Genomic DNA, 57671 nt, shown 5'->3' with positions numbered 1-57671 from the left:
ATGATTATGTTTCCTGTTTATATTTAAATAAAGTCTTTTCACTAGCCGTATTTAAGTTATTCATCAGCTATCGTTGTTGATTTTGCAGCCCAATATTTCTTTGAGAATTGATTGAGGACGCTTTCACTGGCTTACACCAATGCTACAGCCAACATGCAGCGTTGGATCAAGCGCCAGCTTGACGATCAAATCAGACAGGCTGTTCAAGGACACGTCGTGTCCGCAGAATGGTTCTCCCTTCTGCGTGATCTGGTAGTCAACCTCCGGGGTCTGCGTAAACCAGCCAGGACGCAAAATCGTGTAGTCGATGTTTGAAGCTTCTATAACGGCGGCGGAATCACGGTATGGATCCAAAACGTTGCGGTACTTCTGACCCGGCACCTCACCATAGATGCCCATTGAACTGATGAAGATCAAGCGTTTCAGGTCAACTTCTCTCATTGATTTCACAATGTTACGGGCCTGCCCGGCCATATCGCCAGCCAGGCTGGCGAATACCACGTCCTGATCCCTCATCGCATCAGTCAGGACCATGTGGTCGAGGACATCTCCCTCAATAATCATTGCCCGCTTTGGAGCAGGATTTTTCAACCGGCTCGCACGGCGCAGGTACAAGGTCAGATCCACATCTGTAGTTTCAAGAAAGGACGCAGTCGCGTGACGAGCGACCTGACCGTTTGCACCGAGAATAAGAACGCGCGTCATATCAGCCTCCTATCTGTCAGCAATCGAAGTGAGGCCTTCTGATAGCGGGGCGCCTTTAACTTCAATGGCTGCGAATGCCTCATCGATTTGTCGCAAGTCTTCGGGTGTAAGGTCCAGGTCGGATGCGGGCAGATTGTCGTCGAGATGCGCAAGTTTCGTCGCTCCGGGAATTGGTACTATCCACGGCTTTTGAGCAAGCAGCCAGGCAAGAGCGATCTGTGCAGGCGACGCCCCCTTGCTTGCAGCCATAGTCCTGAGAAAATCAACCACGGCAAAATTTGCTTTCAGTGCCTCTGGTGTGAAGCGCGGAAAACCAGCACGTAAATCCGTAGTATCGTCGAATTTTGTATCAGGAGTGATCTGTCCGGTCAGGAAACCCTGGCCAAGTGGCCCCCAGGAGACGAAGCCGATACCGAGTTCTTCGCAAAGCGTTAACAGTTCAATTTCGGGTTCGCGCATCCAAAGTGAGTAGTGGTTCTGAACTGCCGCAACGGTATGGATCGCGTGCGCACGGCGCACAGTCTTGGGGCTTGCTTCAGAAAGACCAAAATGCTTGACCTTGCCCTCGGCTATCAGTTGCTTGACAGTTCCAGCTACATCCTCAATTGGCACTGCCGGATCGACGCGATGCTGGTACAACAGGTCAATATGGTCGGTACGCAGTCGCTTCAGGGATGCTTCAACGACATCCCGAATATGTTCTGGCCGACTATCGAGACCAACCATTGCGCCATTCTCATCCAGCTTGAATCCGAACTTGGTTGCTATGACGATCTGATCGCGAAATGGTTCGATTGCTTCACCGACCAGGAGTTCATTGGTAAATGGGCCATATCCTTCGGCCGTGTCAAAAAAACTGACACCGCGTTCAAAGGCGCCACGAATCATGGCAATACCTTCAGCCTTATCAGAAGCGGGGCCAAGGCCAAAGCTCAACCCCATACATCCAAGGCCGAGTTCAGAAACGGTAAGACCATCGCGGCCCAGTTGACGTGTTTTCATGATGTTGATCCTGTCTTGTGTTGAATCCATCTAGCTTAGGCTAGTTGACATTCAATGACTAGACTGCTAAAACGACATTCAATCATTAGGAGATCTAATTAATGGCAGTTTTCGATGACCTGGCGGCCTTTGCGGCTGTAGTACGGGCAAGGAGTTTTACACGTGCAGCCGCTCAGATCGGCGTTACACAGTCCGCTCTCAGCCAAACAGTGCGATCGCTCGAACACAGGCTTGATCTAAAGCTGCTCAACCGCACGACGCGAAGCCTTGCACCTACGGAAGCAGGCGAGCAGTTGTTCCGAACTGTCGAACCACGGCTGGCCGAGATCGAAGCCGAACTGGCAGTACTTGGCAATATGCGCGGCAGGCCTGTTGGTACTGTCAGGATCACAGCGACCGAACACGCGGTACGGTCCATCGTTTGGCCGCGACTTTTGCCATGGATGCCAAACTATCCAGAAATCAAGATTGAAATCAGTAGCGACAACCGGTTTGTTGATATCGTGGCAGAGCGCTTTGACATAGGGATCCGCCTCGGTGGCGACGTTGCCAAGAACATGATCGCATTGCGGATTGCACCGGACATGCGCATGGTAGTTGTGGGAAGCCCTGCTTATTTCGAAAGTAATCCTCCGCCACAGACGCCGCAGGAGTTGAGCGAGCACAACTGTATCGGTTTACGTCTGCCGACATATGGTGGAATGCTGGCCTGGGAATTCAAGCACGGCGAGCGGGTTATAACTACCCATGTAGAAGGCCGCCTCGTTTTTAACCGTAGCGACCTGATGGCCGACGCCGCCGTTGCCGGGAATGGTCTGGCCTGGCTTCCGGACGACATGGCACGTGAGCATCTCGCCGCTGGCCGGCTCGTGACAACGCTTGATGACTGGGCAATCAGCTTTCCCGGCTATCACCTCTACTACGCAAGCCGTCGCTCTTCGTCGGCGCTCTCACTTGTTATCGATGCCTTAAGGCTTCCAAAGCCATACTGAGCTCATTTAAGGGAGTGGATATCAGGCAAATCGTGCAGTAAAACTTTGGGCATGATCAAATTTGAAGAGTAGGGGAGTAGTGGACGTTAGTTTCAAATGATTGCACCTTTTCTCAATCTGTAAATAAATTCAGTTTTGCAAATTAAGTTGGTAAAATACTAATTATTCTTATATCTCATCTAAATCAATCTAGATCTCATGATTACAAACATTACTCTTTTTCAAGGAATCACCTTAGCGATTGCATTGTTGGGCGCGATATTGGGTGTTATCAATACGTGGCAAACTCTCGACAAATCACGTGTTAAGTTATTGGTAATTCCAAAACATGCGACTCAAATCGGTGTCCCCGACTCAAAACTTACTTTTTGTGTAGAAGTAATAAATATGAGCGCCTTTGCAGTGACTGTGGATGAGGTAGGTGTTTTTTTCAAAGGTACAGAAATACGTGGCTGCATTCGTATGCCCATACTTATTGATGGTGGGACATGGCCAAGGCGACTTGAACCTAGATCAGCAGTAACACTGTACGGCCAAAAACCTGAGTCAACGTCTGGTAACCGTATCAAATGTGCGTATGCAATGACTTCATGTGGTCACACACAAACTGGTATAACTCCTGCGCTAAAACAGATTGCACGGAATGAGTTGTAACTTCTATGCCGCTTCGCGTCGGCGCGCAATAGAGGTAATAAAGCGCGCTCAAGTGACAACAAGTTGAAACTATTCAGCCAGCGTCGCAAAACACCAACCATAATGTTGTCCCAAGACGCCTCAACTTGGTGTCCGCGTTCTGTAACGGCCATTCGTTCGGCGAACTAATTCTGGTACATCTGTCCACCCTCGCAAGTCAGTAAAGACAAGGGCATTGCTCGCAACTGGCTCAGATTTACTTCGTATTTATATGAAGTAAATCTGGAACTTCCCATCGCTATGAACTAAAACTAGAACTATAATCTCGCAAGGAAACCACATGTACACACAGATCGAAAGAATGATGTTCGCTGAAGATGCTTCGGATGTGCTGGTTTTCCACGCGACGAATATTGCTAACGCAATCAAGCGCTGCGATAACGCTGTTTTCGAAAACCGTGACGCGAGTCTCAAAGCGGTTCTGAAGCTCTTGGGACAGTACGTGCAGCAAGAGCGTGCCGCTGACTCGGCGTCGAAACAACCAACAGCCGTGGCCGCGTAACGAACTGGAAAATTGCGTACTTACGTCGTGAGTACTGAACACAGCCTTGAGGAGGAACTTGTGAAACCATTAGCCATAGCGGTGGCTGCTGCCTGTACTATCTCACCAGAGTTGTCACGCGCCGACTGTCGAGATGTAATTGAACTATCTAAGGTCGCGAGTGAGGTGGTTCAGGGATCGGCTGAGCTTGAGACAACAGCACGCGCCTTCTGCAAAGAATATGCATCTGCCAAGGCCAATAACAAGTCAATGAACGTGGGGGGAAACTATGGACCACTCAGTGCATCTTTTGGCCAAAGTTCAGCTTCTGCCGAGCAGATAGCGAGCAAATATTGCGATGCGTCCGACTCAAGTAGAGCACGTACTGACGCATTTAGACAATATGTAGAATCAATCGCGCCGGGAGCTTTTTCAGCCTACGAACGATGCGTTTCCTTGGCGGGCTCTGGGGTAACCATTTCAGTAAGTAAAGCTGCCATCCTGCCACTCTATTTTGGAGCCAATGTATCATTCCAAAGCAACGAGAATCTAGCGGTCCAAATATTGGATTTTGCGGCTTCTCCAGATGTTACTTGCAAATGGAAGAACGGACAAGGGCCCGCGAGCACACAAACGAAATTGCAAGCGAATACCGCAGATGTACTGCAATGCACCCGTCAGTCCGACCAGAATAAGTCAGCAGTCCAGATTTTTCCTAAGAGCAAACCGAATTCTTCCCTGGATTTTGAATGGGACAAATACCAAAGAGGAGTGCCGGTTGACCTACTAGCTCAACTTAGCAAACAGACAGCGCTATCAACGGCGGCACTCAATCAAGCAACGCAAAGTCTCCAGGCATCAGTAGTTGGATTTGTATCAATGAAGTGCCCGGAAGGTTGGAAAGAATATGGACCAGCCTATGGACGTTTCTTGCGAGGCGTCGACCGAGTCAAGACGAATGACCCCGACGGTGAGCGTGCAGTGGGAAGTAAGCAAGATGACGAATTCATGTCTCACGACCACACGCGGCCGAAGGCTGTGTACGATGCAGGCGGGCCAATACCAGGTTCGGTTCAAGCCGGAACGTCTCTTGGTTACACCTACGACGGCTATAGGCCAGCGCCGAAGACAGGCTTAGCCGGAGGGAAGGAGACTAGGCCGAAGAATGTTGCAGTCCTATACTGCATAAAGACGTAACCTGGTTCAAGAGACGCCAGCAGCAGGTCGCGCGAAGGCGCGCAATCGCTTCCTTTTCGTCGCGTTCCTGACGACCGGCGCCAGGTTATCCGAACTAGCGGAAGGGAAAATGGGAGCGCTATACGCTGAGGAAGATGGCAGATGGTGGCTTAACGTGGTTGGAAAAGGCAACAAGCCGTGCCGGCTGCCGGTAGCCACCGAAATGCTCAACGCTTACGACAGCCTCCCGTTGATCCTCAACAGTCGCGGCAATAAATTGGCGGGCGTAACGGATGAAGCTGCAGCTTAGAGTGGGCCTAGGTTCCGAAGGGGGACTGACTCACTTTTAGTTCATTTCATCCGGCGAGGTCCAGATTTACTTCCACTAAGGACCACATTTAGTTTCGCCGGACGCCATTTCAGTAGTTTTCCACGGATTAACATCCAAAGATTATTTAACATAATATAAAGTTTTCGACACGTCAGAATGGCTAGAAGCTAAGACTGGCGCGGCTTCCGCTTTTTCCGCTGTCACAAATAAATTGACAGTCAGTGTCAAGAGGAGGGCGCTAGCCGTTGCTGCCATCCTCGTCATAAAAACTTCCCATATTGAATGCTGGCCAGCACGTTCGGCTTTATCCATGTCTGATGCCATGATGACCTTCAGAGGGTCAATGTTCAATTCAAGCGCAATTCTCACGCACTTTTCATTATCCATAGTACGGGCACCGCTCCGATATTGAGCAACTGCCGCTGCCGTTATCTCCAGCCATTCGGCTAATTCTTTGTCTCTTTTGAAGCCTTTTTGCTTCATCACTTCATCAAGATATTTTGACGTTCTCATGTTTTATTCCTTGACAAATTAACGCTACGTTAATAATCTTCACGAATCGTTAGTTAACGTGACGTGAACTTTTCGAGACTCTACCATGAAACAGCCAAATGACAAGTTTACCCGTGACGCATTTGACACACCTAAGCGTGGTCGTCCGTCCAAACCAGACGCAAAAACACCTGCTCAACGTGCAAAAGAGTATCGAGCACGTGTCAAGGCCCGCAAATTTGACTTTCTAGTAACTAATTAATTTCCGTGACGCGTCACGAAAAATCGGAGTAACGAAAAATGAAATTGACTGACCAAGACATCGCAGACCTTATCGACCGCTTGCAGACTGACCATGTGCAAGTGGGCAAAGAGTTCGTTGCACATGACGGTTATTCAGATCGCCTTGCGACTGAAATTTGCCTGATTGGTCAGGCTATTGAATGCCTCACTTCTCTGCGCGTTCAACGTGCATCAATTTCCGTTACTGAGTAACGAAAAACATGCCTACCCCTACACCCATTTTTGTGCCTTTCACAAATCAAGACCTGCTTGCACTGCAAGCGCTTCTGGCCTTGCGTGTTCACCAGCTCAAGGCTGACGGCACAGACGCGCATGAATTCCACCTTCAAAACCTCAAGCGCTTGCATGAGGTCATCAGTCAATCCATTGATTCCTTCTGAAAATAAAAAATGACTTTTTCCGGCACACCAGCAAATAACGAAGCTGCAGCAGAATCGGCGACCAGCCAGCGCTTGCGCGGCGGTCGCCGATTTGCGGCAGCTTCCCCCCGTGCGGTAATACGGGGGGAAAGTCCTACGCCAACGGGCGGGGCCATAGTCGACTGGCTGCGTTTCAGTTTTTTACCTGAAGGGGCTTTTTCTCACTCTGTCGAGTTACTCAATCGCTACTTTGCGCTGTGGTTTGATTTTCCTATCCACATTCAGACTGCAAAAATCGGCTTTCGTGGCTATCAGTCGTCCCTTGAAATCATGGCTTTCCTCAATGGCGAGAGTATTCGCCTGGGCCTTATCGCCATGGGTGGTGAACACGTCGGCGGCACTATGTTGGTGGACCTCTCCGGCACAGGCTGTGCTGTCGTCTCTGACTGGCAAGCCGTCTACGCCACCATGCAAGACCTGGACGCAAAGATCACCCGGTGTGACCTGGCTGTCGATTTTCTCGAAGGTGAATACACCATCGATCAGATAGACGACATGTACTTTGCAGGCGAATTTAACAGTGGCGGTCGCATCCCTAAGCGCCGTGCACTTGAATCAGGCGATATCAACTGTCCACAAGGGGGAGGGCGCACCGTGGAAATTGGTCGCCGTCAGAACGGGAAGATGGTACGTGCCTATGAAAAGGGGCGTCAATTGGGCAATCAAAACTCTAACTGGCTTCGTATCGAGGTCGAGTTACACAACCGTGATCGTGTCATCCCGCATGACATCGTGCTTAAAAAATCCGAGTACTTCAGCGGCTCACACAAAGCGCTGGCCAGCTTCATTGATGCGGCTGCGGCCAAGATCAAAACGCAGCAAGTACAGCATGAAACATCAGTCGAAATCATGACTGGCCATATGGTCACCAGCTACGGAAAACTGATTGATCAGTTGATGCTTAAGCATGACAACGATGCTGCCGCGATCATCTCGCAGATACGCGTTAAAGGCATTCCAAATAGGCTACAAAAAACAGCGCTGGCCACGCACGTGAACACGTCGCACGCTCCAGACGTATTTGAAAAAATGAGGCAATGAAATGGAAATTAAAGCACGCGTCACCATCCGTGGCGCAAAGATTTTTAAGGGCAACATCGATGGCAAAGACATGGACAGCGGCAAGATTTTTACCGATGTCGATCTCAAGGGCGAAACCTCATGGGGTGTCTGTACTCAGGAACTGAAATGCACTAATTCTGCAGTCGTTGACGGCATCAAACATATCCCGTTTCCATTCCTTGCTGAGATTGACATTCTCATGGAGTCAAATGGCAAGGTGTCCACGCAATTAGTGACAGGCATCAAGCCAATGCGCCAAGAAGCCGCACGCGAAAAAGCCGCTGCAAATGGCTAAGTGCGTGCAACTGGTGCCACAGGCTGACGGGTCTTACAAGCTCGTCCCTGACACACAACCAGATTTGCAGCAGTGCGAATACGTGCTGCAAACAGGGGCCGAGGCGGGTAATTCGCTCACCGCTTTAACTCCTGCTCAAGGGACAGAAATATCTATGTACGTCTGTGGATTATGGGCAGTCGCTTGGGGATTTAAACAAGTAGCGAAGGTTATTTCTGAAAGTACACATCATGAAACTGAATAAAAAAATCGCTCTCGGCGTTGCTGCTGGTGTTGCTGCTGTTTCCGGTGCTGCAAATGCAGCCATCGATACGACCGCTGTCACATCCGCATTGACAGAGGCAGGCTCTGCCGTTGCTGTCGTCGGTGCTGCTGTACTGGTGGTGATCGTCGGCACAAAAGTATTCAAGTGGGTTGCTCGCGCACTGTAATACTTGCCGTAAGTGCGGGGGCTTCGGCTCCCGCTTTTTTCGTTAACGGGACTGGATATGAAAAATGGGCTTAATAGTATTGATCGCTATTTGCGGTGCCTTCTGGCTTTTGTTTTCTTAATCGTAATTTCGAACACGTCAATGGCTTTGGGCAATGTTGGCGCACTTTGGGCTACGCCTTATGGAATTGTCTCTGACCCATATGGCGTTTGTTCAGGTTTTAGTACCGCTCAGCGCGTCTATTCAGTAAAAAATCTGGAAAATGACGCTAATGGCACAATTTATACAGGTATGTGTGGCTATGATCAGAAGGATCAGGCTTGGTACCCGGTTTGGCGTTTCACGAAGATGCCAGATGGATGTGTTGATGGTTATGATCCCTACGGAACCAATCAATGCAGAAAACAATGCTCACCTGGGCAACAGCATTTTCCTGAAAATTCGGATAACTGCGAAACACCCAAAACCTGCAACGCTGGAGAAGACTATATCGCAGTCTTGAATCAGTGCCGCTCTAAGGGACCATGCCCAACGGGATCAACGCGCAACGTTCAAACAGGGCAGTGTGAACAGGACCAAAAAGGGGATGGAAATACATCCTCAAGTAGCACACCTTCAGGCACGCCAAGCTCGGGCACTACGCCTAGTAGCGGCGGCACTAGTGAAGGGGGCGGGGGTACACACACTGGCGATGCAAGTACAGGCCAAACAGCAGGCAGTGGCACTGTGCCAGCTCAGCCAAGCAGTGGTGATACGTCTTCTAGCTCGCAAACTTCTGGCGCTACCACTGGCAGTAGTGGAAGTACCCCTTCTAGCGGAAATAATGGTGGTGGTAGTGCGAATACCAGCGGTAACACTGGTAACAATGGTGGAAATTCGTCAGGTGACACAGTGAGCGGTGCTACAAGTGGAAGCTCAAACAACGGTGGCGGCAACACTGGCAATAATGGGAACAACGGTAATAACGGAAACAATGGAAATAGTGGCAACAACGGCAACAACGGAAATAATGGTCAAACATCCGGCCAAACCACAAGCGGTGGCACTGCAAGCGGTGGAACAGGTGACGACAAGAAAGACGATTTTTGCACCAAGAATCCTACGCTCAACATCTGCAAAAACAGCACTGTATCCGGTAACTGTGCCGAAACAACTTGTGACGGTGACGCTATTACCTGTGCCATCCTCCAGAAACAACGACAGCAATATTGCGAAGACCACGACGAAAAAGACCCTAACTATCAATACGGTAAAAAGCTGCTCTCCGGCGATGACCCAATGCGAGACAAGCTACCGTCAGCTGATCGTGCCTCTGAGGTCGATGTATCCAAAGATGTAAGGGCTGACGGGTGGGGTGGTTCTGGTGAATGCTTCAGCGATAAGACCATTGATGTCATGGGTAAGTCCGTGACTATTCCTCTTTCCAAAGTCTGCGATTACTTGGTCATGCTCAGGTACGCAATTATGCTCATTGCTGGAATCGTCAGTTACAAGATGGTCTCCGGCACCATTTTAAGGGACCTTTGATATGCCATTTCTTATTGCGGCGCTATGGGGCGCATTCGCTTCTATTCTCGGTTCACTGGTCGGTCGCGTCTTGATCGCTCTGGGTATCTCTTACGTCACCTATAAGGGCGTAACGGTCGGGACAGACTCTATCGTCATGACTATGAAAAATGCCTATGGCGGCATGGGTGGCGAGATTGGTTCCTTTGTTCAATGGCTCTGGATAGACAAAGCATTGTCCATGATCGTATCGGCTTTTGCTGCTGCCATGGCGATCAAGTCAGGCTCTGGTGCCATCACTAAGATGGTGATTAAAAAGTGATTTGCGCTAATCGTTAAATGTAACGATTCAAGGAATGACATGCCTAGAGCCAAACAATATGAAAACGATGCTGAGCGAGTTAAGGCATTCCGTGAACGTAAAAACCTCAAAACACTATGCGTGCAAATACCAGCGGATTTGCATCAGCAGTTTGAGGAATTTTTAAAGTTCAAGAATGTGACCAAATCCCAGATTATCGAAAAACTCATTCGCTCCCAGCTACTAAGGAAACGTTGAAATGATTACGCTCATTACCGGCTTACCTGGCAACGGTAAGACACTCTACGCCCTGTCCTATGTCAAAGCCTGGGCAGAAAAAGACAATCGGCCAGTCTACTATTCCGGCGTCAATGATCTGGTATTACCGTGGCAAGAAATCGAACCTGAAAAATGGTTTGAATGCCCAAAGAATTCCATCATCGTTATTGACGAATGCCAACGCGTATTCAGACCAAGAACGATAGGCAAGGACGTGCCAGAACACGTTTCCAAGCTTGAAACGCACCGTCACCAAGGTGTCGATATCGTCCTTATTACACAGCATCCCTTGCTAGCCGATTCGGCCATACGCAGGCTCGTAGGCAAGCACATGCACGTGGTCCGGACCTTTGGAACTGAACGCGCCACCATTCACGAATGGGCCAGTGCGAAGGACAATTGTGACAAGCAGACAGGGCGCACAGACTCAATTAAGCACCAGTGGAAGTACGACAAAGAAGCGTACTCGTATTACAAAAGCGCTGAGACGCACACCGTAAAACGCAATATTCCCATGCGTGTTTACTTGCTGATTGCCTTACCGATTTTAATCATCGGTGCCTTTCTATACATGAAGAATTTCACCGACAAGCAAAAAGGTGCTGTGCAAGCTGAACAGATAGAAACCGGTAAGAAAACACAGGAGAGCAACTCACCTGCAGGCGTATCAACAGGCAAAGGAAGCAAAGTTTCCTATCGTGATGCGATGGAAGATGCCAAGCAATTCGCCTATGAAAACACGCCTCGCGTTGAAGGTCTGCCGCACACCTCGCCCAAATACGATGAAATCACCACGCCTACAGTTGCACCTGTTCCAGCTGGCTGTGTCACATCAAAAAGCCGTGGTTGTAGGTGCTACACGCAACAGGCTACGCCTATTGAAATGCCACAAGCCACCTGTGAGCAGATAGTAAAACATGGCTGGTTTGAAGATTTCGACGTGGCCGGAAAAAAGAAGCTTGACGACGACAAAGACAGGAATTTGCAAGTTGCCGATGCCCGTGTGGCTGGCCGTCTGCGTCCACCAGATTCTCTGGCCAATGAAGCACCAAGGCAGCGCGTTATCTCTTTCACTGACATCAAAGTACAAAGACAAGCAACAACAGCCGTTGATGCTGGCTCTCAAAAAATTGGAGGTTGAACCATGAACACAATGACGATATCGAACGAACGTAACTATCTGGCCATCGCACAAAATTACTTTGTGTCCGTGATCATGGCTTTCATGTGCTTGCACTTCTACACAGCATTGAGCAAGTTTCACACTGGCTATTATTCTGTAGGCTGGCAACCGCAGATAGACGGCTACAAATGGCCTTACACCATCACAACGCCGGGTCTGTTATGGGGTCTATACGGCTTCTATCTGGTCTATTCCGCATTTATTGCCTTCAGACTGAACGAACAGCACAGCAAGCCATTTAACGCGTTAATGGGCATTTTTAAGACCTTGTGCCGTTCCGGTGACATCAGCCATGCTGAAAAGCAGGAGGCTTTGCTCTATGCCGTGAAATTTTTCTTCGTGCCTTTCATCATCAATGCATTCCTTAGCCACGTCCGTGACGTGAACTATTTAACGGTGGATCTGTACAAGTGGTTTTACATGGACGAATACTACAAGGCCAAGTTTTTACCGGACCTCACACACTTCGCCCTGAAAATTGCACTGGCCTATGTCTACCTAATGGATGTACTACCGTTTCTGTTCGGCTACCTCACTGAGCGTGACGGCAGCGAAGTTAAGAGCGTTGATTACACGATGTCTGGCTGGTTCTTCTGCTTGATGTGCTATCCGCCATTTAACAGCGCATTCTCCAACTTCCTGCCCACGGTCGTTCCTGAGTATGTCCAGCCAATACCGGCAGCAGAGAGCTTGCACATGGTGTTAAACGGCATCGCCTTCCTTCTCCTGGTTGGCTATGCTTCTGCCTCCGTCTCGCTGGGCTTCAAAGCCAGCAATTTGACGAGTAGGGGAGTAGTAGACACTGGACTTTATGCTTATGTCAGACATCCGGCCTATGTCTGCAAAAATCTTGCATGGTGGATATTTGCGGGTGGTGCGGCCTATCAGAACGCCATCGCAGGCAAGCCGTATGTTTTCCAGCTTGTCGCGCTGGCTGTGTGGTCATGGGTTTATGCGCAACGTGCTATCACTGAGGAACGGCACCTATCAGCTACAGACCCACAATATTTGACATATATGCGCGATGTCCCGTATCGTTTCATTCCGCGTTTGATTTGATATGGCACACCTCACAAAAACAAATATTCACAAAATATAAAATACTTCAAATAGTATTTATCTATTTAAAATATATGGCATGATAATTGCCTAGACTTAAAAAACACATTTACAGAAAAGTCAAATAGATTTTAGCTATCGGTCTATTTTTTAGACTTTCCTTTAAATTGACTCACAGGCAATATATGCCTTATCGTTTCGTCTATTAAATGTTACGTGTAACGATTAATTAGATGACGCTCGAAGAATGTTTTACGCAATTCACAGGTGACGCTCGCAAAGCTTGCCTTGATTACGAGTTACAACGACTGGCTCCGGTTTCAGAGGTTAAGCCTCCTGTTAATCGGTTGCCAGTTATTGACTGGCAAACTTATCCGAAGATGTTTGTCCTGACTAATAAAAAATACTCAGACGATGACATCATTAGAGTCAAGTTGCCAGTGGAATGGATTGAAGTAAGTGTGCCTACGCCTGCTTTTGATTTTGGTCAGTTGCTGAAAGCGGCGCGGCCAGGGCATTCAAACCAAGTAGATTATTTTTTCCTGTCTAGTTATGTCATTTTTTCGGCTCTGATTGTGTCCTATGTTCTGTTGACTATCAGCAACCGAATCATATTCGGACGCACCTCTAGGCGTACAAGCGGCCACGCCAAGCGGGGCAAAATATCCGGCGATTTTGACACCACTAAAAAACCCTTGCGGCATCGGAGACGGAACCGTTGAAGCGGCAGCCCGCACGGTATCCGGATTTTTAGCGGGCAGGCCGTGCCGGCATTTTCCCAAACTTGACCAAACACAAGCGGCCACGACACTGCAAGACAAAGACCGTCAATGCCTTGTATCATTTGCAATTTACTTGCCCTTGATGCAACGACATGCAGTTAGAGCTTTTCCCGTTTGAATCCTTATCCGTCGCAGAAAAACAACGTGCTTTAGATGCGATCAGGTCACATTATTGGACCGTTAGAAACAGCCGCAAATGGCGCTACGGCGATGCACCAAGACGCAGGGCATACCGATTAATTCAGGCCGAAAAAAAACGCCTGCTTTTAGCAGGCGTTCCAAAAAGAGAAATATTAGATTATTTAGCTTGTTGCCGGTTGACCTGTAAAAAAGGTAATTCTTGCCATTATTGTCGCGGCCGTTTTTCTTAGTTTCATTGCCGCGGCTTGCAGAGCTAATTTTACATAATATAAATTATGCGAAAATATCGAACTTCAAATGTACCAAGAACATACTTAATTCGAGTCCTAAGTCATCTTAGAAACTAAATCACATACATGTTGGGAAGTAACTTAGATATTTCGCCGATCCTCATTCAAGTATCGGATAATAAAGGCAGCAACCTGACAAGAAACATTCAAAAGGAAGAAAATAGAGATGATAATTTTTTTAGGAATTGGGATACCTCTTATTTTTGTCTTTCTTCCAATCTGCAAGAATTTGGGGAAATTGGCAAAATTCGCGATTGTACTGGTCGGCATTCCGGTTACCGCCTTCGCAGTATCACTGCTGCAAGTAATGATCCAGTCGCCTGAACAACGGGCCGTATCTAATGCGGCGCTTGCCGCTGATAAAAAGGCACAAATTGAGATTGACTGCGGGGTCACGAAAGAGCAAACAGAGGCATGGTTTGCTACGCACAAAACTGGTTGGGCAGAGCATGTAGAGGCCGGATTGAAGTGTATCCACGATCACAAGTAATCGAAAGGTAAAATTATGGGCAGAAATTCAAATGATGACCGTAGTGATAGCATGAATCCAAATAATGATGCGTATCATGCGAGCGAAGCGAATCGCAATAATCAAATTGGCGCTTATGACGATGATGAAACTGGGCTTTCTGAAAGCGACGAGCAAAGACGTGCTCTACCCCTTGAAACACAAAACACTGCTAGCAATCGGGGGCTTGCTGGAATATGTGATGCGCTGCTTAGCATTTCCCAACAAAGGCGAAAAGAACAAACGGAAAAATAGTAAGCAGAATTCCGGTTGAGTCGGCAAAGTTTGAAAGAGAAACTGATCCTGTTTTCTTCAGCTGAATCTGTTTCGTACAATCCGGTATCCGCTACTCCCCTCCTAGCCAAATTTCTGAGCAGGGAATTTGAAATAACAGCTTGCAATTACTCTTGCCAAGTCAAAACCAGCTTGCTTACATCAAGCCCCTGTGCTGCCAGGCGAGCTATTAAGGCGTCGTACTTTGCATGATCAACTTTTTTTGTGCGTGACAATATCCAGAGGTACTCGCGAGTGCCTTCGCTGACGGCGGCCAGTTGGTAATTTTGGTCGAGGTCAATGACCCAATAATCGCCCCACACCATGGGAAGGAAGGACAAGATCGCTGGGGCGAAACGTACTTTCAGCTTGGGCGAACTGGAATTACCTACCTGACGGGCCACGCCGATAGCTTCTACCAAGTCTCCATTTTCAGCCCGACAGCGATTGATGACCTGCACTTTGCCATCAGGTATCGCAGAGTAGGTTGCCGTGGTAAAGCCGGTGCATCTCTTTTGGAAGCGATTGTTGAATTTCGCGATTTCGTACCAGGTTCCCATATAGCGAGGAACGTCCAGAGCAGTAATGGGAACAAGTGGCTTGATGCCCGTAGACTGGGGCATATCGCTGGCATTTGCGGTCACGCACAGTGCTAACAATAAAGCAGGGATGAATCTTATCTTCATTAGCGTGTCCAAATAGCTGAATGCCTCATTGTATACTTCAGCGACCGCAGGCGTCATACAAACGCATCCACACTGCTGCCCAAAACGGGATCGGCCTCTTTTTTTTTATGCTTGATCTTGATGTCGGCAGATGCGCCCTGCTCTTATATCGGTGTAAATTGCAAAAAACTTTATATAATCTGGCATCTTTGGCGCTTGCGTCAGCATCAAAGCTTGAACGTGTCAGTATTATGTATGGTGTTGCACGCAGTGTGCGATGGCGCTCTGTGTTATTAAAGCAAGGTGCTGATTTCCTTATTTCATGACTGAGTAACCAAATATAGTCACACTGCGTAGTAAGATTCAACGAATTAAACCAAAGTACAGATGAGATTATTTTCAAACATGAAACGCTACGCAGTGCTTAGCTTGGCAATGCTGTTAAGTGCTTGCTCGACCTTTCACCCCTGGCAAAATGAAATTGCCAAGCCTGTCTCAGGCACTTTAGCGCGGGAAAGCAAGCCGGCAAAACCCCAGTCTATTGTGGTGGCGGTCACCATGTCAGGCGGCGGTGCGCGTGCGGCGGCGTTTGGCCTTGGAGTGCTGCGTGAGTTGAAAGATACCAGATTCACCTGGGAAGGTGAATCGACGACGATACTCGACAAGCTTGGCATGATCAGCGGGGTATCTGGCGGCAGTATCCTGGCGACGTATTACGCAGCCTTTGGTGATGACACCTTCAACCGTTTTGAATCTGAATTTTTGCTGTCCAATTTTGAAGGTAGTTTGATACAAACCACGTTTTCACCGAAACAAATGTACCGGCTGCGATCACCCTGGTATGGCCGTAGCCAGGTCTTAAGCGAGCAACTGAACAGGCTTTATCGTGGTCTGACATTCGGTGACTTACAAAAAAACCCGCGTGCACCTGAACTGGTTGTTACGGCCACAGACCTGACTACTGGCGCACCGTTTGAATTCACGGCAGACCAATTCGCCCTGATCTGTTCTGATCTGGACAGTGTGCCTTTGTCTTTTGCAGCAGCGGCATCGTCGGCTGTGCCTATTGTTTTGACACCGTTAACGCTGCGTAATTACGCACAGGATTGCCCCAATCGTTCAGATGCTGCCAGAGTCAGCAAGGGCAATCTGGGTGAAGATAATTATCGGTCACGCATCATCAAGGCAACCGAAGACAGTTATAAAAATGCTGCCGAGCGCCCTTTCCTGCATCTGGTGGATGGTGGTCTGACGGATAATCTGGGTGTCAGGATGCTGTTGGACAGAGCAATCGCCGATGGGTCGGTGCAGGCCAATTTCCGCGATGCGCCGCCAGGTTCAATACGACGTGTGGTATTGATCTCGATTAATTCAGAACGGGATCTGGCAGAAAGAATCGATCAGAATGACAAGGTACCGACCACCGGACAAGTCGCAGATGCGCTCTTGTTTGGCGTAGGTTCACGTGATTCCCAGGTCACACTGGCGATGTTGAACGATGATGTCACGCGCTGGAACCGCGAAATCATCGAACATCGCGGCAAAAAAGACAGCCCTTTTGCCGCTGATGCAGAAATGCATGTCATCAGCGTCAGCCTGCGCGATATCAAAGATCGTCGCCAGCGTCGCACGCTGTTGCAGGTGCCAACTGCTTTTACCATCGCACCAGACTATGTGGAACAATTACAACTGGCAGGCCGTGAAGTATTACGCCAATCGTCGGAGTTTCAGCGCATGCTGGAAAGCCTCAAGAAAGTTTCACCACCACCGCCACAAGATTTAAAGCTGCAGTCTTTCAAACAGCAAATGGTGGAATAATGCGGGCCGCAATTGTCAACGCTGCTCAGTTGCTCAGCTTCTCAGTTGCATCGCTGCGCTTGTAAAGATTATCCTCATCCTCATCGCGTCACGACATTTTTCTGCTGAACCGCTGTTCGGTGACGCTGGTACCCCATTGCACGCCCTCTTCTTCATTGCTCAGTTGAAAACCGAAGGATTCATATAAATGGCGTGCCGCATCCAGCCCCTTGAATGTCCAGAGATAGGTTTCGCTAAAGCGCTGGTCGACGTATTTCATTGCTTGCGCCATGAGTTGACGGCCGATACCTGAACCACGCAAAGAATCATCGACGATAAACCATCGCAAATGCGCGATGCCTGTTTCGGGGTCGCCATCAATAGCAAGGGAGGCCAGTGTCCGTCCATTGTCTGCATACGTCCATAACGCCTTGCCATCTGCCGGCAGGTCGCCAGTAAAACTAGCCAGTTCTGTTGCTACCTTTTGTTCAAAGAATGCACCGAAATGCCAATGTGCTGAGTAAAAACGGGCATGCAAGCCAGCGATATCGCCAATGCAGCCAGGCTGGTAGCCCTCAAGGATGGGCATGTCCAGAGGATTTGTAGAATTTTCAGTATCGGTATCAGGCTGGTTATTTTGCGCAAGCGCATCGACATACAAGGCCAGAGCGCGCACCAGGGCCTGCTGGTCGGACGGCGTTATGTAACTCAGCGCGCTGGACACCTGCTTGCTTGCGTACAGGTCAATTTTTTTGCGGATTTTTTGACCGGCGCTCGTCAAATACAGATTTGTTGAACGGGCATCTTCGCTTGCAACTCTGCGTTCGAGCAACCCGGCAGTTTCCAGCTTGCCTACTTGCCGGCTGGTGTTCGATTTATCCAGCCGCAGGATGTTGCCCAGGGTCTTGGCATTCATACCCGGCCTCCCACCAATTTCAAGAATGGCATGCACAGCAGAAGGGGCAAGATCGCTATCGGCCAGTGTGGGCCGCATAAACCCGAGTTCACGCACGAGCTTCCGCGAAAATTCGCGCAGTTCCAGAATCGTGGTTTCCTGGGGGTGGGTTGAAGCATGGACAAGGTTCATAGGTGATCTCATATCTTTGCATTTTTATACATCAGCCACAAATTGGTTGCGATTTGCAATCAATTAACCATCAATATAGTTGCTAATCGCAACTAATGCAATCAGTCCAGGCAATGATTGAAAGATGCGTCGTCGATACACGACAGCTTATTAAAAATAAAACCATGGAAAACCAACGACGTTGTTTGAATAAAATTGGCTGAGTGGGTGGCTGGCTAGGAGGCGGCGACAAATCATGCATTTGTCAGCAAGAAAAATAGGACAGAAAATACGCCTGATGTTTCGTATAATCCTTGCTTCCCATCAAGACAACTTCGTCCTGACCACTTTCGGACTCTACATGCCTAGTCTCTCTTCCCTGCCCCGGCTTACTCCTGGTTCAATTGTTACCGTGACCTGTGTACTGGCACTTTTGCATTTTGGCCGTGAAGTATTGGAACCAGTCGCGCTGGCGTTGATCCTTAGCCTGATTATCGCGCCGCTTATCAATGGCATGCGGCGTATTGGAATGGGACGTTTGACGGCAACCTTTGGTGCGCTTCTTATCGCAGGCATAGGCGTAGCCGGTATAGGCACGATACTAACCTACCAGTTGGTGGCAGTAACGACGGAACTTCCACAGTACCGTTCTGCCATTCATTCCAAGCTTGAAGCAGTGCGGGAAATGACCGAAAAACCGTTTGCACGCCTGGAAGCCGAGCTCAAGGCGGTGGCACCAGCCAATCCTGCGCCCGCCCCCAAATCAAATGCAGAAAAAAAACTCGTTGCCGGACAAATACAGCCTGTACCTGTTGAAATACGCAAGCCACAGTTAACGACGACCGAGACGATCACACGCCTGGTTTCAATGATCTCTGGCCCGGTTGGCGAAACAGGTCTGGTGCTGGTGCTATTGGTGTTTATCCTGCTTGATCATGAATCGCTAAGAGATCGCCTGATCCGTCTCACCGGCAAAGGCGATGTCAGCAGAACCATCAAGGCGCTGGGCGATGCGACTGAGGGTGTGTCCCGCTTTTTCTTTTCACAATTTTTGGTAAATGCCGGTTTTGGCATCGTCGTCGGGCTGGTGCTGTGGGCTGCTGGTGTTCCTCACGCAGTTTTATTTGGCGCACTTAGTGGCGTATTGCGGTTTGTACCTTATCTGGGAGCGTTGGTTGCCGGTGGTGCGATCACTCTGTTCGTTGCAGCGATTGATCCTGGCTGGACGCTGGCGCTCTTATGTCTGGCAATGTTTGGTGCGATTGAATTGATCGCAGCAAACGTTATCGAACCCAAGGTATATGGTCATAGTTCCGGACTATCACCACTTGCGGTGATGGTGTCAGCGCTGTTCTGGAGCGCCATGTGGGGACCGGTTGGCCTTTTACTGTCGACTCCCCTCACTTTGTGCATGGTGGTTGCTGGCCGACATGTCAGCGCACTGGAACCAGTCACCATCCTGTTTGCCGATGCGCCAAATGTAGATGAAGCCCATCGCTTCTTTCATCGTGTCCTGGCGGCAGATGTGGATGCCATTGTGCGCGACGCAAAAACGTTTTTGCGCAAATTCAGTTTCGCCAAATACTGCGACCACATCCTGCTGCCTGGTCTCGCCCTGGGCGCAAATGATTTTGAAAACGGAAACATCGAGAAAGAACAACAGAACAACATACGTGCCACCATCGCCATCCTTGCAGAGACGGTGAGCCAGGTACTTGGCGGTACAATGAAGAAGCAAAAACAGCGCAAAGTATCCATGCTTGACGCCAATGTGGGCGCACATTTACGCCAGATGCGCCAGAAACGTCTGGGGCGCTGGCAGGGGCCGCTGGATGTCCCGCAGCGCTCTATCGTGTTATGCGCCGGCTTTGCCAGCGAACGTGATGATTTGCTCAGCGAACTCTTTGTCATGGCCCTGCGCGAGGTAGCAGTCGATGCCCGCAGCATCTCATTTGGGGATAACAGGGAAACACCCGGCGAAGACACTGCCAACCTGGTATCGACGATATTTATTACTTATCCGCTTGCCTCGATGATGGATAACTGGATACCTGTTGTGCAAGAATTACGCACCAATCTGCCGCATGCAATCATTGTCACAATCCGTCTGTTTTCTGAAGAAAACCAGGCCGACCAGTCAGTGATCAAAAAGCATGTTGATATGGTATTGCGTTCGTTTGAAGAAGGCCTGGCATTCGTCGCACCGAACCGGGCGAACAGATCTTAAGTCTGAATTGGGGCCGAATTGGGCTTGATTTGCGTCTGACAAGACAGACCAAAAACAGGCATCTACGCAATCACCCGTTACGTCAATACAAGAGCCCGACCGATCAAGAACGTGATAATTCACGTCTCGTCCATTGGCAAACGCTTAACTCGTTTCATAATATGAATTCCAGTTGACATTGGAAAGCGGGCACATGGCCTTTTTTTGCCGCGATTTCATTTAATTCGTCTTCGTTTGCCGCAACACAATCAGCCTGCCAGGCAGGTATCAGTGTCTTTTACTTTTCAGTGCAATTTGCAAAGGTTACGCCCATGAGTAGTCACGCCAAACTGGTCCACTCCTGTCATACACAATTGACGAGCCGTCGTTACCTGCCGCTTCTGGTGCTGGCAAGCACACTGATATCCGCATTCGCCTCGGCGCAAACGACAGTCAAAATAGACTTGAGCAAACCTGGCATCCCCGTCAGTTCCACCCTGTACGGTTTGATGACCGAAGAAATTAACTACTCTTATGATGGCGGGCTGTACGCAGAACTGGTGCGCAACCGTATTTTCAGGGATGACGAGAAAACAGCAGTACACTGGTCGCTGGTGCAGGATGTGGATGGCACAGCATCGATTGCGCTTGACACCGGCTATCCGGTTGCCGGAACTGCATTGACGACCAGCCTGCGGCTTGACGCAGCGCAGGCATCGACAGGCCACCGTGTCGGTGTCGCAAATGATGGGTATTGGGGCATCCCCATTAAACCAGATACCAGCTACCGTGCCAGCTTCTATGCCAGAACCGCAGGCGCAGGCGGGGTGCCGATCACGGTCAGCCTGGAAGGCAGTGATGGCAAGACCGTGTATGCACAGGCAATAGGTGGCAAGATCAATGGCGAATGGAAACAATATACTGTCACACTAAAAACCGGAACAGATATCAAACCGACTGCGGCCAGCCGGCTGGTGCTGTCGACGGAAAGCCCCGGCACAGTCTGGTTCAACCTCGTTTCGCTGTTCCCGCCTACGTACAAAGACCGGCCAAACGGCAATCGCATTGATCTGATGCAGAAACTGGTAGACATGAAGCCCGCCTTCCTGCGCTTCCCAGGCGGTAATTATCTGGAAGGTGATACGGTTGCCACCCGCTTCAAGTGGAAGGAAACACTGGGCCCGCTCAATCAGCGTCCGGGACATCCTGGCACCTGGAAATACCGTTCTTCTGATGGTATGGGACTGCTCGAATTTCTGGAGTGGACCGAAGACATGGGTGCTGAGCCAGTGCTGGCGGTGTTCGCTGGATATGCACTGAAAGGTGAAACCATTCCCGCTGGCCCGGCACTGCAACCCTTCGTTGATGAGGCGCTGGAAGAAATCGAATATGTCATGGGTGACGTTAACACCAGGTGGGGAGCGCAACGCGCCAGGGATGGCCATCCGGCACCGTTCAAATTGCGGTATGTCGAGATTGGCAATGAGGATGGATTCGACAAACAAAAAACCTACGATGGCCGCTATACCCAATTCCATGATGCGATCAAGGCCAGGTATCCGCAGTTGAAACTGATTTCGACTGTCAACGGCAAGGATGATCTTGGTCAGCGTCAGTTGTTGACCAGCCGTGTTCCAGACTTGATAGACGAACATTATTATTACGACCCGCTGGCAATGATGAATGACGCCAAGCGTTACGATACGTATAGCCGCAGCGGGCCAAAGATTTTTATCGGTGAATGGGCTGCACGCGAAGGGGCACCTACCACCAACCTGATTTCTGCACTGGCCGATGCCGCATGGATGACAGGCATGGAACGCAACGCCGATATCATTGAGATGTCCTGCTATGCACCTTTACTCGTCAACGTCAATCCGGGTGGCATGCAATGGCGTAGCAACCTTATTGGCTACGACGCGCAGACCAGCTACGGCTCACCGTCCTATCATGTGCAAAAAATGTTCCAGACCTATCTGGGCGAGGTCTCTTTGCCGCTGGTAGCGGAAAATATTCCGACTCAAACCTGGCAACCCAAGGCGAAAAAGGATCAGCCTGTACCAGCGGCCAGGCAAGTGCCAGGCTTGTTTTTTTCAGCGACTACGTCGGAACAGCGTGGCGAAATTTATCTGAAGGTCGTCAATGCTATCGGTACACCGCAAATGGTCAAGATAGACTTGGCGGGCCCAATCAGGGTGGCGCCGCAAGGAAAGGCAATAAGCCTGCGCTCGGATGCCCCGGGCGATACCAACACCATCGATGCGCCAAACAGGATAGTACCGGTAAGCAGTGCGGCACATGGTCTGGGCTCGCAATTCGACTACAGCTTCGCGCCTTATTCTGTGACCGTGCTGGTACTGTCACGGACCAGGTGATAGCTCAAGTCCAAAACGAAGAAATTACGGATGGCCCTATTCCATGAAAAAAATACTTAGTTGTTTCTGTATTGCTTTTGCCTGCATCAGCGTTAGCGTATCCAGCCACGCTGCCACTGCTAATACGGGAAACGCGGCAAACACGGCAAACACTCAGGTTCAATACCTGAGTGGCACCGATAAGGATCACCGGGTGGATTGGGAATTTTTCCTGGACGCTGGCCGCAACGGCGGTGCGTGGAAAACCATCCCGGTTCCGTCGAACTGGGAACTTGAAGGTTTCGGCACCTATCGTTATGGCCAGGACTGGGGCAAAGAAGCAGTGCCCGACAATGTCGGCAAATACCGCCATCAGTTTCAGGTACCGGCTGGCTGGAAAGGTCAGCAGATCGAAATTGTGTTTGGTGGTGCCATGACCGACACCGAAGTAAAGATCAACGGCCAGCTTGCCGGGCCTGTCCACCAGGGCGGGTTCTATGAATTTCGCTATGATATAACGCCGCTGCTCAAGGCCGGTGAAAACAATCTGCTGGAAGTGAGTGTCAAGCGGGTGTCTGACAATGCATCAGTCAATCGGGCTGAACGCAGTTCGGATTTCTGGTTGTTCAGCGGCATTTATCGCCCCGTATGGCTAGAAGCAAAGCCAGTCGCCAATATCGATCACGTCACGCTCGATGCGCGTCATACCGGCGAATTCGATGCCGAGGTGTACCTGAGCAAGCAAGTACCGGCGGGTACCAAAGTGCGGGCCCGGTTAAGTACGCTGGACGGCAAGCCGCTCGGCAAACCGGTTTTGGCCACCTTGGCCACGTTTGCCGGTGCGCAGCAACCGCTGCATCTGCATACGCATATCGACCATGTCATTCCATGGTCAGCTGAAAATCCTCAGCGCTACAAAGTCTTGTTTGAACTGATCAACGGTCAAAAAGTCACGCATCAGATCAGCAAGACGATAGGGTTTCGCACCATAGAACTGCGCAAACAGGATGGCGTGTACGTCAATGGCAATAAAATCCGGCTGAAAGGCTCAAACCGTCATTCATTCTGGCCCACTTCAGGCCGCACGACCAGCAAGGAGCTGAGTTACACCGATGCACGTCTGATGAAGGAAATGAACATGAACGCGGTGCGTATGTCGCACTATCCGCCCGATGAACATTTTCTCGACGTTGCCGACGAAATCGGCCTGTATGTCATCGACGAACTGACTGGTTGGCAAAAAGCCTACGACACAGAAGTTGCCGCGCCGCTGGTCAAAGAACTGGTCAGGCGAGATCAGCACCACCCATCCATCGTGTTTTGGGCAAACGGCAATGAAGGCGGCTTCCCGCGTGGAGTTGATTCACATTACGACCTGTATGACCTGCAAAAGCGTCCTGTCATCCATCCGTGGGAAAACTACGGTGGCATCGATACATCGCACTACCCCTATTACGACTGCTGCGCGACATCGCTGTTTCATGGACGTGATGTGTTCATGCCGACTGAATTCATGCACGGCTTGTACGATGGCGGTGCCGCCGCCGGTCTGAACGACTGGTGGAATGCAATGCTCGGCAATCCTTTAAGTGCTGGTGGTTTTATCTGGGCCTTCGCTGACGAAGGCATCGTCCGTACTGACAATAACGGCGAAGTCGACGTCTGGGGCAATCGCGCGCCAGATGGCATCGTCGGACCTTACCGTGAAAAAGAAGGCAGCTTCTTTGCGATCAGGCAGATCTGGTCACCGGTGTATCTGCCGCTGTCAGAAAAGGCGTATCTGCAACCCACTTTTGATGGTCGCATTCAGTTGGAAAATCGCTATGACTTCAATAACCTGAATAGCGTCAAGTTGACATGGAAACTGTTGAAATTCGAGACACTTGCATCCAACAAAAACGGCTATCAGGTCATCGCACAAGGCAAGGTCAGGTCGCCGGATGTGGGCCCAGGATTGCGTGGCAATACCCGTATCGACCTGCCGCAAAACTGGTCGCAACAGGATGCGCTGTACCTGACTGCTACCGATCGCAACGGCCACGAAATTTATACCTGGAGCTGGATGATCGCCAGCGCCAACGCAGTCGCCAGACAAACTGCCGACCAATGGCAGGCACAGCATCGTGCTACCGCTGCAGCCAGTGTTCAGGAACAGGCCGATGCATTCGAACTTAAAGCCGGCGATATCAGCGTCAGTATCGACAAGGTTACGGGCTATCTGCGCCAATTGCGCAGGGGTAGCACGGTGGTCCCGCTGACCAATGGCCCACGCCTGGTGACCGGCACTGCAACGCTGAAAGAAATTCGCGCCACCGAGCAAGGCGGCTATATATTGATCGATGCCAGCTACAGCGGCAATCTGCAGTCAGTGCAATGGCGTTTAAGCGCCACTGGCCGTCTGACCCTGTCGTACAAATACAGGATGGAAAGCCGTTCGCAAAGCGCCGATTATCTGGGTGTGAGCTTCGATTATCCTGAAGCACAGGTAAAGTCCATGCGCTGGCTGGGCAAAGGCCCTTACCGTGTCTGGAAAAACCGCACGCAAGGCGTCGAGTTCAACGTCTGGAAGAAAGACTACAACGACACGGTCTCGGGCCTCGGTTGGCAATATCCTGAATTCAAGGGTTATCACGACAAGGTCTACTGGGCCGAACTGGAAACAAAAAACCTCCCACTCGTTTTTATCAACCACAGTGACGATATCGCGTTGCGGATGTTTACGCCCAAAGAAGGGGTAATCGTACTTTTCGTGCAATTTGACACGGTTAGCTCAAAACCCTCGTGCTTATTGGCTTTCCAGCCTGTTGCTACCTGCCAATTAAGCATTTATCTGGTTAAAAAAACATCGCAGCATTAAAATCTTAGGTAAAATCCCATATCAATTTGATATGGGGCCGCACTATGTCTGGATTTCAGTACAGATTCTTAGGCGCAGAAAGCTTACCAAATAAGCTTTCTGATTTTGACCTTAATTATTACTTTCGTCTCTCCGACGATGATGTGGTTGCTTTGGCAGCCAAGTTTCGGACTGATCGTCGAAGTATTGCCGCCATACAAATGTTGTTCTTCCGGGTCACGGGCACCCCTCTCGATCGTTTTGCCACTATCCCTCGCAACCTTTTGCAATATGTTGGCGACAGACTTTCGGTAAATGTACCAACAATTGCTTCTTTAAAGACAATATACGGTCGACGCCAGACTCTGTATGAACATCAGCTTTGGGCCAAAGAGTACCTCGGCATCGTAGACGCTGACGCTGCAGCAAATGGCGAGCTAGACAGGTATTTGAGAGCGCAGGCAAACGAGGTTACTTCCATTGAAGATCTTCTTTCGCTATCACGTCGATGGCTATACGACCGAAAACTCCTTATTCCCCGCGAGAGAGCACTTCGTGATTTAGCACGCCAATGTAACGAAGCTACAGATCAAAACATTTACGCCACTATTCTTGAAGTCGTAACCCAGCGAGGTCTTGATAAATGCTATGCGGCGGTTTTCGAACTGGTCGCGGATGAAGGGTCCACAACAGTTCTGGAGTGGCTAAAGACAGCTCCGAAACGCCATAGTCCTTCAACGTTCTCTACAACACTCGATAAAATTAAATTTCTCAAGGATTTAGAAGTCGATCTTTGGAAATTCGACGATATTCCATTGGAAAAGCAACGAGGCTATGCACAACAAATGCAAGCCCGGAGACCTTCGAAATCAAAGGAGCTAAAAACAAGCGCTCTTGCCATTGAGTTGGTATTTTTTTTGAGAATTACGTTATTGGAATTGACTGACAGTGCGATCTATCAGTCGGGTAGAAGATACGCTGATCTCCTTCGTCGGGCTTATAGCAATACCCAAGCAAAACAGGCTCGCAATTCGGTCACTTATCGGGAGCGTTTAGTATCGATCAAAGCCGTATGTGATGATAAAGAACTTTCTGACAAAGAGTTTCGTGAAAAAATTTCCGAAATGATTAGTGATATTGGTGACAAACCCCCAAGCAGTCACGCAGCACATGTTCGCCAAACATTGATAGCCTCAGATGATAAGCGCATCCGTAACCTTCTTCATTCAATGGATGGTTTAAATCTGCAGGGGAACGCAAACGATACCAGCCTCGTCAATCTGGCGAAGTTGAGAGAGTTTTACGCTCGCAAGATCACCACTTTGCCTGATCAGGCGTTTCCCACAGATCGCAAATGGCAAGAGCTTGTTGACCATGAGGATCGCAATTTGGCTTTCAGGGCACTGGAAGCGTCAACTGCCATGGCCATAAGTAAAAGTTTGCGTCGTGGCACTGTATGGGTATCACATAGTCTCACCTATCGTGAGCGCGACCAAATGCTGATACCGCCAAAAGAGTGGGAGAACACCCGGCAAAGACATGTGAGCAATCTTGGGATGCCTGCTACCGCAGATGAGTTCCTGGAAAAGGTTCTCGGTAAAATTAGTGAGCGGTTGGTTGCACTAGCAGAAGCAAAAGAGGAAGGACAGATATCAATCGATGATGCCGGCACTATCCATGTCCCCAATCTTGAATCTGTCACGAATGATTTGCTTCCCAAGCGCACTCGGGACCTGCTATTTGATGAGATTGGCCAGGTTCAGTTTCCAGACCTGCTCCTTGAAGTGGATTCTTCCACCAATTTCAGTGAATGCCTGCTGGGTCGGAAGGCGAAAGACCGGCACGAATTAGTGGCAGTGTATGCGGCGCTCATTGCACACGGAACAGAAATTGATGCCAGAGGAGTCTCTGCAATGATTCCAAATTTGGAGCCAGGACATGTATCGTCGGCGATGCGCGCTTTAGAGTCCCATGGGCGTTTGCGGGACGCCAATGAGCGTGTTGTGCAATTCCAGATGAAACACGAGATTGCGGCGCTTTGGGGTGGCGGCAAAAAGGCATCCAGCGACATGATGAGTATTGATGTCTCAAAACACCTGCTGCAGGCCCGCCGGGAGCCCAGGCGTAAAACGCATGCTGTTGGGATTTATACCCACGTCCTTGATCAGTTCAGTGTTGTCTATGATCAGCCTATCGTACTGAATGAACGCCAGGCTGGCCCAGCAATTGCTGGCGCTGAATATTACAATTCATATGAGGATCGCGAACGACTCTCATTTTTAGCGGTTGATACCCATGGTTATACAAATCCCGGTATGGCCATTGCCAAAGGCCTGGGTTTCGATCTTTGTCCACAGTTACGCAATCTGTCAGAACGAAAACTCTACCTGCCGCGCAACTTCACAGTCCCTGACTCCCTCGACAAGATAGTCGTCAGGGAGATATCAATATCGGCTATCAGGCGCGGCTGGGACGAATATCTAAGAGTGCTTGCATCAATCCGCAGCGGCCGTGTAAGCGCAAATGTTGTCCTGCAACGGTTTGGCAGTGCGGCCCAGGGTGACGCCCTGTATAAAGCACTTGATCATCTTGGCCGTTTATTGAGAACACTGTTTCTTTGCGATTATTTTAGCAATCCAGATTTTCGACGGGAAATTCATACTGTACTGAATCGCGGAGAGTCTATTCACTTACTGCAACGAGCCATCTATTTTGGGAAAATGCCGGTTGACCGCGGCCGACGTGCCGACGAAATGATTGCCATCTCCGGCGCGCATACATTGCTTACAAATGTCGTGATCGCTTGGAATACACATCAGATGCAAAAAACAGTGAGCGTTTGGCGGAAATCCGGGCGCCCAATCGAAGATGCCTGGTTGGCACGCATGGGGCCCGGACATTTCTCAAACATCAATTTTAGAGGGACCTTTAGTTTCGGTGTGGACCATTATGCTGACATGTTATTGCAGCGTCCAGCCAAGGCCAGTTTGCGTGCTGGCTAAACGTGGAAAAAAACGTAACCGTGTCAAATTGCACGAAAAGGACTGGGGGTCAAAAAAACGCGAAAAAATAAGTTATTGATTTTATTGAGTTTATTTTTTCTAACCGTGTCAAATTGCACGAAAAGGACACCCCCCCTTAAAAGTGCTATATTTTCCAGTTACCACCGATTCAGCATTTCGTTGTCAAATTTTCTGGAGTTTTTCTCAATTTAAATGGGACAAAGGCGTCAATCTCGATTCCAGAACAATGAAATTCTTTTTGAATTTTAAATGCCTATTTGATATGTTTTTTCACGCGCATGGAAAGCAACGTACGTGATGTGGGTATCCTTTTCTAAAATTCTTTTTTAGCGGAATTTATTAAAATACATGGCCGGGTTTTACTTATAATTTTATTTTTGCAGAATTATTGGGATTCTGATTCTCGCTTTTACGCCTTATTGATCCCTGAATCAGTTGAGTTTTTTGTTGAGCCTATTTTCAAAATATTCGAGAGCAGTTTGTCTTTGTCCGAAATACTTCACAAAACAAGCGTGCTAGCGCGTCACTGCTACGTCATATAGATGATGCATGATGTATATGAGCGCTCCTCAAAGTAAGACCTTCTCAGCAGCCCAAGGGCTGCTTTTTTTATTTGAGCTGAAAAAAGTCCTTCTGCTTTCGCGCACCTGGGTGCTAATCGTTATTAATATAGTAGTTACACATCGTAATGAGGCCAGTGAGTTGTTTTGCATCTGCTCGTGCTGACAAAATATCCCGCACTTCTATGATTTGAGTCCGGCTAGGAATAATTTCTACCGGGCTACGGCACATCCAGTCTACTAATATCGAAGTAATTTTCTTGGTCGCAAGATTGGCTACTTCTCTGCGTGTGGGGACATAACTTTGGAACTGCTTGTTACTTTGCCTGTCCACCCATTTTTTTGCGGCGAGCAAATTCTCTTCCGGAATTCCGAAACGATCCTCATTACTGAGCATAGATATTGTTTACCAATAGGCTAAAGGGAAATTTAATTCTTTTGCAATAATAGTGCTTTTTAACAAATATCTCAATTTGATATCATCGTGCAATTAAAGCATGCCTTGCACAGGGAATGCGCTTCAAACTCTGATTATTCCAAAATGCTCTATGCGCACGTTTATCTTCTAAAATTCTGCTATCGTAGAATTTTAAAAAAAATTGCCCGGGTTTTACCTATAATTCTATTATTCCAGAATTATTGGAGGGTCTGATTAGTGCTTTTACACCTTATTGATCCTTGCGTCAGTTGAGTGTTTTGCTTATCTTCCATGTGATTCATGCTGATGCCGAAACTGAAGATGCTCTTCTCAATTCCGCTGGCAAAAAAGCGTCAATTTCTGCATCGCAAAAAGTCAATTCCTCTGAAATCTGAAGTGCTTTTTGAGCTGCTTCATAAGCTTTTCCATTTGTGCTAGGTGCTGCCGCATATATGGCATGAAGTTTGGTAAGTAATCGATCTCTTTCGGTCTGCAGTTTCTCGACAGGTTTTTCACCCATAGCCAGGTCCGTAATAAGCGAAAGGTACTGTTCGCGTATCAGCCATAAGTCACTGGCGGTACGACGGTGTTTTTGTCCCAAAGCTCCTAAATCCAGGCTTTTAGAATACGTATTGAGAGCAAGCAAAACGGTAGAGGCGCAGGCCCCTACGATGGCAACCACTGGACTCTTGTCAAAGATCGCGCCGATGAACCCGCCAGTCGTAACGGCAGATAAAATGATTTGGCCTGTCTTGAGAATGGCCAGGTGGTTTAACAAAATGTAGGCACATTTTTCGTGGGTCTTGTGGGAATATACCGTAAGCCCAAAGCATTCCCGCAATTGAGCTTCCAGTACACGTCGGGAATGGGGGGTATCTGAAGTATGACTATGATTTTCCACTATAGATTTCCCTATCCGTGATTAATACGGACATCAATCAAATCACGGGCCACGCAGACGTCATCCTTGACCGCATATGCTTCTACAAAATGGTCTCCATGGAAATCTGTCTCCTCTTTTCTCTGTTGCCGGCCATCATCCGAGACGATTTGGTCACGAATCATCCTACGGCGTTCCGCTTCTGCTCCCACATTACGCACTTTCCATAGCAGTGTGTACGGTGGAGGAACTGTACATGCCTCTACCTTGAACACCAGTTGCCGACCGGTGGGCAGCCATGGAAAAATTTCTGATAGCCTCCTCAATTTTCCTGCGAACGTTCCTTTTTCGCTCACCTCACTGTCAATCTCCAAATCGTATTGAACATCGACGGAATATTTATCTTCGATAAATTCTTCTGTTGTATAGCGAGACATGTCAAAGGCAGCGTTAATGCTTTTGGTCATATCACTCGATTCGGCAGGGAAATTGCGCCCGAACACTTCGCGCCAGAGTTTGATTTTCTTTTTTTCCGTATCAGCATCAACTGCTTCCTGACATTTTGCAGCAGCTTTTTTGGATTTCGGCTGGAATTTACCGGAACTATGAATTCGTTGGCCGCTACCTGGTGCAAGCCAATATTCCTGGTGGTCCAAGGAACCCAGGTAAGAGAATAAGGAAACAAATAATGCATCGTAGGACCCATACGATAATTTGTCATAGTCATGATTTTGACTAAAGAAATTGTAGACCAGTGTATCGATCAACATACCGCCGATATTGACCCCATGGTAGTTCTTCCAGGCCCGGATCATTTTGCAAACATGCTTGTAATTGCGATTCGTTTCACTATTGCGCTTATTGACGGCGTCGATTTCTTGAACCGGTTTGCAGAGTTTCCATGAGCCGCCATTATTTGAATCACCAAAACGGTATCCGTCAGCTTCTTCATCAAAGAAAGCCGGCAGGACTTCGACGCGATATTTGCTGAACTCTACAACCACGACCTGGCCGTCACCTTTGATTTCGGTTTTTGGGTATCGCTCTTTAAGCGACTTGCGCACATCTTGCAGAAGTTGGGACGGTCCATTTCCCTTCATATTTTTATAGCGCTCATATTCAGACCAAGGCAATTCGAACACCATATCCAGGTCGCTAACACCGTTGATTGCGGTTTGACGGCCGTATGATCCGACTTGTCTTGTATGGGATGTGTCAGATTCTGAATCCCAGAAATCTTTATTCAACCGGGTTGTGATGTTGCAATACGAGGTGGAAATCGCACTGGCATTTTGGACGGAAATATTTTTCCGAAATTGTTCAAATAGTGTCGCAGACATTGGAATTCACCTTATTTTTTGATATCAAAATTTTAAAGGTGAACTTTCTTCGTAACACTATATGTGGGGGTAAATTCGCCTTTTACTACTGATTGTAGTGCATTGCGCCGTAAATTCAAGGTGTTAAATAGTTGCAAAATACATATTTCATCGTCTATTAAATTTGCCCGGCAAAGACTTCTTCCTGACGTTTGCCTGAGAAAGGACGTATTATTTCAGACGAAGCTAGGCCAGAGTTTTTGAACCAAAAATGGGAGAGGTCGAGATGCATTCCAGATACCAACAAGTTGTGGGAGATAGAAAACCGACCAAGCTCTATATCATTGGGAACGGATTCGACTTACGACACGGCATCCCGTCACGATACGGAGATTTCAAAAACTACGTGCGCAAACGTGACCGAGAAATATTCGATGCAGTGGAAGATTATCTTCCTGCAGGTGATGATTGGGCGTCTCTTGAATCGGCTTTTGCAGACATCGATGCAAACGGCATCTTCGACGACCTGGATCAATTTATGCCTTCGTATGCTGCTGAAGACTGGAGTGATTCGGGACATCATGATTTTCAGTACGAAGTTGGGGAGCTTGTTCAGCGACTTTCAAGCAAACTTACGGTGTTGTTCGGGGATTGGATAAGAACCTTACCGATTCCAACGTCACTCACTGCAAAGTCATATTTGAAGCACTTGGATAATGGTGCTGCCTTCTTGAATTTTAACTACACATCGACCCTACAAGACCTATATGGTGTGCCTGGCGATAACGTATTGCATATTCATGGTGAAGCCAAAACGCAAGGCGAAAAGCTCATCCTGGGCCATGGATGGAATCCCGCAGAACGGAGATCCCTTAATGATCGTGACGATATTTCTGAGATTGATACTCGCCTGATGGAAGCGCATTCCATCTTGGACGGTTACTTCCTGCAGACTTTCAAGCCTTCAGAAAAATTGATATTACAGAACCAAGCATTTTTTGACCAGCTTGACGCCGTAGATTCTGTAAACGTGCTGGGGCACTCGCTTTCCGACGTGGATCTACCATATTTGAAAGCATTGCTAAAAATTCCCGCGGTAGCAACAGCACGCTGGCTTGTAGCCTGTCAGAATGAAGAACAATGGCCGGAAAAGCGTGATCGGCTGATCCAGATTGGCGTTTCCGCCGAAAATGCGCTTGCCAACCTTTGGACTGACTATAGTTAGAGGCGAACTCGTCTGCGTGCCGTTGTTCTGGCAGTGCTGTACGCCGGCTAACTTGTTTATGGTCCGCAGGCGGTTAATGCGCATGCAAGGGGCATAATGTGTCCACCGTGCGAGAAATCGCGCAAGAGCATCGGGAATTGGAAGCATTTGCTTCATTTTTCACTGGAAAAACATGCTCTCGCGAGCATGTTTTATGAATGAGCAGAACTTGGTTTCGAAGTTTAAGAAAATTAGAACTTAATCAGATGTTCCTTAAGTATTAAGCGGCCCCACCCAGATTTTGCCAGGAGCAAGCTGAATCGGCGTCGCACGAGTGCAACCACATATTACCGTCGCTGCCCATAACAAAAGCAAATGGCAGATTCACGGGAACACTGGTCACACCGACAGGACTGACGACATTGATGCCAGGCGATCCTAGATTCGGCCAGGTCCATGTTTGGCCATTCCCGAAGTTTGACCACAGACTGCCGTCGCTTCCAATCACTAGAACACTGAAGCGCCACACATCTACGGGAACGACTCCAACGCTACTTACTATAGTGGCGTTGGGTGTATTTAAATTACTCCAACTCAATTCAACGCCATCCCATATATTTGCCCAAAGATTGCCATCGCCACCAAGGACAAAGACATTTGGAAAAGAATCCTGCACAGCGTATGCCCCAACTCCGCGAACGATTTTGACGCCTGGCGATCCGTTATTGACCCATAGCCACGCGGAACCATTCCAAATGTTTCCCCACAAATTGCCATCACTTCCTGTGACATAGACTTGGGTATCGAGTTGATTATTTATGGTTATTGCGCCAACTGGAATTATGATGTCAACCCCAGGATTACCTTGATTATTCCAGTTCCAATCATTGCCATTAAAACTATTTAGCCATAAATTACCATCGCGCCCCAAGACGAAAATATACGGGAAAGCTTCATTTACAGTGATTGCAACAACTGCACTGGCGATGCCCACACTTGGCGCGCCGAGATTACTCCATTTCCATTGACTGTCGTTCAAAGAGTTAGACCACAAATTGCCATCGCTCCCTATAACAAAAACATAGGGCATATTCTGATTGACAGTGATGGCACCAACAGCACTGGAAATGCTAACTCCCGGCGTACCTAGATTTGTCCATTCCCAGGCCGTTCCATTCAAAAAATCCAACCACAAATTGCCGTCATTCCCAATTACAAAGGCAAAGGGTAAGTCCGTATTAGCAGTGGTCACGCCAATGGCGCTGGCAATACCTGGTGGAGCCAGTGTGTTGATTCGCTGTGGCTGGCGCGTTGAATTCCCTTGTTGTTGGGTTGCTATTACACCGCCCAGAAAATTCTTATCAAGTGTCATATCTTAGCTCCATTACACGTTGTGACCGTTGCCGATCAACTCGATATCAATATCAACATTGGCTGTACCTCTTTAAACTTACAGTCCTGCGCATATCGCCAGCGGTTATCGGACTTCAACCAGCGCGATTTACGTGCAGGGACGTTTTTTTTATCAAATTGCATTAACGAATTAATAATACATTGAATTGTTGCTATATTCTTACTTGAATCGAGCAAGTTGCTAATTTATTTATTTTGATGGTTCGACGAATCGAGACCGAGGCAATGGATTGGATGTATCCGGACCTGACCCAGCATCAGTCTATGTGAGTCTACTGGCCAGGCCTTCTCTTCCTAGCGCGATTGCATAGTATTTTGGGGTTAGTGCCCCAAAGTAGATCCCAGCGATCAAAAAATTAGCTGCAGCAGCGAATATTACCCACTAGCTGAGTGCACCGATGGCGTTCAAAAACATATTCATTCTCCTGTTTAGAAATTGAATTGAGTAAGACCACGGCAGCAACCATGGTCTTTAAAAAGTCAAGGCAGAGGGGCTTGTGTCGGGCGGCCAAATTCCTCAAAAGAAGAAGCCTCAGTCATGGGGAGGGTCGGCTACGCATACACCAAAATGGCGAGTATTTAGTGGGCAGTAACATCGGCGATCCAGGTCACGCCAAAGCGATCTGTAAGCATGCCGAAGCCTTTGCTCCATTCCGACGCAGCCAATGGCTCCACGACTGTGGCGCCAACTACCAGCGCGCTCCAGATAAGCTGAATCTCTTCAAGACTGTCTGCGCTGATTGAGACAAAGAGCGCCTGATCTGTGATGGTGACGCCGTTTTCTCGACGGGTCGAACCGCCGGAGGCAATCCCGCCCTTGGTCTGGACAGGAACGTCGTAGCCCATCACGCGAAAACCGTTTTCGGCGACGATAAGACCAAACACCACCTTGTCAGCGCCCGGCACTTGGGGTGGCATCCCGAAGTCTGCGTAGGTCTTGATGACCAGTTGACCACCAAAAACTGACTGGTAGTATTCCAATGCTTGGCGTGCATCGCCACAAAAATTGAGGTGAGTGGTCGTCTGGATGGGCATTTTTTCTCCTGGGGTTAAGTCGGCCAAAATCGGCACAACGTAAGTCTCGCATCCATGTAGGTCTATTTCTGTCCTACATATCGTCCAGTCTGAAAAAATCGTAACCAACTGATTCTGCTAGCGAAAGACTGAGAAAAATTCGACGGGATTTGCAAGCTTTCGCTAAAATGGTGGCAATTCCTTGCAAATTTCAAAGGCGGGACTTAGGTCTACCACCATAAGCTCAAGCGCGATATCACCGAACACCTTCGGCGCGACATCCTACGTCACAGCGCCATCGAGCCGGCAATCGGGCACATGAAGAACGACGGCAGGTTGCGGTCACAATCTACGCATGATCCTGCGGAAGCTGCGGATGATTTTTGAATTATTCAGGTCGGACTACATCAACTAAACTGAAAATATGACGACCACAGAAAGACTGCTCAACCTGTTGTCGCTGCTGCAGACGCGCCGTGACTGGCCAGGTTCGTTACTGGCATCCCGGCTGAACATCAGTGACCGCACGGTTCGTAGAGACATAGGCCGCTTGCGGGAGTTGGGTTACACAATCCAATCCACCATGGGGCCTGAAGGTGGATACCGTCTACGCGCAGGCAATGTGTTGCCACCTATCTTTTTCGATGACGACCAGGCAGTCGCTGTAGCCATCGCACTCAGCGTGGCGACAAGTGTTGGCGCAGGGATCGAAGATGCCGCCATCCGCGCGCTCGACACGATTCGCCAGGTGATGCCGTTGCCGCTGCGGCACCGCCTCGACGCACTGGAAATCACGACCGTTAGCAGCCCCGGTTCTGCCGCCCCTGTGACTGCATCGCTTGACGTACTTGTGACTCTTGCACAAACCATCCGCGACCGCCAAACCCTTTGTTTCGACTACCCAACTAGATACGGCGCGGATGACGGTGAACAACGCGCAATGCGACGGGTGGAGCCACATCATTTGGTTACCTCGCACAGCCGGTGGTATCTTGTCGCTTGGGATCTGGACCGCAAAGATTGGCGCCTCTTCAGAGTCGACCGCGTTCACCCCCGTATTCCCTTCGGTACCCGGTTCTTACCGCGCACGGTGCCGGGTGGTGACATCAAGGAATTCGTCTCTGCCCGATTGAAAGGATCAGATGTGAACGAATGGGCGTGTCGCGGTATCGTTCGCCTTCATCTACCTGCGAGTGAGGTCTTGCCGTTCGCTGGGGATGGCAAGGTTACTCCCGCCGATTTGCACACCTGCACGCTTGAACTGGGTTCGTGGTCCTGGGGCTCACTTGCCGCTAACTTCGGGAAATTTGGAGTTGCAATGGAGGTCGTGGGCCCGCCTGAACTGGCGTTAGCCTTCGAGGTGCTTGCGGAGCGCTACGCGCAAAGCAGTAAAGCTTTTCCCCAGAGAAGTGCCGTAGACACGTGACCCTGTATCTAGATCTTACCCTGCATTAGTCTATGTGAGCCTGCCGGCCAGGACGGATTTGAGTTCTGCCATCATGTTTTGCTGGGCTTCGATCTTTGTCATTGCGCTTGCCTGATCGATTTCCATTCTGTGTAGCTGTTCCTTTTGGCTGTTGACCGTTTCGGCATGCTGATGAATTAGCGCCTCCAATTCCCTTATCTTGCTGTCTTTTTCGGCTAATTGGGGCTCCAGCGCTTTTGCCCGTTGCTCGACAATTCGCAGGGCATCGACCTGATCACTGAGTTTTCGATGACTGGCTTGCTCATCATAGATCGTTTTTTTGGCTTGTGATATTTCCGCTACCCAGCGTGCCCCATCTTGATTCAGACGAGTTATTTCATTTTGCTTGGTTACTAAAGCTTGCTGTAATTGACGTAAATCGGCTTGAAGCTGTTGTACCTGCTGCTCATGGCTGCGAATCTCCTGTTCCCGTTGCTCTTTGACAGAGTTGCGGTAATGCTCAAGTGCTTCCCGGGCATGTTGATGCTTTTCTTCGAGGGACTGTCGATGAACATCGTTTTCTACCAGGCGTTCTTTGAGATCGATTACTTGCTGAGCCAGGGTATGGTGGGCCATGGTCTCGCTTTGTAGTGCCTCTTTGGTTTGCTCGTGAGATTCGATTTCTTGCTTGATGGCCGCGATTGTCAGGTCAAGTTTTTCTTTTATTTGCGTGTGTTTGGCATTGATCTCGTCAATTTCTTCTGCGTGCAAGCGGTCTTTTTCACTGCTTTCCATGGAGATGTCGGCAATGCGGCTGCTGGCCTCAATTTCCAACTGCTCGGCTAGTTGACCAACCAGGTTTTGCAGAGCTGCGCTGATCGAGGTTTTTCTATCCACAGGGCCGCCGCTTTCAGCCTCTAACTCTCTTAAATATTTGGAAATTGTGGTTTTGGAGCCAGTATTTCCCAGCGCAATTCTGACGGCATCGACGGATGGATGGCGTCCTTGAGCTATGATTGAATTGCGTGCTTTTTCAACATCAGTTTTATGCAAACCGGTTCTGCCCATGTTCTACTCCATCAAATTTTGTAATGTGATACGTATCATGTAATTACATATTATTTAATGAAATTATTCAAGTTAAATTTTCAATAAAATTGGCACTGGATAAGACAAGCTTATCCAGTGTTATATCCAAAAAACAGTTAAAATCGACCCAATATTTGATACGGATCCACTTTATTCTGTGATCTCAAATCGGGAGAATGAGCAGCATGAGCAAAATCGATCACTACCTCCATGCCGGCACGCGAGACAATACCCGCGTTGCCTATCAATCGGCCGTGAGACACTACGAAATCGAATGGGGTGGCTTCTTACCTGCCACGACCGAAAACATTGCACAGTACTTAGTTGATCATGCAGAAAAGCTCGCAATCAATACTCTTCGTCAACGCCTGGCTGCCTTGGCTCAGTGGCATGTTGATCAGGGATTTCCGGATCCAACAAAAAGTCCGCTCGTCAAAAAGGTGCTTCGAGGAATTCAAAGAGAGCATCCAGCTCAAGAAAAACAGGCAAAGCCATTTCAGCTTGATCAACTTGGCATCGTGGATCGCTGGCTCCACAATGCAATTGCCACAGCAAATGCGTCTGGCGATCGTGCGGGCGAACTGCGGCACACCAGGAACCGGGCACTGCTACTCCTGGGGTTTTGGCGAGGTTTCCGTGGGGACGAATTGACTCGTTTGCAGGTCGAGTACATTGAAATCATTCCTGGCCAGGGCATGAGCTTTTTTTTGCCGCATACCAAAGGCGATCGTCAGAATAAAGGCGTCACGTTTAAAGCCCCAGCCCTAAAGCAGTTTTGTCCAGTTGCAGCCTACACGGCCTGGAAGGAATTAGCAGCACTTGAGTCTGGTCCAGTATTCCGGTCAGTCAACCGCTGGGGCCAAGTTGGCGATCAAGGACTTCACATGGATAGCCTGATACCTTTGCTACGCACCATTTTCAAGGACGCCGGCGTCGCCGGTTCCGACGAATACTCAGCACATTCACTCCGGCGAGGATTTGCCAATTGGGCGACGGGAAATGGCTGGGATTTAAAAACCCTCATGGAATACGTAGGGTGGAAAAGCGTGCAAAGTGCCATGCGGTATGTGGATGCGGCGGATCCTTTTGCCCAACATCGGATTGAATCCAGCTTGAGCGGACCGGATCAGTCATCTGTATCCATTACTCATCAAGATATTTAGGGTTGCGTACTTAACCTGGGTCAATTGACTTAGCCCAAAAAAAGTCATTCTTTAAAAATTTTGCTTTATTGCTGCGTATTTTCATAAAAGTAGCCGCGGATCATCATGGCCACCGATTCTCACTCCAAAGTATCCGGTATTTCTCAATTCAAGCAGCCATCAGTTCTCACCTATATAACCGCCAGATTAGATTTGAATGACACAATCTCTAACTGAAGACCTTCTGCCAGAGAGTGTTCTCCCAAGCATCTTGATTCATATGTTCCTCTATTCAGCAATTCTGCTAGCCTCTTAAGTCATTAGTGCTCTGAGTCGCTGTTACTGGCTGCTGCACAAGTCTTAGGCCGCCTGTAAATTCATGCGCGTCTTTATGCGGGGCTTGGTCGGACAAACAGGACGCATGCCTATTTTTTATACCGTGAGATCGGCAGGCATTGTCTCGCAGCGTCTTGGATACTTTTCATTCCGCAAGCCGATCACCATTTGCCAACACGCGCATTTTTGCAAGGCCTCTACGTATTGCAGTTTTTACAGTGCCGATAGGACGGTCGAGCCGTGCAGCAACTTCGTATTGCGTCAGGTCACCAAAATAACAAAGAGAAATGGTTTGACGTTGCAGACTATCGAGTAAAGGTAGGCATTGCGCCAGGATACGACCGTCGTTCAAGGCCTGCAGCCGACTTTCGGTGTTATCTGTATAAGGTGACGGTGCATTGTCGTTGATGTCATAGCTAACCTCAGGGATTGACCTGGTTTGTTTGCGATAGAGATCGTGGGCTTTGTTACGCATGATTGTAGATAGCCAGGCCATGGGCGTGGACATATTGCAGCGGTAACTACTAGCATGCATCCAAATGGCGATAAAACCTTCTTGTACGACTTCTTCCGCCAGTTCACGACGGCGGATAATGTTCAACACTATTGCAAGCATATTGAAGTAAATAGTGTCATGCAATTGCCTAAAAGAGAGTTGGTCGTTCCCTGCAATCTGATATATCCAGACCTCAAGTTGTATCTGACAGGCTTCTTCATCATGTTTGCGCATGGGCAGCTTTCGACGTTGTCAAATCTTTGGAAGGCGTTGCTGCAAGTAGTTTTAAGGCGGGTCAATTTGTCGTACAGGTACAGATTGAGGTTCTTTCACAGATTAAGACACATCATTTTGTAAATGCGCTGCGCCTTGCAATGTGCGTGCTTTGAAGGAAGTACGCCGCCATTTGCAATGAATGCGCCTTGAAACTCTATAAAAACCATTAAATCAGATGTTTCTAGACTCAATCATTGCACCAATGAAACAGTAATCAATACGTCAACGTAACTGTCACAGTATCGCTATACACACCAGCTGTCACACTTTGTCCGGCAGGCACCCGGCCATAGACGGAAATGGATTGGGCTGCACCAGTGCCTGTACCAATCGTTGTATCGGAACCGACCGTGTTACCCCAAACAGTGCTGCGGCCAGCGTCCTTGTATAGAGAATAACTCAGCGTGCCGCTGACAGAGCCGGTCATTTTGCGGACTGCCATCGTTGCGCCCGAACCACCGCCGGCATCCAATCCAACGTTATAAGATGTGCCATTGGTACAAGTCACGCTGACGGCAGCGCTGTTGTCGATCTGGCTGCTGGCATAAGTGCCAAAAGCCAGGGAGGCACCCGTCACAGAGCAAGCCGACAGGACGGTGGCAGACACGGACAGGCTACCAGTAGAGGTCGCTGCAAAGCTGGTGGCAGAAACGCACAGGCAGACAGCAGCGAATAATTTTGTGATCAGGCGATTACGGTTTGCGTTGGTCATGATGTTTTCCTCAAACTACATTATCGGAATCGAGTTCTGTTGCAGTTCGGTTTTTCATATTACTGAATGACCGCGCTTTGATAGAACTTTATGCCAGACAAGTTTTCTGCGGTATAGGGAAATGCCTGAGTTCTGCCTTATATCACTCAGGGTTTTCCTGATATAGATAGAATAATTATTGTCCTTTTAGAGCCTAATTAGCTCCCATACAGCCAAAAAGTAGTGATTTAAATTCATTGTTTTTTTACCAAAAGATTCGTCACTTGGCAGTTTTTAATGGTTTTGAAGTGGCTGCGGTCAATGAGTTCGGCTCGCGGTACCCTATGGAATTGAACATTATCTTTAATTGGATGGGTAATGGACATGGTAATGCCCTCAACCAGTCCTATAATTCTGGGCTGCAAAAAAGTTGTTATTTATTTAAATTTATATTAAATTAATAACAATTAACTGTCTTTTATGTTTTCCGCGGCTAACTTGAACCTTTCGGCACATCTTCTTGAGAAATCTCAATTCATTCGGCATTGGTCTTCGTATGAAAAATACAACGACTGTTGAATTGAAATTAAAAATCGAGGTGTTTTGATAGAGGGGACTGTTATGAACATGATTCACACATGTAAGTCGATTGTGCTTGCAACCATCTTGGCTTCGGGATTGCAAACAGCAATTGCCCAGGTAGAGGAGGATACTCTCTACAAAAGTCTGGGTGGTAAATCAGGAGTTATGAGGATCGTTAATGAATTTATAGCAATCATCGTTGCAGATCCTCGTATAGATGGTTTCTTTAAAACGACTGATACAGAACGTCTTTCTGCGTTACTAATAGACCAATTTTGTCAATTGAGCGGTGGGCCATGTGTATATCAAGGTCGTGATATGGATAGTGCACACGAAGGGTTGAAAATTAGGTCTACTGACTTCTATGCAGTGACCGAGGATCTCCAAATCGCCATGGAGAACTGTCAAATACCATCTCATACCGCAAACAAATTGATCACTAAATTAGCATCAATGAAAAGGGTCATTGTAAAAAAATAATTTTCAAGAAAGACTCATTGGAAATGCTGCGTATTATTTTTGGCAACGATTCTTTTTCAGACTGAGTGCGCCGGTCTTAAATGCGTACTAGAACCGGACTTTTCTTCCGTTCTTTGGCACGGCGATGGCACGTCCCTTGTTCGCCTCAATTCGCCATTACGCGGGACTTAATGGTATCAATTATCGGACACAGCAACGTGGAATCGAGATCGAAGCCTACTCAACCATTTTGCATTGCCTGATAGTCTGTAAAACCTAATCTTTTGACATTTTAAGGTAACATACCTTGCTTGGCTTTAGTACTGGTGCTTGGCCGCCACTTCACCTTCTTTATGATGGATAAAAATGCCTAGTAGCAACAACATCGTCTCCGTCGTGGGTATAGGAGCGTCAGCAGGTGGTTTGGAAGCGATAGGTCAATTAGTAGAGGCATTGGATGACCAACTGGGGCTGGCGTATCTGGTAGTTTCGCATCTGGACCCGCGACATGAAAGTCTGCTACCAGAAATTTTGGCCAAGCGCACGTCACTGACGGTGGAAACTGCGAGTGACCAGGTGCTTAAGCCCAACCATATTTACGTGATCCCACCAGATACCGCGCTGACTTTGGTTGGCAATCAGCTGCACCTGCAGCCCCGTTCATTGTTGAGGGTTAAACACTTACCTATCGACATATTGTTCGAATCGCTCGCTGAGCAGCGGCCCGGCGCTGCGGTGGGTATAGTCTTGTCGGGTACCGGTAGCGACGGTGCTGAGGGCGTCAAGAAGATCAGGGAGGCCGCAGGCGTCACGCTGGTACAAACACCAGCCAGCGCGGCGTTCCCGGGGATGCCGCAAGCAGCGATAGACACAGGGTGCGTTGATTTGGTCATGCGCCCGCCGGATATTGCTGCCGAGCTCGCGAGGATGTTCCGTCATCCCTACTTTACGGAGGCTGGGGCCGAAGCCCGGGCTGAGGAGCCATCGCCGGACGGCACCATGGCGAAGATTTTTGATCTCATCAGGCGCGTTTATCAGGCTGACTTCACGCAATATAAGCCTAATACCATACAACGCCGCTTACAGCGCCGCATGGCGCTGGTGAACGAAACCGACGTTCACTCTTATTTAAGTTTGTTGCAGGACAACCCCGTCGAATTAGCCGCGTTGTACGACGATTTATTGATTCGCGTTACTACGTTTTTCCGAGAAGATTCCATCTACACGGCATTATCCCAAACCGTGTTTCCACTGTTGTTGAAACAGCGGAATCATGGTGACCCAGTACGGATATGGGTCCCGGCGTGCGCAACAGGTGAAGAGGTATATTCGCTTGCAATCTGCCTCCTGGAATATTTAGGTGAAAATGCGCAAGACGTCACCATCCAAATTTTCGGTACCGACCTCAATGAAGCGGCAATTGAACACGCTCGACATGGCTCTTATCCGGAAAGCATTTCCGATCGCGTGTCAGCCGCTCGGTTGCAACGTTTCTTTGTGCATGAAGACAGGCGTTATCGTGTTACTAAGCAGGTACGCGAACTGTGTATATTTGCACGCCAAAATGTGGCACTCGATCCACCGTTCTCGCGAATGGACGTCATTAGTTGCTGCAATCTGCTGATCTATCTCGATTCAGGTTTGCAGCGCCGCGTGTTAAAACACTTCCATTATGGTTTGAAGCCGGACGGCTTTTTAATTCTTGGACCAGCGGAAAATGCGGATGAGGACAGCCAATTCTTTAAACGAGCCGACAGCCATCAGCGCATGTTGTATCAGCGCGCCATGCCAACACGTGGCTCGCTGGATTTGGTATTGGGTGGGTCGACGGCAGACAAGCGTACAAGTCCCGTGGTGGACTCTGCACCAGCTTTGTCGCTTGACCATACTCAAGTACAACGCAAGGCTGATGGCCTGCTTTTGTCTCGATTCTCGCCGGCAAGCATTCTGGTCGATGATCGCATGAACATTGTGCAGTTCCGCGGTCAAACTAGCCCCTACCTGGAACATGCGAGCGGCACTGCAAGTCTGAATCTGCATCGGGTTGCGCATCCCGGTATTTTGATGCAGTTAGTGCCCTTGCTGAATGAGGTCCAGGCATCGGGGCGGGCAGTTTTTAAAGACGATCTGCGGATAGAAACGTTGAGTGGCATTCGGGAAGGCACCGTGGAGTTGATACCCTTGCGTGAACCTTCAACCAAAACTGGCTTTTGCTTGATTTTGTTTGATGCAAACATGCGATCCACTAAGACTGAAGGCCGACCTGAAATACCGGAGACTGCAAAGGATGCGCGCATTCGTCAGTTGGAGATAGAACTCGACAGTATGCGGGATTATCTACAGGCCACGAATGAAGCGTATGAGGCGGCACTTGAGGAATCGCGATCTGCGCAAGAGGAGTTGCAATCAGCCAATGAGGAATTTCTGAGCGGAAATGAGGAACTCGTCATTGCAAGAGAAGAGCTGCAGGCTGCTAATGAGGAGCTGACAACGGCGAACGAAGAATTGTTGAGTCGTACGCGTGAGCTCAGTGTGATGAATACAGAGTTGGCACGCGCCCGAAAAATAGCCGACTTTAACGCCAGTTATGCTGAATCAGTAATCGATACAGTGGCCCATCCTTTAGTGGTGCTAGATCAAGGATTAATCATCCATCGGGCGAATCATGCATTCTATGACGTGTTTTTAACGAATCCAAGCGATACCCTCAATCGTCGGCTTATGGATCTGGGAGATGGACAATGGAGTTCCCCAGAACTTCGCAAGTTGCTGGACCAAATAGTGTTGGGGAATAGTCCGATAACATCTTATCGCGTGGAGCATGATTTTCCTGGCGTGGGCATCAAAGTTATGATGATCAATGCCAGAAAAGTTCCCGCAATGGATAACCGATCCGCACGATTATTGCTGGCTTTTGAAGATGTTACTGCCAGCGATGAACGTTTGACTCGACTAAGCAATGACGACCATCGTAAAGATGAATTCATTGCACTATTGGCGCATGAGTTGCGTAATCCGCTGGCGCCGATCCGCAACGCGGTGCAGTTGCTGTCAATGAAAATAAGTGACGAAACGCTACGTCGACCGCTTGTATTAATTGATCGCCAAGTGACGACGTTGGCTAGATTGATCGATGACCTGATGGACGTTTCACGTATTACGCGCGGAAAAATGTACTTTGAGCAGCATCCGGTGAATCTTAAAGATGTCATATCTCAGGTGATTAGTGCTGTTACGCCGTATATGGAATCTCGCGGGCATCATCTCACCGCGTTGGTGCCTCCGACGGAAGTCATTGTGATGGGTGACGCCACGCGTCTGGAACAGGCGATTGGAAATCTGCTCAACAATGCGGGTAAATATACCGACAATGGTGGATACATAGAGGTTGCGCTCAGCGTTGATCACAGCGAGGCGGTGATTTCAGTCCGTGACAACGGCGTCGGGATCGATGCGAATATCTTGCCACATATTTTTGAACTATTTGTCCAGTCTGACATGACACGTGCACGAGCGGAAGGCGGGCTTGGCATTGGCTTGAGTCTGGTCAGACAGATTATCGAAGCGCATTCTGGGACAGTGGTTGCACATAGTAACGGCTCTGGCACAGGAACCATTTTCACAATTCGATTGCCGATCTCTAATTCGCTCGCCGCTGCGAATTGCGACGACATCGTTGAGGAGAAGAATACGGTCACTTTTCAGGCCCGTCGCATCCTGGTGGTGGATGACAACGCTGACGCGGCCAATAGCGTCGCCGAACTGCTTCGCAGCTGGGGGCATGACGTCATTCTGGCTTATGACGGCTTTGCTGCGTTGGAAGTGGCATCGACTTTTGCGCCTGAGGTCGCATTACTTGACATTGGACTGCCGACGATGAATGGTCATGAGTTAGCAGTCAAGCTGCGTCAGAAAATATCGGGGCGACTATTTTTGATAGCTGTTACCGGATATAGCCGCCCCAGTGATTACAAGTCGAGCACAGATTCTGGCTTTGATGTGCATTTAGTGAAGCCGATTAGTTTTGGGCCGTTGCAAGTGCTGCTGGCAAATTTAACCGCCGCCGATGCTAAGCCAGAGGGCTGATGTGCTGGAATAAGCGTCCGGTCATGCATTGTCGACTGATGAAAGTGCAGCATAAGATATCATATCGCTGGTAAATGGCGTCACCTTGGCGACTTACGGGTAGCATGTAGCGGACTTCTCCAGGAAGTGCACAACGCGCCTGCGCAACATACAATTGCCGGGCCGCAGCTTTGAATAGTGGGAAATTGCAGGAAGGTACGCATGTATTATGGAGAGCGCTTCAACAGCATTACCCACGCCGTGGGTGCTGTGCTGGCGGCTGTGGGTGGAGTATCGCTGATCACAATAGCAACTCGCGGTGGTGACTATTGGAAGATTGTTAGTTTTAGCATTTACGCTGTCACGCTATTTGCCCTGTATTTTACCTCTGCGCTATATCACAGCTCCCAAGGGCAAGCCAAGGACGTATTGCGTCGGCTCGACCATTGCGCGATCTATTTGCTAATTGCCGGTACCTATACTCCATTCACACTGGTCAGCCTAAGCGGCGCGTGGGGATGGTCGCTGTTCGGCGTGGTGTGGGGGCTTGCCGTTGCTGGCGTACTGCAAGAATTGTGGTACGCCAAAGGTGCTCGGCTAATGTCGTTGCTCATCTACGTGGTGATGGGCTGGGTTGGCGTGGTCGCTGCTAAGCCGCTCATCAATGCGCTCACGATGGACGGCTTCTGGTGGCTGGCAGCAGGTGGAGCACTCTACACCGGCGGCATCGCGTTTTATGCGACAGATCACAAATGGCGTCACGGACATGGGGTTTGGCATCTGTTCGTGCTTGGTGGAAGCATGTGCCATTTTGGCGCGGTATTGCTATACGTGGCGTAATTGAGGGCCAAGCAGAGCGATTTGACTACGACTGCAGTGTCATTTGCTGACTGCGCATCGACAGGATTTTTTTAGCTGAAGTTCTTCCGATTTAGCTAATCAGCCAATAAACTTTGTCGAATGCCTCCAGCGATAGTTTGTTAGTCCGCTACTCCAATCACGCTCTCGGCAGCTTATCCATTGTCGAGCTTATAGCTTAAATCGATTTGATACATACAGGTGGCTACTTTGCCGTAAGAATTCATGGTTACTTTTATGAGAATACCCATCTTTGCTGCAATTTATTGTCAACTATTTCCTATTGAAGGTGAATCAGGTAGCATGCGCGTCCCGAATATTAATCACCCGACAGCACATGATTCTGTTTTTAGATTTTGATGGCGTTTTGCATCCTGAACCTTGTTACGATAAAACTCTACTATTTTCATGTTTACCCCGGCTGGAGGCAATTCTTCGTGACTTTCCTACTGTCCAGTTAGTTATCTCAAGCACCTGGCGCGAAAGCCGGTCAATTACCGAACTGAGATCGCTTTTTTCAGCCGACATCTGCGCTCGCATTATCGGCGCTACACCTGTCTGGAAAGACATTCCAGACATTGTCGAAGTTATTGGATATCAGCGGCATGCTGAAATTGAGGGGTGGCTACGTCTGTCAGGAGAGCCCTGGAAAGATTGGGTGGCCGTTGATGATAAATCATATCTCTTCAAGCCATTTTTGAGAAATTTGATAAAGACTGATCCTGCAAAAGGATTGGATGAGCATGCAGAAATCGTGTTGAGACAGTACTTGGCAAAAGCGCTGGCTTAGCGTGTTCGGGAGCATTAAAGAGGTAACGCCTTGCGTGCGCCAGGTACGCTATATTTATTCGTCCTTCAGGGCTTCCTTGACAGCGTTGCTCATTTTCACTAACGACTCATAGTCAGCTTTGCTGGCAGTTCGCAGCAAAAATTCTCTCAATTCTTCTGCAGATGGTTCTCCATCAAAATCAAAGAAGTCCTTCAGCTCTACGCCCAACTCGCTTCGAATCCGTTCCAGAGTTTCAAGCGATGGGTAATGCTGTCCCCGTTCCAATCGGCTCAGCGACTTTGTGTCTATTTCTATCTTTCCCGCCAGTTCTTCCTGCGAAAGCTGCTTTCGCTTGCGCAGAATCTGAACGCGGTCCCCAACCAGGTGCCGAACGTCCTTCATGTAAACCTCCAAAGTTGACTACCCGTAGTTAATCAACATTGAGGGCTTCTTTAAACTTCCTATTACGTTTATAATTTAATAAAATGGACGTACAAGGTTTACTTTTTAGATTTAAGTTTAAATCCAAAGGGTTTTGCAATTCGCTTTTGTGCTTGGTTTCACCTGAGCTTGTGGCGATGTGGATGGCTTATCAAGGTACATCGTCGATTTTTGACGAGCACGGTGAAATTGGTCGTCATTTCAGATTGAAATTTGCCCTTAACTCACACTATAAGAAATAGGAGGTTCGCTTGGATACCATAGAATGCCCCTACTGCAAGCATGAGGGCCTGCCGCACCTATATCATTACAGTCCATTTTTGCTGGGAAAACTGAGGTACTCAAAAACTCAGCACCAGTGCAGAATCTGCGGTGGCGTGATGTATGAGACTGGGGGAGAGATCACGGGTTTTGGTTGGATCTGTCTGATCGCATTAGGGTATCTGCTTGGTGTATTTTTCCTTCAACGTGCATTTCCTAGTTTCGATCTGAATGGGGTTAATGTCATTAACACTATTGTCAGTATTTTTATTTTTGGCATTTGGTTTTTGGTTTTTCGAAAAATCATTCGATATTTCAGAAACAAATCTCGAAAGCCGACTCCAAAGCGATAAAAATATTTCCTTCTCCTTTGCCTTACATTTTACGAGCACAACTGTGTATTTTTGAATTTGCTTCAAAATAACTGAAATTGCAGTGATACATTGAAGTAGCTGATAGCATCTATGATTACAACGAACGATTCCTACCTGGCACGCAATATTTTTCCTTCCAAAGATTTCCCTGTCTACAACTGGCTATGTGTTGATTTGGAATTAAATGCCCCTTATTTTTTTGTTGAATACGTGCAGATCGAGGAATATTCTCGCCTCACCGGAAGAAAAATAATCAGCAATTTTTCCGATTTAGAAAAAATTTGCAAGCTCATCCGTAGTGACGCCAACTTGGAATTGGCACAGATTTCTCTGCTTTCGCCTGACTGGTTAAATAAATCTACAGGCTGGCAGTTAAACGAATTGTCAGACGTTCAGTTTGGAAATTTTGGCCAGAAAGAACCTTGGGTACAAATATATACGCTCAAGGATGGTCGCCATCTGATCGAAACCAGGCTCAATTTGGATATAGAGGATGCTCTGGAACTCCAATCTCGATTTTCGGTGCAAGCATATTTGTAGTGTTGATGTGGGCTGAAAATGCCTAGGACAAAAAGCCGCTCCTTTGGGCGGTTTTTTTACGTCCGAGACACTGAGGATGACAATACATTTCTTGATACAGCTACCTGCAAAACACCGCTTTTGCGGGTATTTGATCTGTCGCATTTCGCAAGAGAAAAACAGTAGTGCGCCACCAAGACCGATTGGGGCACGCTATGCGGAATGGACAGCCATGCCACTACCATCTACGGCTCCGGGCAGATGGCCGGTCTTACCTTCAAGCTGGTGGGCTACGCGATAGACATACGCATGACGCAATCGCTGACGGCTCAGGTGCTGTGGAAGGCTGTGCGCAACAAGCGTCCCCGTCTAGGATTGATTCACCTCGATTGCCTTCATCCCTGTCCAGGGAACTAGCAACCCGTGATCTGAAACTCGATGTTTAGTTCGTTCGACTGTTTCTAATCGACTCCAATTTTGGTTTGCTCTCGCGCCCATCGCTAGTTCGGACATAGCTGATCCCTAACGTGTCTACATCACCGTCAACTCGATTCCCGAGTACAGAAAATGCGTCGAAAACGACGCGATCTTCCATTGGCGATTGCGGACCGAACAGCCCGTTGGAAGCTTCAGACGCAAATGCCGCTGTATCGGTTAAGTTGCCAGTGGCGGCTTTAATAGTTACAGAGAGATCCATGTGGAATTGTTATTTGCCGCCAGAGACCCCAAACGGCCAAGGGTGTCGTCTTTTTGACCGTCGAAGACGAGACCGGTACCGTCAATGTCATTTGCTGGCAGTCTATCGTTGAGAAATTCAGAAAGGAAATTTACGGCGCGTCTTTACTGGGTGTCTATGGGCAATGGCAGGTACAGGGAAAAGTAAAAAATTTGATAGGCATGCACCTGGTCGATTTATCGCATCTACTGGGACAATTGGAAACGAAGAGCAGAGATTTTTGTTAGAGATACCCGCTTAGGTTTCCTTGAATTGAAAGGTGAAGCAATTTGATAGCTTGAATTAAAGTGTCGATTTGTGTATTGAATTTTGCTTATAATAGACTCACTTTGGTGATGGACCTCCCGGACAGGACCGGCCATCGCGACGGTTAAGAGCCTCCTGCGTTTCAACTTAGTGAAGGACAAAATCCGCCAGCAGGCGGATTTTTCTTTGTAGGCGACATTTATTCAGTCATCAAAATTTATCTGGAATAACAATCCCGTGGCAAATGGCATCAACTTCTCCAGTGACTGAATCTTGAGCACAACGAGTGTGCTGGATCTGAGCACGAGATTCTGCCAGATAACGCTTAGCTTCATTGGGCGGAAAACCAAGTTCAGCAAAAACGTTTGCGTCGGACTTGGTGATGTGCCGGATTTTTGCATCAACTTTTTTCATTTTTTATCTCTGCAATCGCATATCGCTATCCTTGCGCCATATCAACAATAGGCGTCTTTATTAAAAACAGCGAGTATCTAAACGTCTGATTTGATAGCAAAACAAACGGCCGCTATCGCAAGCGGCCGTTATAAAAGAACTTGCCAGATCCTAAGGTGTCCGATGCCTCTCTTTAGCTTCCCTTAAACAAGGTTGGTTCAGAGCACCAACGTTAATCCGTTGCCCCACTATTCAGAGTTACCGATTACTCTGCCTGCCCAACTGATTGAAGACCACATCTCGGTCATATCCTCAACAAATGCGCGAATTGCAGGAGACCTAACAACGGCATCAGCATACATTTGTTGCAGCCACCTTGCAAATAATTACTAAGGTAGCGTCTTAGCGGCTATTCAAATTTCTTACTTCTCATTGCAACACCTGTACATATCTCTAGACACGTTCAAATAGCGCAATTTATTTTCAATTGTCTGGATTCAGCACTTAAAGGATTTTTTTTAGTCATAATACAGAATCGATAGTTATCAGTAGTTACCATGCGTATTTTGCCTTTATCAGATTTGCACCGAGAGTTGTGGAGTGAAGCAGCACCAACGATTGACCCGACTGTCAGCCGCCCGGATGTGGTTGTATTGGCTGGGGATATTGACACTGGAGCAAAAGCTGTTGAGTGGGCTGCCTGCGTATTTGCCGGAATACCCGTGCTTTACGTCCATGGCAACCACGAGGCATATGGTAAACATCTGGACCATGTACAGGAAGATATTGAAGCTGCATGCGCAGTTGCAGGCAATGTGCATTTCTTGAACTGCAATGAATTTACACTCGGGAACGTGCGTTTTCTCGGTGCGACTATGTGGACAGACTTCCGCCTATTTGGTGACGGCGATCGGCAAATAGCCATGCGTGAGGCGGAAGCTGTGATGGTTGACTACAAGCGCATCAGGCTGGCCAGAGAAGGATATCGCAAGCTCAGGTCGGCAGACACGGCAAAATTTCACTCACTGCATAAATCCTGGCTAAAACAAAAACTGGATGAACCCTTTATAGGAAAAACGGTGGTCGTGACACATATGGCTCCCTCCATGAAATCAGTATCTGAACGCTATGCACAGGACATGGTGTCCGCTGCCTATGCGTCAAATCTGGACGAGATTGCTTCACAAGCAGACCTGTGGATACATGGACATATGCACGAATCCTTCGATTATCAGATTGGTGATTGCCGTGTGGTTTGCAATCCATGTGGATATAAGACCAAAGCAGGTTCACCAGAAAATACCAACTTCGATCCCGACCTTATCATAGAGTTGTAGGGGTATTCATGTCATACGATGTTTTTATGTCCGTTTAAATGGACAATAAACACAATATTGCCTAAATTATCGGACATGAAAACTAAAACCCCACGTCCATTTCCATCCACCGAACTGCAACTTAAGAACTTTGGGCAGCGCCTAAGAGAAGCCCGTTTGCGCAGAGGGATTTCAACAATACTGTTTTGCGAGCGCATGGACGTCTCACGCGATACTTTGAATCGACTGGAGAAGGGAGATGCCTCCATCTCCATTGGAAGGTATCTCAGGGCTCTCCGTATCCTGGGTATGGATAAAGATTTCGACCTGGTAGCAGCAAATGACGTGATTGGCCAAAGGCTCCAGGATGCGAAGTTGTTGATTCGGACCCCACGTGGGCGAAATAGGAAAATAGTTCATAACGAAAAAGATGCAAACATCAAAAGTAGTCCAGACTAAATATTTCTGGCTGCTTTTCTTCGGCAACATGCGATTCACGCTCTATCAAAATGATTTCTCAGTCAGTGCATTCGCTAGTTTGATGATAAACTTTGCTTTGTCGCTTGATGACGGAGTGTCCGCTGTAGTGGCAACAAAGCGAGATACAGTAGCAAGAGCGGGGCCACGAGTTATTCCCGCTTGAACGTGGTGTTGGGGTTACCCAACTCAATGATTCTGAGCTTTTTTTCAGAACATTGCGGGCGCCGTTCCGACAATTTCACCTAAAGCCGCTATTTGAGCGGCTTTTTTCTGTGGTTAGTAGCTGTCCTTCTTGACACTGCCTAACGCTATAAATGATCAGACTGGACTTTTATCACATGCAGTCAAAATGGAAATCGCCTGCCTCTAACGCAGCAGAGCGCAGTGATGACATCCAAGAAGTGGTTGCGTCAGCATATGAGGCGGACGACGGCGAACTAAGGTCCAGTCAGTTGAATCTCATCCGCCAGGCCGTGCCTCAGCGTGTTCATCGATCAGTAAAGTCACAGCTGTTTTGCTACGATTGATACCTGCAGGCCTGCAATCAAAATCGCATGATCAAGTTTAAATATTTGGTTAGGTAGCCGGATGACTGATTTGCGACAGAGGTACGCCATAACTTGGCCGACTCAGTGATCGCGACACAATTCAAGATATCGCGCCATAAATGCCAATTTGCGCGCCACTCCAAGGAAAATATCTTTTGATTTGGAATTGAAAGGTGAGGCAAATTGATGGGTTCAGTTTTGTTAGCCATCGAGTACTCAATTTTCATGTGCAAACTGTCCTTTCGAATCCCCGGATGCTAGCAAACATATTCAAATATAGTTATGATTACGCCACTTCAGCCGCTTAGGTCTTTTGCCGACAGCCTGCCAAAGTCCGGAACATCGGGAAGGTTTAGCTGCTAGCGAGAATCGAAACAAGCTAAACGCCACCACAAATAATACTTGTGGTTCCACCTGGAGTGGAATAACCAAGAGAAAACTCGTGTATGACGAAAGCTCCCAGGCACTATCCGGGAGCTTTCTTCTTTTCTGGCACAACCTCAGATCAAGGCAGCGCCTTACTTCCTATTTTCTTTTAGCATATTGCAGAACAAGGCTCCTTGCTCAATTGCGTCGTCAAGCGCAATATGAGTATGAGGAAAATCATCGAACCAGGCTTTAGGCATATATTTTTTTGCGCTTTTTTTGAAGTCTGACTTCATGATTGCCATAGCAAACGACTTCATGTCCAAGGCAGAAAAACTGAATGGACTTTCTCCAGCATAGCGAATCAAATACCAATAGACGAACATAAAATCAAAGCCTGCTGGGAAGGCTACAAAAACTGGCTTGCCAGGCAGCGTTTTGATCCAGGCAACATACCTGGTCATGGCAACTTCCGGTGATTCGAGATTTGTGCGGCAAGCAGCCCAGGCACCTGGTTGGGTAAGCCACCATGCCGCAGTGCCGGGATCAGCCGACGCATCAGGTAATGTTTCCAAATTGGCGGTGAAAGTGCCAATCAAATTTTTATCGGCAGTATAAGCAGCCGACCCAAAACTGAGCATGGAATTTGGACCAGGAATTGGCCCGTCAGTCTCAACATCTGTACTGATATAAATTTCTTGCAATTGAACCCCTTAAAAAAATTCGTTAAACACATTAATTGACCTGGGAACGATTTCCCAAGCAAAAATCGATAATCGTTGATAGACCAAACAAAACCATAGAATAATACAGAACGTAACATTAATTTTGCACGGTAAAAGCAATAATGTTACCGAGAAAAATTCATAATACGGTCTAGTCGAGACAGCTTTAGATGTTCAGGACAATTTCTGCAAAACACGCACTAAGAGTTAATCCATAATGATACTTATTTTAGCGCTGCATAGCCTTTCCCTTGCCAATGCCTTCGAGGAAAAATCCAATTGACTACCTGGACACAGCGCACTGTAACGCTTACGGATTCAAGCGTCGTAGCATGCCATCGCTATTATCGAGAACAAGAAAAACAGTGCGACGAAGATGTCTACGTAACTTGGCTCAAGAAGGCTATTCTCGAAGGCCGCTACTTTGGCTTGCTGGCAGAGAATAATGGTGAAATCATCGCAGGTGCGGGAATTGCTTTATTAGACTGGGGGCCTACGCGTGACGATCCCAATCCTTATCGTGCCAGAATCGTCAACGTCTTTACAGTAGCTACTATGCGTCGTCAAGGGATTGCAAGATCACTTGTTGCGAATTTACTGAAACAGGCTGAGCAACAAGGCATAAAGACATTCAGCCTCGCAGCATCTGAGGATGGCTTCGCTCTGTATCAAGAACTCGGCTTTTTGCCTTATAAGAATGAGATGTTGCGCAAGTTGCGGTAAACGACACTGACCAAAAGTCTTGCTGACTGCACGTTGAAAAGCTTCGGAATACAAGCTTCACTTGCTGGTGAATCTACAATAAAACACCAATAGAATACAAAGAAAAAAACATGCAAACATCTAAACGTGACACCCAGGGATTTATCGCGGGCTCACTCATAGGCACCTTGGGTGGACTGATCGGTCTGGGTGGGGCGGAATTCCGCCTGCCGGTACTGGTCGGACTGTTCCGACTGCCGACGCTGGAGGCGGTGATACTGAACAAGGCGATGAGCCTGGTTGTGGTTGCCACTGCCTTCGCTTTCCGTATCAAGTCTATCCCGATTACAGAACTGGGGCAGCACTGGGATGTCATCTTGAACCTGCTGGCGGGCAGCCTCGTCGGTGCATGGTGGGCGGCTGGTCATGCCCTGACAATGTCGAAAGCCTGGCTAAACCGTATCATCATGGTGCTGCTGGTGGCGTTGGCAATACTGATGCTATCCGAGGCTTTCTTTGGATTTCATGACAAGACCACAGCATTGATCGCACCAGGCATGGCGCGCATCGTTGCGGGGCTGATCGCTGGCCTGGGCATAGGCATGGTAGCGGCTTTACTGGGTGTGGCTGGAGGCGAACTCTTGATACCCACCATCGTGCTGCTGTATGGGCTGGATATCAAGCTGGCGGGCAGCTTGTCTCTGGCGGTCAGTTTCCCGACCATGATAGTTGGCTTTGCCCGTTACAGTAATTCCAATGCATTTAGTATTTTGAAGAAGGAACGCAGCTTGTTCCGCTGGATGGTGGCTGGTTCCATTCTGGGTGCCGGCATAGGCGGATTGTTGCTGGGGATAGTGCCGTCACATCTGCTGATCAGTGTGCTGGGCGTCATACTGTTAATTTCTGCGATCAAGACTTTCAAACACGCCCATTGATGGGCGTGCTGGTCAGTAAAAGCAATTCCAATGTCATCTGCGCGGAAAAGACCTGGCTCACTGAGAAGTTCACCAAGTACTTTTACCCAGTTTCAACAAGGAGAGACGCAGCCACAACTTCGAGCTCCATTGGCGACAGCAGCATCGACATGCGTTTCCTGAGACGGAAGCAAGTGTGCAAATAGCGCCTCGGCATCGCTTTGAGCTTCTTGTGGGGCAGTAATGGTCAGAGTAATAACATCAGACGACTGTCCAATCTCAAAACTGAGGAAACCGCAGCATGACTGCTCTTGCTGCACTAGCTGTTCGACTGCTTGTTTTGCGTCTTGGCGATAGAGCAAATGCGCCGTGCAACCGTCGATCCGATGTGACAACAGTGATGTCGCGGTTAACTGGGCAATCGACGCTGCACGGTCCTTAAATTCCATGGCCGACAGCGAGCACGCAATGGGCGCAGGCTTAATGAACGCCATTATTATTCCTTTCGGTGCTTGGCGGTGTCGTACTGCAGCCGCAGTCATTAGCTGTAGCACGGTTCGTCCGTGCAGTTTGATTGTATAGCGTTCTCATGAGCATCAGCAGCACGGGGATCGCTAGTAAAAGCAAGTACCAGGGTGAAAATACAAACCCAAGGGTTACGCCAATCCAGGTGAGCAGCGGTCCCATGAAAATCGGCGCTGTACAGCAGGCCACACATGCCGCTGCAGTACCACCGAGCAACCCAAGTCCTTTCAAAAACTTCTTCATCGCTTCCTCCTGTTTGGTATACCTGATAAAAAGTGCTTGCTAAGACTGTACATGCTCAAGTAACTTGAGGATCAAGCAGTTATTGAAAGAAAATGATGGAAAATGAAAATTTATCGATTGGTGCCTTAGCCAAGCAAGTGCAGTGCACTGTCCCGACGATTCGGTATTACGAAGAGATAGGCTTGCTGCCGCATGCAACCCGTGCGACAAACGGGCGACGGTGTTATGGCAACGCGGATCACAAGCGCCTCTTGTTCATCAAGCGCTGTCGGGACTTCGGTTTTCCCATCGACCAGGTACGCAACCTGGTCAGCTTGTTTGAAAATGGAGACCGTGCCTGCACCGAGGTGCGCGACCTGGCGCAAGAGCACCTGAACACCGTCCGGGCGAAGATTGCCGAGTTCCATCAGTTGGAGGCTAACTTGGAAACATTCGTCGAAAGCTGCAATGCTGCCTGTTGCAGTGGTATGACCAGTGATTGCACGATTATCGAGAGCTTGTCGTCAATTGCCAGAACTAATGGTCCACGTGGTAAGGGATGCGCTGGCGGTGCATCAATAGCGGGAGCTGTAGACAGCCCCGGCTTCGTCAATGTAAGTAGAGGTTGAGATGGACTGGATCAATATCGGGCGCACCTTCGGGCTTTTTTTTGCAACGGCTATTGCAGAACTTCTTGGCTGCTATTTGCCGCTGCTTTGGATTACTGGAAAAGGCAGTGCCTGGCTATTCCTTCCAGCCGCTATCAGTCTGATCGTATTTGTCTGGCTCCTGACCTTGCATCCTTCTGCCAGTGGCCGTGTGTATGCTACCTATGGTGCGATTTATATTGCCACCGCACTTGGGTGGCTATGGGTTGTCGATGGCATTAAGCCTGTAATGACAGATTACATTGGAGTTGGGCTCGCCTTGTTGGGCGCTGGTGTGATTGCGATCGGGCACAAGGCAGGCTAATCAGACTTTGCCTGCTGCCGACGTAATATTAAATAAACAGCAGGCACCACAAACATTGACAACAAGGGGGCCGTAATCATCCCACCCACCATAGGCGCAGCAATTCGTTGCATGACCTCCGAGCCAGTTCCAACACCGAACATGATGGGTACTAACCCGGCAATGATGACTGCAACCGTCATCGCCTTTGGCCTCACTCGAAGCACGGCGCCTTCCCGGATGGCATACAGCAAATCCTCCTGAGTATCATTGCCTGCCCTGACGCGGCTTTCCCAAGCCTGCTTCAGGTACAGCAGCATGATCA

The 57671-nt window shown here is 48.6% G+C and carries 57 protein-coding genes and 2 pseudogenes (1 of these 59 running past the window's edge); 39 read left to right on the top strand and 20 right to left on the bottom strand.

What is annotated here, in order from left to right; all coding sequences use genetic code 11:
* The 3 genes from H8L32_RS06520 to H8L32_RS06510 form a co-directional block, all read right to left on the bottom strand.
* A protein-coding gene (locus tag H8L32_RS06520) for an SDR family oxidoreductase (RefSeq protein ID WP_186946380.1) crosses the window boundary here: on the bottom strand, positions 1 to 2 show a 2-nt sliver of it. The gene continues 826 nt to the left of window position 1, outside the view; a 2-nt sliver of its 828-nt coding sequence is all that appears in the window; the start codon is cut by the window's left edge — 2 of its three bases fall inside, at positions 1 to 2; its stop codon lies beyond the left edge, outside the window.
* A 121-nt stretch (positions 3 to 123) separates the two neighbouring features.
* The gene (locus H8L32_RS06515; RefSeq protein WP_186946379.1) at positions 124 to 705 is read right to left on the bottom strand and encodes an NAD(P)H-binding protein; all 582 of its coding nucleotides are present in this window, start codon (positions 703 to 705) and stop codon (positions 124 to 126) included.
* Between the two features lie 9 nt (positions 706 to 714).
* A complete protein-coding gene (locus H8L32_RS06510) occupies positions 715 to 1707 on the bottom strand; it encodes an aldo/keto reductase (protein ID WP_186946378.1) in 993 nt (330 codons plus the stop codon).
* A gap of 101 nt (positions 1708 to 1808) precedes the next feature.
* Here H8L32_RS06510 and H8L32_RS06505 point away from each other — a divergent pair, with 101 nt between their 5' ends.
* From H8L32_RS06505 to H8L32_RS06490, 4 genes are all read left to right on the top strand, one after another.
* Positions 1809 to 2699: a LysR family transcriptional regulator gene (locus tag H8L32_RS06505; RefSeq protein ID WP_186946377.1), complete on the top strand. Its 891-nt coding sequence runs from the start codon at positions 1809 to 1811 to the stop codon at positions 2697 to 2699.
* A gap of 198 nt (positions 2700 to 2897) precedes the next feature.
* Positions 2898 to 3353: a hypothetical protein gene (locus H8L32_RS06500; RefSeq protein WP_186946376.1), complete on the top strand. Its 456-nt coding sequence runs from the start codon at positions 2898 to 2900 to the stop codon at positions 3351 to 3353.
* 319 nt (positions 3354 to 3672) lie between these two features.
* Positions 3673 to 3894, top strand: coding sequence for a hypothetical protein (locus H8L32_RS06495; RefSeq protein WP_186946375.1), 222 nt, complete (start codon positions 3673 to 3675; stop codon positions 3892 to 3894).
* Positions 3895 to 3954: 60 nt separating this feature from the next.
* Positions 3955 to 5070 carry a hypothetical protein gene (locus tag H8L32_RS06490; protein ID WP_186946374.1) on the top strand — a complete coding sequence of 372 codons (1116 nt, stop codon included), beginning with the start codon at positions 3955 to 3957 and terminating at the stop codon, positions 5068 to 5070.
* 430 nt (positions 5071 to 5500) lie between these two features.
* Here the strand turns inward: H8L32_RS06490 and H8L32_RS06485 are convergent, their stop codons facing one another.
* Positions 5501 to 5893: a hypothetical protein gene (locus H8L32_RS06485; RefSeq protein WP_186946373.1), complete on the bottom strand. Its 393-nt coding sequence runs from the start codon at positions 5891 to 5893 to the stop codon at positions 5501 to 5503.
* A gap of 85 nt (positions 5894 to 5978) precedes the next feature.
* Between H8L32_RS06485 and H8L32_RS27550 the strand changes: the two genes are divergently transcribed.
* From H8L32_RS27550 to H8L32_RS06420, 14 genes are all read left to right on the top strand, one after another.
* Positions 5979 to 6134: a hypothetical protein gene (locus tag H8L32_RS27550; RefSeq protein ID WP_222619245.1), complete on the top strand. Its 156-nt coding sequence runs from the start codon at positions 5979 to 5981 to the stop codon at positions 6132 to 6134.
* A 38-nt stretch (positions 6135 to 6172) separates the two neighbouring features.
* Entirely contained in the window at positions 6173 to 6367 is a 195-nt protein-coding gene (locus H8L32_RS06480; protein WP_186946372.1) for a hypothetical protein, read from the top strand.
* Between the two features lie 197 nt (positions 6368 to 6564).
* Positions 6565 to 7635 (top strand): replication initiation factor domain-containing protein, encoded by a 1071-nt coding sequence (locus H8L32_RS06475; RefSeq protein WP_186946371.1) that lies wholly within the window; start codon positions 6565 to 6567, stop codon positions 7633 to 7635.
* 1 nt (position 7636) lies between these two features.
* Complete coding sequence (locus tag H8L32_RS06470; RefSeq protein ID WP_186946370.1) at positions 7637 to 7951, top strand: hypothetical protein; 315 nt, start codon at positions 7637 to 7639, stop codon at positions 7949 to 7951.
* 230 nt (positions 7952 to 8181) lie between these two features.
* The gene (locus H8L32_RS06465; protein ID WP_186946369.1) at positions 8182 to 8382 is read left to right on the top strand and encodes a major capsid protein; all 201 of its coding nucleotides are present in this window, start codon (positions 8182 to 8184) and stop codon (positions 8380 to 8382) included.
* Between the two features lie 57 nt (positions 8383 to 8439).
* Entirely contained in the window at positions 8440 to 9909 is a 1470-nt protein-coding gene (locus H8L32_RS06460) for a virulence factor TspB C-terminal domain-related protein (RefSeq protein WP_186946368.1), read from the top strand.
* 1 nt (position 9910) lies between these two features.
* Positions 9911 to 10210, top strand: a complete 300-nt coding sequence (locus tag H8L32_RS06455) for a DUF2523 domain-containing protein (protein WP_186946367.1) — start codon at positions 9911 to 9913, stop codon at positions 10208 to 10210.
* 39 nt (positions 10211 to 10249) lie between these two features.
* On the top strand, positions 10250 to 10447 hold the full coding sequence (locus H8L32_RS06450) for a hypothetical protein (RefSeq protein ID WP_186946366.1): 198 nt from the start codon (positions 10250 to 10252) through the stop codon (positions 10445 to 10447).
* A gap of 1 nt (position 10448) precedes the next feature.
* Positions 10449 to 11609, top strand: coding sequence for a zonular occludens toxin domain-containing protein (locus tag H8L32_RS06445; protein ID WP_186946365.1), 1161 nt, complete (start codon positions 10449 to 10451; stop codon positions 11607 to 11609).
* 3 nt (positions 11610 to 11612) lie between these two features.
* Entirely contained in the window at positions 11613 to 12710 is a 1098-nt protein-coding gene (locus H8L32_RS06440; protein WP_186946364.1) for a methyltransferase family protein, read from the top strand.
* A gap of 233 nt (positions 12711 to 12943) precedes the next feature.
* Positions 12944 to 13432 carry a hypothetical protein gene (locus tag H8L32_RS06435; protein ID WP_186946363.1) on the top strand — a complete coding sequence of 163 codons (489 nt, stop codon included), beginning with the start codon at positions 12944 to 12946 and terminating at the stop codon, positions 13430 to 13432.
* A 152-nt stretch (positions 13433 to 13584) separates the two neighbouring features.
* On the top strand, positions 13585 to 13863 hold the full coding sequence (locus H8L32_RS06430; protein ID WP_222619242.1) for a hypothetical protein: 279 nt from the start codon (positions 13585 to 13587) through the stop codon (positions 13861 to 13863).
* 226 nt (positions 13864 to 14089) lie between these two features.
* Positions 14090 to 14413: a hypothetical protein gene (locus H8L32_RS06425; RefSeq protein ID WP_186946362.1), complete on the top strand. Its 324-nt coding sequence runs from the start codon at positions 14090 to 14092 to the stop codon at positions 14411 to 14413.
* 15 nt (positions 14414 to 14428) lie between these two features.
* Complete coding sequence (locus tag H8L32_RS06420; protein WP_186946817.1) at positions 14429 to 14686, top strand: hypothetical protein; 258 nt, start codon at positions 14429 to 14431, stop codon at positions 14684 to 14686.
* A 146-nt stretch (positions 14687 to 14832) separates the two neighbouring features.
* Here the strand turns inward: H8L32_RS06420 and H8L32_RS06415 are convergent, their stop codons facing one another.
* On the bottom strand, positions 14833 to 15447 hold the full coding sequence (locus H8L32_RS06415; protein ID WP_230412090.1) for a lipocalin family protein: 615 nt from the start codon (positions 15445 to 15447) through the stop codon (positions 14833 to 14835).
* Between the two features lie 327 nt (positions 15448 to 15774).
* Here H8L32_RS06415 and H8L32_RS06410 point away from each other — a divergent pair, with 327 nt between their 5' ends.
* A complete protein-coding gene (locus H8L32_RS06410; protein WP_222619241.1) occupies positions 15775 to 17187 on the top strand; it encodes a patatin-like phospholipase family protein in 1413 nt (470 codons plus the stop codon).
* A gap of 88 nt (positions 17188 to 17275) precedes the next feature.
* Here H8L32_RS06410 and H8L32_RS06405 read toward each other — a convergent pair whose 3' ends face one another.
* Positions 17276 to 18253 (bottom strand): bifunctional helix-turn-helix transcriptional regulator/GNAT family N-acetyltransferase, encoded by a 978-nt coding sequence (locus tag H8L32_RS06405; protein ID WP_186946361.1) that lies wholly within the window; start codon positions 18251 to 18253, stop codon positions 17276 to 17278.
* Positions 18254 to 18593: 340 nt separating this feature from the next.
* Between H8L32_RS06405 and H8L32_RS06400 the strand changes: the two genes are divergently transcribed.
* The 4 genes from H8L32_RS06400 to H8L32_RS06385 all read left to right on the top strand — a co-directional run bounded on the left by H8L32_RS06400 (position 18594) and on the right by H8L32_RS06385 (position 28630).
* Positions 18594 to 20459 (top strand): AI-2E family transporter, encoded by a 1866-nt coding sequence (locus H8L32_RS06400; protein ID WP_186946360.1) that lies wholly within the window; start codon positions 18594 to 18596, stop codon positions 20457 to 20459.
* 311 nt (positions 20460 to 20770) lie between these two features.
* The gene (locus tag H8L32_RS06395; protein WP_186946359.1) at positions 20771 to 22813 is read left to right on the top strand and encodes an alpha-L-arabinofuranosidase C-terminal domain-containing protein; all 2043 of its coding nucleotides are present in this window, start codon (positions 20771 to 20773) and stop codon (positions 22811 to 22813) included.
* 43 nt (positions 22814 to 22856) lie between these two features.
* Complete coding sequence (locus tag H8L32_RS06390) at positions 22857 to 25649, top strand: glycoside hydrolase family 2 protein (RefSeq protein ID WP_186946358.1); 2793 nt, start codon at positions 22857 to 22859, stop codon at positions 25647 to 25649.
* Positions 25650 to 25693: 44 nt separating this feature from the next.
* Positions 25694 to 28630 (top strand): Tn3 family transposase, encoded by a 2937-nt coding sequence (locus H8L32_RS06385; protein ID WP_186946357.1) that lies wholly within the window; start codon positions 25694 to 25696, stop codon positions 28628 to 28630.
* 675 nt (positions 28631 to 29305) lie between these two features.
* On the opposite strand, the gene H8L32_RS27545 is transcribed toward H8L32_RS06385, so the two are convergent.
* The 3 genes from H8L32_RS27545 to H8L32_RS06375 all read right to left on the bottom strand — a co-directional run bounded on the left by H8L32_RS27545 (position 29306) and on the right by H8L32_RS06375 (position 31849).
* Positions 29306 to 29608 (bottom strand): hypothetical protein, encoded by a 303-nt coding sequence (locus H8L32_RS27545; RefSeq protein ID WP_222619236.1) that lies wholly within the window; start codon positions 29606 to 29608, stop codon positions 29306 to 29308.
* Between the two features lie 319 nt (positions 29609 to 29927).
* Entirely contained in the window at positions 29928 to 30530 is a 603-nt protein-coding gene (locus H8L32_RS06380) for an SLATT domain-containing protein (RefSeq protein ID WP_186946356.1), read from the bottom strand.
* An 11-nt stretch (positions 30531 to 30541) separates the two neighbouring features.
* Complete coding sequence (locus H8L32_RS06375; RefSeq protein ID WP_186946355.1) at positions 30542 to 31849, bottom strand: SMODS domain-containing nucleotidyltransferase; 1308 nt, start codon at positions 31847 to 31849, stop codon at positions 30542 to 30544.
* Between the two features lie 265 nt (positions 31850 to 32114).
* Between H8L32_RS06375 and H8L32_RS06370 the strand changes: the two genes are divergently transcribed.
* The gene (locus H8L32_RS06370; RefSeq protein WP_186946354.1) at positions 32115 to 33053 is read left to right on the top strand and encodes a bacteriophage abortive infection AbiH family protein; all 939 of its coding nucleotides are present in this window, start codon (positions 32115 to 32117) and stop codon (positions 33051 to 33053) included.
* 259 nt (positions 33054 to 33312) lie between these two features.
* On the opposite strand, the gene H8L32_RS06365 is transcribed toward H8L32_RS06370, so the two are convergent.
* Both H8L32_RS06365 and H8L32_RS06360 read right to left on the bottom strand, forming a co-directional pair.
* Positions 33313 to 34404 carry a hypothetical protein gene (locus tag H8L32_RS06365; protein WP_186946353.1) on the bottom strand — a complete coding sequence of 364 codons (1092 nt, stop codon included), beginning with the start codon at positions 34402 to 34404 and terminating at the stop codon, positions 33313 to 33315.
* A 620-nt stretch (positions 34405 to 35024) separates the two neighbouring features.
* Positions 35025 to 35480, bottom strand: coding sequence for a VOC family protein (locus H8L32_RS06360; RefSeq protein ID WP_186946352.1), 456 nt, complete (start codon positions 35478 to 35480; stop codon positions 35025 to 35027).
* Between the two features lie 207 nt (positions 35481 to 35687).
* On the opposite strand from H8L32_RS06360, the pseudogene H8L32_RS06355 reads away from it, so the two are divergent.
* A pseudogene (locus H8L32_RS06355) lies at positions 35688 to 35874 on the top strand (IS5/IS1182 family transposase); the annotation flags it as partial.
* Positions 35875 to 35883: 9 nt separating this feature from the next.
* Positions 35884 to 36885 (top strand): helix-turn-helix transcriptional regulator, encoded by a 1002-nt coding sequence (locus H8L32_RS06350; RefSeq protein WP_186946351.1) that lies wholly within the window; start codon positions 35884 to 35886, stop codon positions 36883 to 36885.
* Between the two features lie 30 nt (positions 36886 to 36915).
* Here the strand turns inward: H8L32_RS06350 and H8L32_RS06345 are convergent, their stop codons facing one another.
* Positions 36916 to 37932, bottom strand: a complete 1017-nt coding sequence (locus H8L32_RS06345; protein ID WP_186946350.1) for a DNA-binding protein — start codon at positions 37930 to 37932, stop codon at positions 36916 to 36918.
* Between the two features lie 206 nt (positions 37933 to 38138).
* Between H8L32_RS06345 and H8L32_RS06340 the strand changes: the two genes are divergently transcribed.
* Complete coding sequence (locus H8L32_RS06340; RefSeq protein ID WP_186946349.1) at positions 38139 to 39116, top strand: site-specific integrase; 978 nt, start codon at positions 38139 to 38141, stop codon at positions 39114 to 39116.
* Between the two features lie 460 nt (positions 39117 to 39576).
* On the opposite strand, the gene H8L32_RS06335 is transcribed toward H8L32_RS06340, so the two are convergent.
* On the bottom strand, positions 39577 to 40161 hold the full coding sequence (locus tag H8L32_RS06335) for an RNA polymerase sigma factor (RefSeq protein WP_186946348.1): 585 nt from the start codon (positions 40159 to 40161) through the stop codon (positions 39577 to 39579).
* 256 nt (positions 40162 to 40417) lie between these two features.
* Positions 40418 to 40915 carry a Csu type fimbrial protein gene (locus H8L32_RS06330; RefSeq protein ID WP_186946347.1) on the bottom strand — a complete coding sequence of 166 codons (498 nt, stop codon included), beginning with the start codon at positions 40913 to 40915 and terminating at the stop codon, positions 40418 to 40420.
* 600 nt (positions 40916 to 41515) lie between these two features.
* Between H8L32_RS06330 and H8L32_RS06325 the strand changes: the two genes are divergently transcribed.
* From H8L32_RS06325 to H8L32_RS06310, 4 genes are all read left to right on the top strand, one after another.
* Entirely contained in the window at positions 41516 to 41956 is a 441-nt protein-coding gene (locus H8L32_RS06325; protein ID WP_186946346.1) for a group I truncated hemoglobin, read from the top strand.
* 345 nt (positions 41957 to 42301) lie between these two features.
* A complete protein-coding gene (locus tag H8L32_RS06320; RefSeq protein ID WP_186946345.1) occupies positions 42302 to 46021 on the top strand; it encodes a chemotaxis protein CheB in 3720 nt (1239 codons plus the stop codon).
* Between the two features lie 201 nt (positions 46022 to 46222).
* Positions 46223 to 46840 (top strand): PAQR family membrane homeostasis protein TrhA, encoded by a 618-nt coding sequence (gene trhA, locus H8L32_RS06315; protein WP_186946344.1) that lies wholly within the window; start codon positions 46223 to 46225, stop codon positions 46838 to 46840.
* A 355-nt stretch (positions 46841 to 47195) separates the two neighbouring features.
* Positions 47196 to 47648: an HAD domain-containing protein gene (locus H8L32_RS06310; protein WP_186946343.1), complete on the top strand. Its 453-nt coding sequence runs from the start codon at positions 47196 to 47198 to the stop codon at positions 47646 to 47648.
* Positions 47649 to 47702: 54 nt separating this feature from the next.
* On the opposite strand, the gene H8L32_RS06305 is transcribed toward H8L32_RS06310, so the two are convergent.
* Positions 47703 to 48029 carry a helix-turn-helix domain-containing protein gene (locus H8L32_RS06305; RefSeq protein ID WP_186946342.1) on the bottom strand — a complete coding sequence of 109 codons (327 nt, stop codon included), beginning with the start codon at positions 48027 to 48029 and terminating at the stop codon, positions 47703 to 47705.
* A 764-nt stretch (positions 48030 to 48793) separates the two neighbouring features.
* Between H8L32_RS06305 and H8L32_RS06300 the strand changes: the two genes are divergently transcribed.
* Positions 48794 to 49243 carry a hypothetical protein gene (locus tag H8L32_RS06300; RefSeq protein ID WP_186946341.1) on the top strand — a complete coding sequence of 150 codons (450 nt, stop codon included), beginning with the start codon at positions 48794 to 48796 and terminating at the stop codon, positions 49241 to 49243.
* A gap of 675 nt (positions 49244 to 49918) precedes the next feature.
* Positions 49919 to 50185 (top strand): annotated as a pseudogene (locus H8L32_RS06295) (OB-fold nucleic acid binding domain-containing protein); the annotation flags it as partial.
* 229 nt (positions 50186 to 50414) lie between these two features.
* Here the strand turns inward: H8L32_RS06295 and H8L32_RS06290 are convergent.
* The gene (locus tag H8L32_RS06290; protein WP_186946340.1) at positions 50415 to 50618 is read right to left on the bottom strand and encodes a hypothetical protein; all 204 of its coding nucleotides are present in this window, start codon (positions 50616 to 50618) and stop codon (positions 50415 to 50417) included.
* 536 nt (positions 50619 to 51154) lie between these two features.
* On the opposite strand from H8L32_RS06290, the gene H8L32_RS06285 reads away from it, so the two are divergent.
* The gene (locus tag H8L32_RS06285; protein WP_186946339.1) at positions 51155 to 51934 is read left to right on the top strand and encodes a metallophosphoesterase; all 780 of its coding nucleotides are present in this window, start codon (positions 51155 to 51157) and stop codon (positions 51932 to 51934) included.
* A gap of 75 nt (positions 51935 to 52009) precedes the next feature.
* Complete coding sequence (locus H8L32_RS06280) at positions 52010 to 52372, top strand: helix-turn-helix domain-containing protein (RefSeq protein ID WP_186946338.1); 363 nt, start codon at positions 52010 to 52012, stop codon at positions 52370 to 52372.
* Between the two features lie 1087 nt (positions 52373 to 53459).
* Here H8L32_RS06280 and H8L32_RS06275 read toward each other — a convergent pair.
* Positions 53460 to 54011 (bottom strand): 3'-5' exonuclease family protein, encoded by a 552-nt coding sequence (locus H8L32_RS06275; protein WP_186946337.1) that lies wholly within the window; start codon positions 54009 to 54011, stop codon positions 53460 to 53462.
* 300 nt (positions 54012 to 54311) lie between these two features.
* On the opposite strand from H8L32_RS06275, the gene H8L32_RS06270 reads away from it, so the two are divergent.
* Entirely contained in the window at positions 54312 to 54755 is a 444-nt protein-coding gene (locus H8L32_RS06270; protein ID WP_186946336.1) for a GNAT family N-acetyltransferase, read from the top strand.
* Positions 54756 to 54865: 110 nt separating this feature from the next.
* Complete coding sequence (locus H8L32_RS06265) at positions 54866 to 55669, top strand: sulfite exporter TauE/SafE family protein (protein ID WP_186946335.1); 804 nt, start codon at positions 54866 to 54868, stop codon at positions 55667 to 55669.
* 92 nt (positions 55670 to 55761) lie between these two features.
* On the opposite strand, the gene H8L32_RS06260 is transcribed toward H8L32_RS06265, so the two are convergent.
* Positions 55762 to 56142 (bottom strand): hypothetical protein, encoded by a 381-nt coding sequence (locus tag H8L32_RS06260; RefSeq protein WP_186946334.1) that lies wholly within the window; start codon positions 56140 to 56142, stop codon positions 55762 to 55764.
* Complete coding sequence (locus H8L32_RS06255) at positions 56129 to 56416, bottom strand: hypothetical protein (protein WP_186946333.1); 288 nt, start codon at positions 56414 to 56416, stop codon at positions 56129 to 56131. Before H8L32_RS06255 ends, H8L32_RS06260 begins: the two co-directional genes overlap by 14 nt.
* Before the next feature lie 92 nt (positions 56417 to 56508).
* Here H8L32_RS06255 and H8L32_RS06250 point away from each other — a divergent pair, with 92 nt between their 5' ends.
* Together H8L32_RS06250 and H8L32_RS06245 are read left to right on the top strand one after the other, a co-directional pair.
* Positions 56509 to 57024, top strand: a complete 516-nt coding sequence (locus tag H8L32_RS06250; protein ID WP_230412089.1) for a MerR family transcriptional regulator — start codon at positions 56509 to 56511, stop codon at positions 57022 to 57024.
* A gap of 1 nt (position 57025) precedes the next feature.
* Entirely contained in the window at positions 57026 to 57367 is a 342-nt protein-coding gene (locus tag H8L32_RS06245; RefSeq protein WP_186946331.1) for a YnfA family protein, read from the top strand.
* Here H8L32_RS06245 and H8L32_RS06240 read toward each other — a convergent pair.
* Positions 57364 to 57671 (bottom strand): efflux RND transporter permease subunit (locus tag H8L32_RS06240; RefSeq protein ID WP_186946330.1); only part of this gene is annotated, 308 nt, incomplete at its 5' end. The two genes, H8L32_RS06245 and H8L32_RS06240, sit on opposite strands and share 4 nt — an antisense overlap.

Origin of the sequence: Undibacterium hunanense (assembly GCF_014284335.1) — a bacterium.
GTDB lineage: Bacteria > Pseudomonadota > Gammaproteobacteria > Burkholderiales > Burkholderiaceae_D > Undibacterium > Undibacterium hunanense.
The sequence above is the reverse complement of the archived record's forward strand: the minus strand, read 5'-3'. Positions and strand labels throughout refer to the sequence as shown.

Coding starts and splice junctions, on each gene's coding strand:
- H8L32_RS06285 (WP_186946339.1), top strand. CDS start 51,155: ATGCGTATTTTGCCTTTATCAGATTTGCACCGAGAGTTGTGGAGTGAA.
- H8L32_RS06255 (WP_186946333.1), bottom strand. CDS start 56,416: ATGAAGAAGTTTTTGAAAGGACTTGGGTTGCTCGGTGGTACTGCAGCG.
- H8L32_RS06415 (WP_230412090.1), bottom strand. CDS start 15,447: ATGACGCCTGCGGTCGCTGAAGTATACAATGAGGCATTCAGCTATTTG.
- H8L32_RS06470 (WP_186946370.1), top strand. CDS start 7,637: ATGGAAATTAAAGCACGCGTCACCATCCGTGGCGCAAAGATTTTTAAG.
- H8L32_RS06300 (WP_186946341.1), top strand. CDS start 48,794: ATGATTACAACGAACGATTCCTACCTGGCACGCAATATTTTTCCTTCC.
- H8L32_RS06325 (WP_186946346.1), top strand. CDS start 41,516: ATGAACATGATTCACACATGTAAGTCGATTGTGCTTGCAACCATCTTG.
- H8L32_RS06335 (WP_186946348.1), bottom strand. CDS start 40,161: ATGCGCAAACATGATGAAGAAGCCTGTCAGATACAACTTGAGGTCTGG.
- H8L32_RS06385 (WP_186946357.1), top strand. CDS start 25,694: ATGTCTGGATTTCAGTACAGATTCTTAGGCGCAGAAAGCTTACCAAAT.
- H8L32_RS06465 (WP_186946369.1), top strand. CDS start 8,182: ATGAAACTGAATAAAAAAATCGCTCTCGGCGTTGCTGCTGGTGTTGCT.
- H8L32_RS06475 (WP_186946371.1), top strand. CDS start 6,565: ATGACTTTTTCCGGCACACCAGCAAATAACGAAGCTGCAGCAGAATCG.
- H8L32_RS06440 (WP_186946364.1), top strand. CDS start 11,613: ATGAACACAATGACGATATCGAACGAACGTAACTATCTGGCCATCGCA.
- H8L32_RS06250 (WP_230412089.1), top strand. CDS start 56,509: ATGATGGAAAATGAAAATTTATCGATTGGTGCCTTAGCCAAGCAAGTG.
- H8L32_RS06425 (WP_186946362.1), top strand. CDS start 14,090: ATGATAATTTTTTTAGGAATTGGGATACCTCTTATTTTTGTCTTTCTT.
- H8L32_RS06305 (WP_186946342.1), bottom strand. CDS start 48,029: ATGAAGGACGTTCGGCACCTGGTTGGGGACCGCGTTCAGATTCTGCGC.
- H8L32_RS06410 (WP_222619241.1), top strand. CDS start 15,775: ATGAAACGCTACGCAGTGCTTAGCTTGGCAATGCTGTTAAGTGCTTGC.
- H8L32_RS27545 (WP_222619236.1), bottom strand. CDS start 29,608: ATGCTCAGTAATGAGGATCGTTTCGGAATTCCGGAAGAGAATTTGCTC.
- H8L32_RS06495 (WP_186946375.1), top strand. CDS start 3,673: ATGTACACACAGATCGAAAGAATGATGTTCGCTGAAGATGCTTCGGAT.
- H8L32_RS06400 (WP_186946360.1), top strand. CDS start 18,594: ATGCCTAGTCTCTCTTCCCTGCCCCGGCTTACTCCTGGTTCAATTGTT.
- H8L32_RS06500 (WP_186946376.1), top strand. CDS start 2,898: ATGATTACAAACATTACTCTTTTTCAAGGAATCACCTTAGCGATTGCA.
- H8L32_RS06350 (WP_186946351.1), top strand. CDS start 35,884: ATGACGACCACAGAAAGACTGCTCAACCTGTTGTCGCTGCTGCAGACG.
- H8L32_RS06310 (WP_186946343.1), top strand. CDS start 47,196: ATGATTCTGTTTTTAGATTTTGATGGCGTTTTGCATCCTGAACCTTGT.
- H8L32_RS06375 (WP_186946355.1), bottom strand. CDS start 31,849: ATGTCTGCGACACTATTTGAACAATTTCGGAAAAATATTTCCGTCCAA.
- H8L32_RS06505 (WP_186946377.1), top strand. CDS start 1,809: ATGGCAGTTTTCGATGACCTGGCGGCCTTTGCGGCTGTAGTACGGGCA.
- H8L32_RS06260 (WP_186946334.1), bottom strand. CDS start 56,142: ATGGCGTTCATTAAGCCTGCGCCCATTGCGTGCTCGCTGTCGGCCATG.
- H8L32_RS06340 (WP_186946349.1), top strand. CDS start 38,139: ATGAGCAAAATCGATCACTACCTCCATGCCGGCACGCGAGACAATACC.
- H8L32_RS06430 (WP_222619242.1), top strand. CDS start 13,585: ATGCAGTTAGAGCTTTTCCCGTTTGAATCCTTATCCGTCGCAGAAAAA.
- H8L32_RS06330 (WP_186946347.1), bottom strand. CDS start 40,915: ATGACCAACGCAAACCGTAATCGCCTGATCACAAAATTATTCGCTGCT.
- H8L32_RS06390 (WP_186946358.1), top strand. CDS start 22,857: ATGAAAAAAATACTTAGTTGTTTCTGTATTGCTTTTGCCTGCATCAGC.
- H8L32_RS06510 (WP_186946378.1), bottom strand. CDS start 1,707: ATGAAAACACGTCAACTGGGCCGCGATGGTCTTACCGTTTCTGAACTC.
- trhA (WP_186946344.1), top strand. CDS start 46,223: ATGTATTATGGAGAGCGCTTCAACAGCATTACCCACGCCGTGGGTGCT.
- H8L32_RS06365 (WP_186946353.1), bottom strand. CDS start 34,404: ATGACACTTGATAAGAATTTTCTGGGCGGTGTAATAGCAACCCAACAA.
- H8L32_RS06370 (WP_186946354.1), top strand. CDS start 32,115: ATGCATTCCAGATACCAACAAGTTGTGGGAGATAGAAAACCGACCAAG.
- H8L32_RS06280 (WP_186946338.1), top strand. CDS start 52,010: ATGAAAACTAAAACCCCACGTCCATTTCCATCCACCGAACTGCAACTT.
- H8L32_RS06290 (WP_186946340.1), bottom strand. CDS start 50,618: ATGAAAAAAGTTGATGCAAAAATCCGGCACATCACCAAGTCCGACGCA.
- H8L32_RS06405 (WP_186946361.1), bottom strand. CDS start 18,253: ATGAACCTTGTCCATGCTTCAACCCACCCCCAGGAAACCACGATTCTG.
- H8L32_RS06245 (WP_186946331.1), top strand. CDS start 57,026: ATGGACTGGATCAATATCGGGCGCACCTTCGGGCTTTTTTTTGCAACG.
- H8L32_RS06265 (WP_186946335.1), top strand. CDS start 54,866: ATGCAAACATCTAAACGTGACACCCAGGGATTTATCGCGGGCTCACTC.
- H8L32_RS06515 (WP_186946379.1), bottom strand. CDS start 705: ATGACGCGCGTTCTTATTCTCGGTGCAAACGGTCAGGTCGCTCGTCAC.
- H8L32_RS06435 (WP_186946363.1), top strand. CDS start 12,944: ATGACGCTCGAAGAATGTTTTACGCAATTCACAGGTGACGCTCGCAAA.
- H8L32_RS06455 (WP_186946367.1), top strand. CDS start 9,911: ATGCCATTTCTTATTGCGGCGCTATGGGGCGCATTCGCTTCTATTCTC.
- H8L32_RS06450 (WP_186946366.1), top strand. CDS start 10,250: ATGCCTAGAGCCAAACAATATGAAAACGATGCTGAGCGAGTTAAGGCA.
- H8L32_RS06360 (WP_186946352.1), bottom strand. CDS start 35,480: ATGCCCATCCAGACGACCACTCACCTCAATTTTTGTGGCGATGCACGC.
- H8L32_RS06420 (WP_186946817.1), top strand. CDS start 14,429: ATGGGCAGAAATTCAAATGATGACCGTAGTGATAGCATGAATCCAAAT.
- H8L32_RS06395 (WP_186946359.1), top strand. CDS start 20,771: ATGAGTAGTCACGCCAAACTGGTCCACTCCTGTCATACACAATTGACG.
- H8L32_RS06345 (WP_186946350.1), bottom strand. CDS start 37,932: ATGGGCAGAACCGGTTTGCATAAAACTGATGTTGAAAAAGCACGCAAT.
- H8L32_RS06320 (WP_186946345.1), top strand. CDS start 42,302: ATGCCTAGTAGCAACAACATCGTCTCCGTCGTGGGTATAGGAGCGTCA.
- H8L32_RS06460 (WP_186946368.1), top strand. CDS start 8,440: ATGAAAAATGGGCTTAATAGTATTGATCGCTATTTGCGGTGCCTTCTG.
- H8L32_RS27550 (WP_222619245.1), top strand. CDS start 5,979: ATGAAACAGCCAAATGACAAGTTTACCCGTGACGCATTTGACACACCT.
- H8L32_RS06445 (WP_186946365.1), top strand. CDS start 10,449: ATGATTACGCTCATTACCGGCTTACCTGGCAACGGTAAGACACTCTAC.
- H8L32_RS06485 (WP_186946373.1), bottom strand. CDS start 5,893: ATGAGAACGTCAAAATATCTTGATGAAGTGATGAAGCAAAAAGGCTTC.
- H8L32_RS06480 (WP_186946372.1), top strand. CDS start 6,173: ATGAAATTGACTGACCAAGACATCGCAGACCTTATCGACCGCTTGCAG.